At 63.5% G+C, this 54978-nt stretch carries 53 protein-coding genes and 1 tRNA gene (2 of these 54 running past the window's edge); 38 read left to right on the top strand and 16 right to left on the bottom strand.

Annotated elements, in window-relative coordinates; translation table 11 throughout:
• From ACNFCH_RS06330 to ACNFCH_RS06310, 5 genes are all read left to right on the top strand, one after another.
• Positions 1–2009 carry the 3' portion of a Lon protease family protein gene (locus tag ACNFCH_RS06330; protein ID WP_337159566.1) on the top strand. The gene continues 430 nt to the left of window position 1, outside the view, so 2009 of the gene's 2439 nt are visible here — the last part of the coding sequence; its start codon lies beyond the left edge, outside the window; its stop codon occupies positions 2007–2009.
• 162 nt (positions 2010–2171) lie between these two features.
• Complete coding sequence (locus tag ACNFCH_RS06325; protein WP_070092746.1) at positions 2172–2510, top strand: hypothetical protein; 339 nt, start codon at positions 2172–2174, stop codon at positions 2508–2510.
• Positions 2511–2696: 186 nt separating this feature from the next.
• Positions 2697–3185, top strand: a complete 489-nt coding sequence (locus tag ACNFCH_RS06320) for a TIGR00645 family protein (protein WP_043208460.1) — start codon at positions 2697–2699, stop codon at positions 3183–3185.
• Between the two features lie 138 nt (positions 3186–3323).
• Positions 3324–3629 carry a DUF6482 family protein gene (locus ACNFCH_RS06315; RefSeq protein WP_196163840.1) on the top strand — a complete coding sequence of 102 codons (306 nt, stop codon included), beginning with the start codon at positions 3324–3326 and terminating at the stop codon, positions 3627–3629.
• Positions 3630–3722: 93 nt separating this feature from the next.
• Entirely contained in the window at positions 3723–4340 is a 618-nt protein-coding gene (locus ACNFCH_RS06310) for an FKBP-type peptidyl-prolyl cis-trans isomerase (RefSeq protein WP_070092744.1), read from the top strand.
• 114 nt (positions 4341–4454) lie between these two features.
• Here the strand turns inward: ACNFCH_RS06310 and ACNFCH_RS06305 are convergent, their stop codons facing one another.
• From ACNFCH_RS06305 to ACNFCH_RS06295, 3 genes are all read right to left on the bottom strand, one after another.
• Complete coding sequence (locus tag ACNFCH_RS06305; RefSeq protein WP_070092743.1) at positions 4455–4700, bottom strand: hypothetical protein; 246 nt, start codon at positions 4698–4700, stop codon at positions 4455–4457.
• 146 nt (positions 4701–4846) lie between these two features.
• A complete protein-coding gene (locus ACNFCH_RS06300; protein WP_043208469.1) occupies positions 4847–5188 on the bottom strand; it encodes a zinc ribbon domain-containing protein YjdM in 342 nt (113 codons plus the stop codon).
• 160 nt (positions 5189–5348) lie between these two features.
• On the bottom strand, positions 5349–6317 hold the full coding sequence (locus ACNFCH_RS06295) for a polyprenyl synthetase family protein (protein WP_337159567.1): 969 nt from the start codon (positions 6315–6317) through the stop codon (positions 5349–5351).
• Between the two features lie 246 nt (positions 6318–6563).
• On the opposite strand from ACNFCH_RS06295, the gene rplU reads away from it, so the two are divergent.
• The 5 genes from rplU to ACNFCH_RS06270 all read left to right on the top strand — a co-directional run bounded on the left by rplU (position 6564) and on the right by ACNFCH_RS06270 (position 10256).
• Positions 6564–6878, top strand: coding sequence for a 50S ribosomal protein L21 (gene rplU / locus ACNFCH_RS06290; RefSeq protein WP_003247466.1), 315 nt, complete (start codon positions 6564–6566; stop codon positions 6876–6878).
• A 37-nt stretch (positions 6879–6915) separates the two neighbouring features.
• Positions 6916–7173, top strand: a complete 258-nt coding sequence (rpmA, locus tag ACNFCH_RS06285; RefSeq protein WP_070092741.1) for a 50S ribosomal protein L27 — start codon at positions 6916–6918, stop codon at positions 7171–7173.
• A 187-nt stretch (positions 7174–7360) separates the two neighbouring features.
• The gene (gene cgtA, locus ACNFCH_RS06280) at positions 7361–8584 is read left to right on the top strand and encodes an Obg family GTPase CgtA (RefSeq protein WP_337159568.1); all 1224 of its coding nucleotides are present in this window, start codon (positions 7361–7363) and stop codon (positions 8582–8584) included.
• 87 nt (positions 8585–8671) lie between these two features.
• Positions 8672–9790 carry a glutamate 5-kinase gene (proB, locus tag ACNFCH_RS06275; RefSeq protein WP_337159569.1) on the top strand — a complete coding sequence of 373 codons (1119 nt, stop codon included), beginning with the start codon at positions 8672–8674 and terminating at the stop codon, positions 9788–9790.
• Between the two features lie 31 nt (positions 9791–9821).
• Positions 9822–10256 carry a CreA family protein gene (locus ACNFCH_RS06270; protein ID WP_337159588.1) on the top strand — a complete coding sequence of 145 codons (435 nt, stop codon included), beginning with the start codon at positions 9822–9824 and terminating at the stop codon, positions 10254–10256.
• 121 nt (positions 10257–10377) lie between these two features.
• Here ACNFCH_RS06270 and mksF read toward each other — a convergent pair whose 3' ends face one another.
• From mksF to mksB, 3 genes are read right to left on the bottom strand one after another with little or no spacing between them, the layout of a single operon-like run.
• Complete coding sequence (mksF, locus tag ACNFCH_RS06265; protein ID WP_196163834.1) at positions 10378–13209, bottom strand: Mks condensin complex protein MksF; 2832 nt, start codon at positions 13207–13209, stop codon at positions 10378–10380.
• Positions 13206–13913, bottom strand: coding sequence for an Mks condensin complex protein MksE (gene mksE, locus ACNFCH_RS06260; protein ID WP_070092736.1), 708 nt, complete (start codon positions 13911–13913; stop codon positions 13206–13208). The genes mksF and mksE overlap by 4 nt, the downstream gene beginning before the upstream one ends.
• Positions 13903–15180 carry an Mks condensin complex protein MksB gene (mksB, locus tag ACNFCH_RS06255; protein WP_043208486.1) on the bottom strand — a complete coding sequence of 426 codons (1278 nt, stop codon included), beginning with the start codon at positions 15178–15180 and terminating at the stop codon, positions 13903–13905. Before mksB ends, mksE begins: the two co-directional genes overlap by 11 nt.
• 214 nt (positions 15181–15394) lie before the next feature.
• Here mksB and ACNFCH_RS06250 point away from each other — a divergent pair, with 214 nt between their 5' ends.
• The 4 genes from ACNFCH_RS06250 to ACNFCH_RS06235 all read left to right on the top strand — a co-directional run bounded on the left by ACNFCH_RS06250 (position 15395) and on the right by ACNFCH_RS06235 (position 17974).
• A complete protein-coding gene (locus ACNFCH_RS06250; RefSeq protein ID WP_337159589.1) occupies positions 15395–16183 on the top strand; it encodes an energy transducer TonB in 789 nt (262 codons plus the stop codon).
• Complete coding sequence (rimI, locus tag ACNFCH_RS06245; protein ID WP_070092735.1) at positions 16180–16635, top strand: ribosomal protein S18-alanine N-acetyltransferase; 456 nt, start codon at positions 16180–16182, stop codon at positions 16633–16635. Before ACNFCH_RS06250 ends, rimI begins: the two co-directional genes overlap by 4 nt.
• 52 nt (positions 16636–16687) lie before the next feature.
• Positions 16688–17326: a carbonate dehydratase gene (can, locus tag ACNFCH_RS06240; RefSeq protein ID WP_196163832.1), complete on the top strand. Its 639-nt coding sequence runs from the start codon at positions 16688–16690 to the stop codon at positions 17324–17326.
• A gap of 63 nt (positions 17327–17389) precedes the next feature.
• The gene (locus tag ACNFCH_RS06235) at positions 17390–17974 is read left to right on the top strand and encodes a peptidase M15 (RefSeq protein WP_416742445.1); all 585 of its coding nucleotides are present in this window, start codon (positions 17390–17392) and stop codon (positions 17972–17974) included.
• Here ACNFCH_RS06235 and ACNFCH_RS06230 read toward each other — a convergent pair.
• Positions 17938–18831 carry a LysR substrate-binding domain-containing protein gene (locus ACNFCH_RS06230; RefSeq protein WP_416742444.1) on the bottom strand — a complete coding sequence of 298 codons (894 nt, stop codon included), beginning with the start codon at positions 18829–18831 and terminating at the stop codon, positions 17938–17940. The genes ACNFCH_RS06235 and ACNFCH_RS06230 overlap by 37 nt on opposite strands.
• A 196-nt stretch (positions 18832–19027) precedes the next feature.
• Here ACNFCH_RS06230 and ACNFCH_RS06225 point away from each other — a divergent pair, with 196 nt between their 5' ends.
• Positions 19028–19645, top strand: a complete 618-nt coding sequence (locus tag ACNFCH_RS06225; RefSeq protein WP_337159571.1) for a LysE family translocator — start codon at positions 19028–19030, stop codon at positions 19643–19645.
• A 71-nt stretch (positions 19646–19716) separates the two neighbouring features.
• Here ACNFCH_RS06225 and ACNFCH_RS06220 read toward each other — a convergent pair.
• Positions 19717–19793: transfer RNA gene (locus tag ACNFCH_RS06220), tRNA-Met, on the bottom strand.
• A 96-nt stretch (positions 19794–19889) separates the two neighbouring features.
• Entirely contained in the window at positions 19890–20819 is a 930-nt protein-coding gene (locus ACNFCH_RS06215) for a FecR family protein (protein ID WP_416742443.1), read from the bottom strand.
• Positions 20820–20998: 179 nt separating this feature from the next.
• On the opposite strand from ACNFCH_RS06215, the gene ACNFCH_RS06210 reads away from it, so the two are divergent.
• From ACNFCH_RS06210 to ACNFCH_RS06190, 5 genes are all read left to right on the top strand, one after another.
• Entirely contained in the window at positions 20999–22213 is a 1215-nt protein-coding gene (locus ACNFCH_RS06210) for an MFS transporter (RefSeq protein WP_337159573.1), read from the top strand.
• A 361-nt stretch (positions 22214–22574) separates the two neighbouring features.
• Positions 22575–23735, top strand: a complete 1161-nt coding sequence (locus tag ACNFCH_RS06205) for an MFS transporter (RefSeq protein ID WP_416742442.1) — start codon at positions 22575–22577, stop codon at positions 23733–23735.
• 192 nt (positions 23736–23927) lie between these two features.
• Entirely contained in the window at positions 23928–24554 is a 627-nt protein-coding gene (locus ACNFCH_RS06200; RefSeq protein WP_337159575.1) for a DNA-3-methyladenine glycosylase 2 family protein, read from the top strand.
• Between the two features lie 92 nt (positions 24555–24646).
• Entirely contained in the window at positions 24647–25714 is a 1068-nt protein-coding gene (ada, locus tag ACNFCH_RS06195; RefSeq protein WP_416742441.1) for a bifunctional DNA-binding transcriptional regulator/O6-methylguanine-DNA methyltransferase Ada, read from the top strand.
• 56 nt (positions 25715–25770) lie between these two features.
• Positions 25771–28164, top strand: coding sequence for a DUF3772 domain-containing protein (locus ACNFCH_RS06190; protein ID WP_337159577.1), 2394 nt, complete (start codon positions 25771–25773; stop codon positions 28162–28164).
• A 48-nt stretch (positions 28165–28212) separates the two neighbouring features.
• Here ACNFCH_RS06190 and ACNFCH_RS06185 read toward each other — a convergent pair whose 3' ends face one another.
• Positions 28213–29430: a DUF3422 domain-containing protein gene (locus ACNFCH_RS06185; protein WP_337159578.1), complete on the bottom strand. Its 1218-nt coding sequence runs from the start codon at positions 29428–29430 to the stop codon at positions 28213–28215.
• Positions 29431–29660: 230 nt separating this feature from the next.
• Here ACNFCH_RS06185 and ACNFCH_RS06180 point away from each other — a divergent pair, with 230 nt between their 5' ends.
• Both ACNFCH_RS06180 and ACNFCH_RS06175 read left to right on the top strand, forming a co-directional pair.
• Positions 29661–29951, top strand: coding sequence for a DUF1778 domain-containing protein (locus ACNFCH_RS06180; RefSeq protein ID WP_337159579.1), 291 nt, complete (start codon positions 29661–29663; stop codon positions 29949–29951).
• Positions 29909–30430 carry a GNAT family N-acetyltransferase gene (locus tag ACNFCH_RS06175; RefSeq protein ID WP_337159580.1) on the top strand — a complete coding sequence of 174 codons (522 nt, stop codon included), beginning with the start codon at positions 29909–29911 and terminating at the stop codon, positions 30428–30430. Before ACNFCH_RS06180 ends, ACNFCH_RS06175 begins: the two co-directional genes overlap by 43 nt.
• Before the next feature lie 65 nt (positions 30431–30495).
• Here the strand turns inward: ACNFCH_RS06175 and ACNFCH_RS06170 are convergent, their stop codons facing one another.
• The 3 genes from ACNFCH_RS06170 to ACNFCH_RS06160 form a co-directional block, all read right to left on the bottom strand.
• Positions 30496–31926 carry an aldehyde dehydrogenase family protein gene (locus tag ACNFCH_RS06170; protein WP_416742440.1) on the bottom strand — a complete coding sequence of 477 codons (1431 nt, stop codon included), beginning with the start codon at positions 31924–31926 and terminating at the stop codon, positions 30496–30498.
• 13 nt (positions 31927–31939) lie between these two features.
• Positions 31940–33439 carry a purine-cytosine permease family protein gene (locus ACNFCH_RS06165; protein WP_337159582.1) on the bottom strand — a complete coding sequence of 500 codons (1500 nt, stop codon included), beginning with the start codon at positions 33437–33439 and terminating at the stop codon, positions 31940–31942.
• An 89-nt stretch (positions 33440–33528) separates the two neighbouring features.
• Positions 33529–33918, bottom strand: a complete 390-nt coding sequence (locus ACNFCH_RS06160) for a YybH family protein (protein WP_416742439.1) — start codon at positions 33916–33918, stop codon at positions 33529–33531.
• A gap of 342 nt (positions 33919–34260) precedes the next feature.
• Here ACNFCH_RS06160 and eppA point away from each other — a divergent pair, with 342 nt between their 5' ends.
• The 5 genes from eppA (at position 34261) to ACNFCH_RS06135 (ending at position 38884) form a co-directional block, all read left to right on the top strand.
• The gene (gene eppA, locus ACNFCH_RS06155; protein ID WP_167358099.1) at positions 34261–34437 is read left to right on the top strand and encodes an EPS-associated small membrane protein EppA; all 177 of its coding nucleotides are present in this window, start codon (positions 34261–34263) and stop codon (positions 34435–34437) included.
• Positions 34438–34802: 365 nt separating this feature from the next.
• Positions 34803–35360 carry a polysaccharide biosynthesis/export family protein gene (locus tag ACNFCH_RS06150; RefSeq protein WP_070092722.1) on the top strand — a complete coding sequence of 186 codons (558 nt, stop codon included), beginning with the start codon at positions 34803–34805 and terminating at the stop codon, positions 35358–35360.
• 18 nt (positions 35361–35378) lie between these two features.
• Positions 35379–36494, top strand: coding sequence for a hypothetical protein (locus ACNFCH_RS06145; RefSeq protein ID WP_337159584.1), 1116 nt, complete (start codon positions 35379–35381; stop codon positions 36492–36494).
• A 21-nt stretch (positions 36495–36515) separates the two neighbouring features.
• Positions 36516–38081 (top strand): GumC family protein, encoded by a 1566-nt coding sequence (locus ACNFCH_RS06140; protein ID WP_337159585.1) that lies wholly within the window; start codon positions 36516–36518, stop codon positions 38079–38081.
• Between the two features lie 11 nt (positions 38082–38092).
• Positions 38093–38884: a CpsD/CapB family tyrosine-protein kinase gene (locus ACNFCH_RS06135; RefSeq protein WP_337159586.1), complete on the top strand. Its 792-nt coding sequence runs from the start codon at positions 38093–38095 to the stop codon at positions 38882–38884.
• 607 nt (positions 38885–39491) lie between these two features.
• On the opposite strand, the gene galE is transcribed toward ACNFCH_RS06135, so the two are convergent.
• The 3 genes from galE to ACNFCH_RS06120 form a co-directional block, all read right to left on the bottom strand.
• Positions 39492–40463: a UDP-glucose 4-epimerase GalE gene (gene galE, locus ACNFCH_RS06130; protein ID WP_337157865.1), complete on the bottom strand. Its 972-nt coding sequence runs from the start codon at positions 40461–40463 to the stop codon at positions 39492–39494.
• A 134-nt stretch (positions 40464–40597) separates the two neighbouring features.
• Positions 40598–43225 (bottom strand): glycosyl hydrolase family 5, encoded by a 2628-nt coding sequence (locus ACNFCH_RS06125; RefSeq protein WP_416742438.1) that lies wholly within the window; start codon positions 43223–43225, stop codon positions 40598–40600.
• A 5-nt stretch (positions 43226–43230) separates the two neighbouring features.
• Positions 43231–44757: an O-antigen ligase family protein gene (locus ACNFCH_RS06120; RefSeq protein ID WP_337157867.1), complete on the bottom strand. Its 1527-nt coding sequence runs from the start codon at positions 44755–44757 to the stop codon at positions 43231–43233.
• A 97-nt stretch (positions 44758–44854) separates the two neighbouring features.
• Between ACNFCH_RS06120 and ACNFCH_RS06115 the strand changes: the two genes are divergently transcribed.
• From ACNFCH_RS06115 to ACNFCH_RS06065, 11 genes are all read left to right on the top strand, one after another.
• The gene (locus tag ACNFCH_RS06115) at positions 44855–46231 is read left to right on the top strand and encodes an oligosaccharide flippase family protein (RefSeq protein ID WP_337157868.1); all 1377 of its coding nucleotides are present in this window, start codon (positions 44855–44857) and stop codon (positions 46229–46231) included.
• 63 nt (positions 46232–46294) lie between these two features.
• On the top strand, positions 46295–46498 hold the full coding sequence (locus tag ACNFCH_RS06110) for a twin-arginine translocation signal domain-containing protein (RefSeq protein WP_328338535.1): 204 nt from the start codon (positions 46295–46297) through the stop codon (positions 46496–46498).
• A gap of 2 nt (positions 46499–46500) precedes the next feature.
• Positions 46501–47967, top strand: coding sequence for an FAD-dependent oxidoreductase (locus ACNFCH_RS06105; RefSeq protein WP_416742437.1), 1467 nt, complete (start codon positions 46501–46503; stop codon positions 47965–47967).
• 126 nt (positions 47968–48093) lie between these two features.
• The gene (locus tag ACNFCH_RS06100; protein ID WP_416742436.1) at positions 48094–48714 is read left to right on the top strand and encodes an acyltransferase; all 621 of its coding nucleotides are present in this window, start codon (positions 48094–48096) and stop codon (positions 48712–48714) included.
• Entirely contained in the window at positions 48711–49667 is a 957-nt protein-coding gene (locus tag ACNFCH_RS06095; protein ID WP_416742435.1) for a glycosyltransferase family 2 protein, read from the top strand. Before ACNFCH_RS06100 ends, ACNFCH_RS06095 begins: the two co-directional genes overlap by 4 nt.
• Before the next feature lie 8 nt (positions 49668–49675).
• Positions 49676–50185 carry a serine O-acetyltransferase gene (locus ACNFCH_RS06090; RefSeq protein WP_070093579.1) on the top strand — a complete coding sequence of 170 codons (510 nt, stop codon included), beginning with the start codon at positions 49676–49678 and terminating at the stop codon, positions 50183–50185.
• 4 nt (positions 50186–50189) lie between these two features.
• The gene (locus ACNFCH_RS06085; RefSeq protein WP_337157872.1) at positions 50190–51167 is read left to right on the top strand and encodes a glycosyltransferase; all 978 of its coding nucleotides are present in this window, start codon (positions 50190–50192) and stop codon (positions 51165–51167) included.
• Between the two features lie 7 nt (positions 51168–51174).
• Complete coding sequence (locus tag ACNFCH_RS06080) at positions 51175–52143, top strand: DUF535 family protein (protein ID WP_337157873.1); 969 nt, start codon at positions 51175–51177, stop codon at positions 52141–52143.
• A gap of 30 nt (positions 52144–52173) precedes the next feature.
• Entirely contained in the window at positions 52174–53376 is a 1203-nt protein-coding gene (locus ACNFCH_RS06075; protein ID WP_337157874.1) for a glycosyltransferase family 4 protein, read from the top strand.
• Positions 53373–54560: a glycosyltransferase family 2 protein gene (locus ACNFCH_RS06070; protein ID WP_337157875.1), complete on the top strand. Its 1188-nt coding sequence runs from the start codon at positions 53373–53375 to the stop codon at positions 54558–54560. The genes ACNFCH_RS06075 and ACNFCH_RS06070 overlap by 4 nt, the downstream gene beginning before the upstream one ends.
• On the top strand, positions 54560–54978 hold the 5' portion of the coding sequence (locus ACNFCH_RS06065; protein WP_416742434.1) for a WecB/TagA/CpsF family glycosyltransferase. The gene runs 325 nt beyond the window's last position; the window shows 419 of its 744 coding nt (coding positions 1–419); it begins with the start codon at positions 54560–54562; the stop codon falls past the right edge of the window. The genes ACNFCH_RS06070 and ACNFCH_RS06065 overlap by 1 nt, the downstream gene beginning before the upstream one ends.

Here is a 54978-nt window from a genome sequence, read left to right as displayed (position 1 = left end):
AGAAGAAAGGCGCGATCGACCGGGCCTTCAACCAACGCTATGACCGTGCTCTGGATGTGATCGAGCGGGCGTCGCTGGAAAAGGACGTGGCCCTGTACCGCGACGCCAGCAACGTCGCCTTCACCCCCATGGCCGATGGCAAGGCACTGGACGAGGCCGAGTTCGCCCAACTGCCTGAGGAGGTGCGCGAGCAGTTCCACGAGGATATCGCCGAACTGGAAGAGCGCCTCAACGAAGAGCTGGCCAGCCTGCCGCAGTGGAAGCGTGAGTCGAACAACCAGCTGCGTCAGCTCAACGAAGAAACCATCACCCTGGCCCTGCAACCACTGCTGGCCCCGCTGTCCGAAAAGTATGCGGAGAATGCGGCCGTCTGCGCCTACCTGCAGTCCATGCAACTGAACCTGCTGCGCACCGTGGTCGAGCAACTGGTCGACGACAGCAAGACCGATGCGGTGGCCCGCAAGATGCTCGAGGAGCAATACGCCCCGAGCCTGGTGGTTGGCCACCATGTCAGCGGCGGAGCGCCGATGGTCTTCGAGCCGCATCCGACCTACGACAACCTGTTCGGCCGTATTGAATACAGCACCGACCAGGGCGCCCTCTATACCTCCTACCGCCAGCTGCGCCCTGGGGCGCTGCACCGGGCCAACGGTGGCTTCCTGATCCTTGAGGCGGAGAAGATGCTCGGCGAGCCGTTCGTTTGGGACGCCCTCAAGCGCGCCCTGCAATCGCGCAAGCTGAAAATGGAATCGCCGCTGGGTGAGCTGGGGCGGGTCGCCAGCGTGACCCTCACACCGCAAATGATCCCGCTCACCATCAAGCTGGTCATCATTGGCTCGCGCCAGCTGTACTACGCCCTGCAGGACCACGACTCGGACTTCCAGGAGATGTTCCGTGTGCTGGTGGACTTCGACGAAGACATGCCGATGGTCGACGAGAACCTCGAGCAGTTCGCCCAGTTGCTGCGCACCCGCACCAACGAGGAAGGCATGGCCCCGCTGACCAGCGATGCCGTGGCGCGCCTGGCCACCTACAGCGCCCGCCTGGCGGAGAACCAGTCGCGCCTGTCGGCGCGTATCGGTGACCTGTTCCAGTTGGTCAGCGAGGCGGACTTCATCCGTCAACTGGCCAGCGAGGAAATGACCGATGCCGGGCACATCGAGCGCGCCCTCAAGGCCAAGGCCACGCGCACCGGGCGGGTTTCGCAGCGGGTGCTCGACGACATGCTCGCCGGTATCATCCTGATCGACACCGAGGGCGCCGCCATCGGCAAGTGCAACGGTCTGACCGTGCTCGAGGTCGGGGATTCGGCGTTCGGCATGCCGGCACGGATCTCCGCCACGGTCTATCCGGGTGGCAGCGGCATCGTCGACATCGAGCGCGAGGTCAACCTGGGCCAGCCGATTCACTCCAAGGGCGTGATGATCCTCACCGGTTACCTGGGCAGCCGTTACGCCCAGGAGTTCCCGCTGGCGATCTCGGCAAGCATCGCGCTGGAGCAGTCCTATGGGTATGTCGACGGGGACAGCGCATCGCTCGGCGAAGTCTGCACCCTGATCTCGGCCTTGTCCCGTACCCCGCTCAAGCAGTGCTTCGCCATCACCGGATCGATCAACCAGTTCGGTGAGGTGCAGGCGGTGGGTGGTGTCAACGAGAAGATCGAAGGCTTCTTCCGCCTCTGTGAGGCTCGCGGCCTGACGGGCGAGCAAGGCGTGATCATCCCACGTGCCAACGTGGCCACGCTGATGCTCGATGAGCGGGTGGTACAGGCGGTCGAGGCCGGACGGTTCCACGTCTATGCCGTCAGCCAGGCCGATGAGGCCCTGAGCCTGCTGGTGGGCGAGGAAGCCGGGGCGCCTGACGAGAAGGGCCAGTTCCCCGAAGGCAGTGTCAACGCACGGGTAGTCGAACGCTTGCGGGTGATTGCCGAGATGATCAGCGAGGAAGACATCAAGGAAGCCGAAAAAGAACGCATGGAAGAGGTCGTGGCCCAAGCGAACCCTGCTTGAGTCAATAAACCGGCGCTGGAGGCAAATGGCTACCGTTCAGCGCCGGTTTTCCATCTTTTTGCGCGCGTCTTCTATGCTGGAACTAAGGACGGCATCAGCGTTCAGGATGGAAACAGCCTGAAGTGTTCGGGCTGAACAAGGCTTCACAGAGGGGACGCCGCCATGCGCAACCTCAGCCTCACTCGCCAGTGCCTGGGCCTGGTGACACGTATCGAGTGCAGTATCCGTCCGCTGGCCGGCGACACGGGGATGTGGACCTTGCTCTTCGCGGCCGGCATGGAAGGAGAGCAACCTTCGGCCATCAAGGCCCAAGGGCCGTTCCATGGTCCGCTGGTCGCCGAGTCCGTGCTCAATGCCATCGTCGATAGCCTGACGCTGCACGGTTATCAGGTCGCTGATGACCGGCAAATCTGGTGCTTGCACCTGCAAGCGCAGTTGCGAAGGATCAATGGCGAGCGCTGCCGAAACCTTGGGGACTTCCAGTTTCATCCCGAGACCTGAGTTCCAAGGTAGTCGTTGCGTTCGGCGCTGCCGGGTTTGCAGGTAGACGCGTTCACAGGTGGAGGCGGGCGTCCTCATGGGCACGCGTTTACCCGCGAAGCTCAGGGGACCCAGGCTTTTGCTGTCTTGGAGGGGTAGCTATACTCGCGCTCGTTTTTTCGCCATCTGACGAGTCTCTATCCCCCCATGGAACGTATCCTTGAAAATGCGATGTATGCCTCGCGCTGGCTGCTCGCTCCCATCTACTTCGGCCTGTCGCTGGGCTTGCTGGCCCTGGCGCTGAAGTTCTTCCAGGAAGTCATCCACGTCCTGCCCAACGTTTTCGCCCTGAGCGAGGCTGATCTGATTCTGGTGATTCTGTCGCTGATCGACATGTCGCTGGTCGGTGGCCTGTTGGTGATGGTGATGATCTCTGGCTACGAGAACTTCGTCTCGCAGTTGGATATCGACGACAACAAAGAGAAGCTCAACTGGCTGGGCAAGATGGACTCTTCCTCGCTGAAGATGAAAGTCGCGGCCTCCATCGTGGCGATCTCCTCGATTCACCTGTTGCGGGTGTTCATGGATGCCCAGAACATCTCCACCGACTACCTGATGTGGTATGTGATCATCCACATGACGTTCGTGGTTTCGGCGTTCGTCATGGGTTATCTGGACAAGCTCACCAAGCACTGATCGCCGCTGTCGCCGAGCACTGAACCGCCGCCCGTCCGTTGCCAAACGGACGGGCGGTTGCGTTCATGGCTTGTGATTTTTCAGTCTGTGTACAAAAAATGAGCAGTCATGCGTGGTTCCCACTTGTGAGGTGCTCTCATGAACCTGCAACAGCTCAATGTCGAAGCCAGGGCTGGCCATGTCGAGGAGCTCAACCTGATCGCCATCGAGGGCGGTGACTATCTGCTCGAAGCCCGGGTCCAAGGCCATGCCCACCCGCTGGCAGACGGCCGTGGTGAACGGCTGAGGGTGCATTCGGTGGAGGATGCGCGGCAGTTGCTCAACGCTTTGCCGCTGTTGTCCATGAATCTCGTGCACTGGTCTGTCCAGGACGAGATGTGCGGCATGGGCTCGCATCCGGAGGAAGACCTGAAGGTGCCGATCTCCCAGCGCTCGGCCTGGTAACCCTGGTTGCTGAATCACTACGCCGCTGTGTGCTAGGCTTCTTGCCCTTTTTCATGCAGGGCGGATTTCCTTCGCCCTCAAGCGGAGAGTGAAATGTCCGAACTGAACCTGAGCACCGACGAAACGCGCGTCAGCTACGGCATTGGCCGTCAGCTGGGCGGTCAACTGCGTGACAACCCGCCACCAGGCGTCAGCCTGGACGCCATCCTGGCCGGTCTGACCGACGCTTTCAACGGCGCCGAGAGCCGTGTCAGCGAAGCCGACCTGTCGGCTAGCTTCAAGGTCATCCGTGAACTGATGCAAGCCGAAGCTGCCGCCAAGGCCGAAGCCGCCGCTGCCGCTGGCAAGCAATTCTTGGTCGATAACGCCAAGCGTGACGGTATCACTACCCTGGCGTCGGGCCTGCAGTACGAAGTCCTGACCGCGGGCGAAGGCGCCAAGCCGACTCGCGAAGACAACGTGCGTACCCACTACCACGGCACCCTGATCGACGGCACTGTGTTCGACAGCTCCTACGATCGTGGCCAGCCGGCTGAATTCCCGGTCGGTGGCGTGATCGCTGGCTGGACCGAGGCCCTGCAACTGATGAACGCCGGCAGCAAATGGCGTCTGTACGTGCCGAGCGAGCTGGCCTATGGCGCTCAGGGCGTCGGTAGCATCCCACCGCACAGCGTGCTGGTGTTCGACGTCGAGCTGCTCGACGTTCTGTAATACCGTTGGGGCCGCCTAGCGGCCCAATCGCAGGACACGCCCGCTCCCACCGTTATCGTGCATTCAGTATTGGTGGGGGCAGGGCGAGCCTGCAGTGGTGCTGGGCGAACCCCTTCAGCTCCACTCTGTTCCCCCAGGGCGCAATGCCCGGGCATAGCAATACAGAAACAGATTTCGCACCAACTCCTTTAGCACTCCCGGCTCGCTTGAATTCAGGCCATTGAGGTCCAGGTCGCCCTGGTCGCGCAGTTCGTCGAGCGCTTCTTGCTCGAGCACGGCGCAGACTTCGCCTGTTTCGCGGTGCAGGATACGCAGGTAGGGGTGGGGCCGGTCGAGCCAGGCATCGATGAGATAGGTCATGGCTGTTCTCCTTGGAATACGTTTCCAATGAGAATAATTCTTATTACTTGAATAGCAAGTCCCTATTGGAAGTTTTCTTCCGGGCGGGGTAGGGACTTGTTGCGGGATCCGACGGAGCTGCCTGGGTGGCAGCCCCGGTGCGGGGATCAGACCTTGCGCACGAACTCGGACTTCAGCTTCATGGCGCCGATGCCGTCGATCTTGCAGTCGATATCGTGGTCGCCGTCGCACAGGCGGATGTTCTTGACCTTGGTACCGACCTTCACCACCAGGGACGAACCCTTGACCTTGAGGTCCTTGATGACGGTGACGGTGTCGCCATCCTGCAGGACATTGCCGACCGAATCCTTCTTCACCACGTCGTCGCTGGCGGCTTCGGCTTCGCCATTGGCCGACCACTCGTGGGCGCATTCGGGGCAGATCAGTTGAGTGCCATCCTCATAGGTGTATTCGGAGTTGCATTTGGGGCAAGGTGGCAAAGTGCTCACAGGGGTTCCTCAAGACAAGCGGGATTAAGGCCCACATTGTATAAGGTTTTGATCGGATAGTGTGTTTTGCCTGCACAAATGCATTCGCGGGTAAACCCGCTCACACAAGTGCACTACTTGTGGGAGCGGGTTTACCCGCGAATGAGGGCTGATGCGATCTTTAGTGGGTACGGGCTACCGCAAACTCGCTCAGTTCGATCAATGCTTCACGGTATTCGCTCGCTGGCAGCACTTCCAGGCATTCGATGGCGCGCTTGACGTAGTCGCGGGCCAGTTGGGCGGTGTAGTCCAGGGCGCCGGAGGCTTCGACGGCGACGCGGATCTGCTCCAGGTCCTCGATTCCGCCTTTCTGAATCGCCTGGCGTACCAAGGCGGCCTGTTCGGCGGTGCCTTCGCGCATGGTGTAGATCAGCGGCAGGGTAGGCTTGCCCTCGGCCAGGTCGTCGCCGACGTTCTTGCCCAGGGTCTGCGAGTCGCCTTTGTAGTCCAGCAGGTCGTCGACCAGCTGGAAGGCCACGCCCAGGTGGTCGCCGAAGGTGCGCAGGGCCTCGCGCTGCTCGTCGCTGGCACCGGCCAGTGCGGCGGCGCTGTGGGTGGAGGCTTCGAACAGCATCGCGGTCTTGCCGCGGATGACGTCCATGTAGACCTCTTCAGTGGTGCTGGCATCGCGAACGCGCGACAACTGCAACACTTCGCCCTCGGCGATCACCCGGGTGGCCTTGGAGAGAATCTGCATGACCGGCATCGAGCCCAGTTCGACCATCATCTCGAACGAGCGCGAGTAGAGGAAGTCGCCGACCAGCACGCTCGGGGCGTTGCCCCACAGGGCGTTGGCGGTGGAGCGGCCACGGCGCATGCCGGACATGTCGACCACGTCGTCGTGCAGCAGGGTGGCGGTGTGCAGGAACTCGATGGTCGCCGCCAGCAGGCGCAGGTCGTCGCCTTCACGGCCCAGGGCCTTGCCGCACAGCAGTACCAGCAGGGGGCGCAGGCGCTTGCCGCCAGCGGACGTGATATAGTCGCCGATCTTCGATACCAGCGGCACGCGCGAGGTCAGCTGCTTCTTGATGATCTCGTCGACGGCGCTGAAATCGTCAGCTACCGCGCGGTAGAAGGTTTGGGGTTGCATCGGCTGCTCCATTGAGGTTGCGCGGCATGCTAGGTCGCGGGTCCCGGTGTGTCAAGGCGCGGTGCCCGTGGCCCCTGGCCGCCACTTGCAAGCATTTATTGGGTTGCGTACAATCGCGCACCCTAACTTCCTGGGCAGCACCTGCCTTACGCAATTGCACCGGGCCGTTCCAGCCTAGTGCAGCCATGCCAGCCAATACTCATCATATAAAGCGCTGGGTGAGCAGGATTATCGGAGAAATACCCAATGTCTTACGCAGTAATCGTTACCGGCGGCAAGCAGTACAAAGTCGCTGAAGGTGAATTCCTCAAGATCGAGAAACTGGAAGTCGCCACTGGCGAATCCGTGACCTTCGATCGCGTTCTGCTGGTCGCCAACGGCGAAGAAGTCACCATCGGCGCTCCAGTCGTCGCAGGTGCCAAGGTTGTGGCTGAAGTCGTTTCGCAAGGCCGTCACGACAAGGTTCGCATCATCAAGTTCCGTCGTCGTAAGCACCACATGAAGCGCATGGGCCACCGCCAGTGGTTCACCGAGATCAAAATCACCGGTATCCAGGCTTAATCGCCCCGATCCCCTGAATTTATTGGAGAATTGAACCATGGCACACAAAAAGGCTGGTGGTAGTACTCGTAACGGTCGCGACTCAGAATCGAAACGCCTTGGCGTGAAGATGTATGGTGGCCAGGTTATCAAGCCAGGCAACATCATCGTCCGCCAGCGCGGCACCGAATTCCACGCTGGCTACGGCGTTGGTATGGGCAAGGATCACACTCTGTTCGCTAAGATCGAAGGCGTGATCAAGTTCGAGAAGAAAGGCGAGTTCAACCGCCGTTACGTGAGCATCGTCGCAGCCTAATCGCGACGTCGCTTCAGAAGCCCCGTCATGCGACGGGGCTTTTTCGTTTGTGGTGAGCCTCTTGCAAAGCTGTTTGTATGGGCTGCCGGCGTGGGTTTCTACGGTCGTACGGGGCCGCCGCGCTCATTTTTGCAAGAGCCTCAGGTTTTCAAGTATTCAGCTCGCCGGAAGGCGAGAGGCGGTTTTTATGAAGTTTGTTGACGAAGTATCGATCCGGGTCAAGGCCGGTGATGGTGGCAATGGTTGCATGAGCTTCCGCCGCGAGAAGTTCATCGAGAACGGTGGCCCCAACGGCGGTGACGGTGGCGACGGCGGCTCGGTGTACATGGTTGCCGACGAGAACCTCAACACCCTGGTCGACTATCGCTATACCCGTCACCACGAAGCCCAGCGTGGTCAGAACGGTGGCAGCACCGACTGCACCGGCAAGAAGGGCGAAGACCTGTTCCTGCGTGTGCCGGTTGGCACCACCGTGATCGACGCCTCGACCCAGGAAGTCATCGGGGATTTGGTCACCCCCGGGCAGAAGCTGATGGTCGCCCAGGGCGGCTGGCACGGCCTGGGTAATACCCGCTTCAAGTCCAGCACCAACCGTGCGCCGCGCCAGACCACGCCTGGCAAGCCGGGTGAGCAGCGCGACCTGAAGATGGAGCTGAAGGTCCTGGCCGACGTCGGTCTGCTGGGCCTGCCGAACGCCGGCAAGAGCACCTTCATTCGTTCGGTGTCCGCGGCCAAGCCAAAAGTCGCCGACTACCCGTTCACCACCCTGGTGCCGAATCTGGGCGTGGTCAGCGTCGATCGTTGGAAGAGCTTCGTCATCGCCGACATCCCGGGCCTGATCGAAGGTGCCTCCGATGGCGCTGGCCTGGGTATCCGCTTCCTCAAGCACCTGGCGCGTACCCGTGTGCTGTTGCACCTGGTCGACCTGGCGCCGCTCGATGGCAGCAGCCCGGCCGATGCCGCTGAAATCATCCTCAACGAGCTGGCGCAGTTCAGCCCGGCGCTGATCGATCGTGAGCGCTGGCTGGTGCTGAACAAGGCCGACATGATCATGGACGAGGAGCGTGAGGAGCGCGTCAAGGAAGTCGTCGAGCGCCTGAACTGGGATGGCCCGGTCTATGTGATCTCGGCCATTGCCAAGCAGGGCACCGAGCAGCTCAGCCATGACTTGATGCGTTACCTGGAAGACCGTGCCGACCGCCTGGCCAACGATCCCGCCTTCGCCGAGGAACTGGCCGAGCTCGACCAGCGCATCGAAGACGAGGCCCGGGCCCAGTTGCAGGCGCTGGATGACGCGCGCACACTGCGCCGCACTGGCGTCAAGAGCGTGCATGACATCGGCGACGACGATGACTGGGATGATTTCGAGGACGACGAAGACGGCCCGGAAATCATTTACGTGCGCGACTGATCGGTTGCAGTACACTAAACGCCGCTCGAACGAGCGGCGTTTTTGTATCTACGGTATCTACAGATTCGACATAGGTTGGAAGAGAAGATGCGAAGCAAGGTGACAGGCGCCAAGCGCTGGGTCGTGAAGATCGGCAGCGCCCTGCTGACGGCGGATGGCAAAGGCCTCGACCGCGGCGCCATGGCCGTCTGGGTCGAGCAGATGGTCGCACTGCGGGAAGCAGGCGTGGAATTGGTGCTGGTCTCCTCCGGGGCCGTGGCAGCGGGCATGAGCCAGCTGGGCTGGACCTCGCGACCGAGCGCGATGAACGAGCTGCAAGCCGCTGCCTCCCTCGGCCAGATGCGCCTGGTGCAGGCGTGGGAGTCGAGCTTTGGCGAGCACGGCAAGCACACCGCGCAAATTCTTCTGACCCACGACGACCTTTCCGACCGCAAACGTTACCTCAATGCCCGCAGCACCCTGCGTACCCTGGTCGACTTGGGTGTGGTCCCGGTGATCAACGAGAACGACACCGTGGTCACCGACGAGATCCGCTTCGGCGACAACGACACCCTGGCCGCCCTGGTGGCCAACCTGGTGGAGGCCGACCTGCTGGTGATCCTCACCGACCGCGATGGCATGTTCGACGCCGACCCGCGCAACAACCCCGAGGCGCAGCTGATCTACGAGGCCCGCGCCGATGATCCGTCGCTCGATGCCGTTGCCGGCGGTACCGGTGGCGCTCTCGGTCGTGGCGGCATGCAGACCAAGCTGCGCGCCGCGCGCCTGGCTGCCCGTTCCGGTGCTCATACCATCATCATCGGTGGCCGCATCGAGCGTGTCCTGGACCGCCTGAAGGCCGGCGAGCGCCTGGGTACCCTGCTGTCGCCCGAGCGCGGCATGCTCGCCGCACGCAAGCAGTGGCTGGCCGGCCATCTGCAGACCCGCGGGACGCTGGTGCTGGACGATGGTGCCGTGAAGGCCCTGCGCGAATCGAACAAGAGCCTGCTGCCGGTCGGCGTGAAGACTGTGCAAGGCAGCTTCCGCCGCGGCGAGATGGTGATCTGCGTGGGCTCTGATGGCCGTGAAGTAGCCCGTGGTCTGGCCAACTACAGCGCTCTGGAGGCGCAGAAGATCATTGGCCAGCCGTCCGACGCCATCGAGAGCCTGCTGGGCTACAGCGCCGAGCCGGAGCTGGTGCACCGCGACAACCTGGTGCTGGTCTGAGGAGGCGAACGTGCTGAAAAGGATCATTGCCATGGCCGCCTTGGCGCTGCCGATGCTGGCCGGGGCCGATGAGATCGGCCAGGTATCCACGGTGTTCAAGTTTCTCGGGCCGAACGATCGCATCGTCGTCGAGGCGTTCGACGATCCGAAGGTCGAGGGTGTGACCTGCTACCTGTCACGGGCCAAGACGGGCGGTGTGAAAGGTGGGTTGGGCCTGGCCGAGGACCGGGCGGAGGCGTCGATCGCCTGTCGTCAGGTCGGGCCGATCAACTTCAAGGGCGAGTTGAAGGACGGCGAGGAAGTGTTCAAAGAGCGCACTTCGCTGGTGTTCAAGACCATGCAGGTGGTGCGCTTTCTCGACAAGAAGCGCAATACGCTGGTGTACCTGGTGTACAGCGACCGGATGATCGAAGGCAGCCCGCAGAATGCGGTGACGGCTATCCCCATCCTGCCTTGGGCGCATTGATACCCTGTTAAAGCATTCGCAGGTAAACCCGCTCCCACAGGTATTGCACAAGCCTCGAGGGCAGTGGATTACCTGTGTGCGGGTTTACCCGCGAATGGGCCGCAAAGCGGCCCCCATCAAATCAGGCCAATTCCTCGGCCTCATCCTCACGCACGATCGCCTTCACTTCATCGATACGGCTGATGAATTTCCAGTCAGCCTCGTCGATGTAGATGCCGTTCGGCCCGCTACCGCCTTCCAGATCGATCGCCACCCGCGCCGACACCTGCGGCTTCACGCTCGCCAGGATTGGCACGAAGCCCAACTGCTGGCTGGTTTCCAGCAATGCCGCCTGGTTGCGCTCGTCGATGTCCGCCGCTTCGTCGAGGTAGTAGGGCAGGCGGATGCGCCCGGCCAGGTCGCGGTCCATCAGGTGCAGCAACAGGTACATGTTGGTCAGCGCCTTGATGGTCATGGTGGTGCCGTTGGACGCGGCGCCATCGATGTCGGCGTGGATCACGGGTTGGCTGTTGATCTTGGTGATCTCGAAGGCCAGCTCGAAGAGGTCCTTCAGGCCCAGCTGGTTGTGGTTGGCCGCCACCAGCCGTGCCAGGTATTCCTTGGCCTCTTCGTTCTTGTGATCCTGCTCGGCGCTTTGGGTCAGGTCGAACACCGACAGGGTTTCGCCTTCCTCGTACTGCCCGGCGCTGTGGATGATCTGGTCGATGTGCTTGAGCGCTTCCTTGTTCGGTGCCAGGACCACGCGGAAGCTTTCCAGGTTGGACACCTGGCGCTTGTTGATCTCGCGGTTGAACAGCGCCAGTTGATGCTCGAGGCTGTCGTAGTCGCTGCGGATGTTGCGCAGGGTCCGGGCGATGTCGGTGACCGCCGCGCGACGGGCCTTGGCCAGGGTCAGGGCCTCTTCGGTGCGGTGCGAGTAGGCGTTGATCAGCAGCTGCAGGCGGCGCTCCATGTCGTCTTCGCTGTCGAACTTGGCCACGCCCTTGAGGCGTACCTGGGCGTACAGCGCCTCGATCTGGTTGTCCACGCGCTGCAGCGCCTGCCAGCTGTCCTGATAGTCATTGAGCAATGGCAGCAGGTTGTCCATGGAGTCGTCGACCGCCTCCATGAACGGCGTGCCGAACGGCAGGTCAGCCGGCAGCAACTGGCGACGGCGCAGGGCGTCGTCGAGGGTGCGCTGCTTGGCTTCGAGGTCGGCAATCTGGCGGCCGACCAATTGCAGCTTGGCCGACAGTTGCTGGACGCGTTCGGTGAAGGCGTCGCTGGAGCGCTTGAGCTCATCCTGAGCGGCTTCCAGCTGCGCCAGTTGCTCCATCTTCTCGGGCTCTTCGGCGCTCAGGGTTTCGCTGCGGCGGAAGTCTTCCAGGGCCTTCTGGGCATCGAGCACCTGCTGGTACAGGGCCTCGGTCTGGGCCTTGCTCGCGCTGCGGTCGGCGGCGACGGCCTGCTGGGTCTTGAGCTGCTTGAGTTCTTTTTCCAGGCGTTCTTTCTGGTCGCGCAGGGCGGCGCGGTCGGCCAGGGCCTGCAGGGCCGGTGGGTCGATGTGCGACAGGTCGATGGACAGGCCCGGCACTTCGAAACGCTCGCCCTTGAAGCTGTCGAGCACTGCTTCGAGGGTCTTGACCCAGACATCGCTGTCGTCCAGCTCGATGCCGCGATCGCCCAGTGGCAGGCTGAACAGCGCACCGTTGAACAGGCGCATCAGGCGATCGACGTCCTGCTGGGAGAACTCCTCGCGCAGGCGGGCATAGCTGTTGTTGTCGGCGTGGTCGAGCTGCTGCTTGACCTGCTTGAGGCGTTTTTCCAGATCGCGCACGCGCTCGTCGAGGTCCTCGGCGGAGAACTGGCGCGACTGGGCCAGGGCGCCGGCCAGTTCGTCGTGGGCGTCCTTGGCGGCCAGCAGTTGCTGCTCCAGGACCTTGGCGTCCTCGACCAGAGCGAAACGGTGCTTGAGCACCGACAGCTCGCCGAGCCAGCGCTGGATGCCGGTGATCTCGCGTTCCAGGCGCATCAGCTCCTGGGTGCCGCCGCGCTGATCGTTCTGCAGGCGGTCCTGCTCGCCACGGTAGTGCTCGGCCTGGATGACCAGCTCTTCCTTGCGCGCCATGGCGTATTCCTGCCAGGTGCCCAGCAGGTTATCGAGCAGAGGCGAGAGGCGGTGCAGCTTGCCGCGCAGGATGTCGCGCTGGGCGACGCCGCCGGCCAGGGCCTCGACCAGCGGGCCTGCGGCGACCAGGGCGTTGTAGTCCTGCTCCATGCGGCGCACGTCGCGGAAGGCTTCTTCGCAGGCGGCGATGTAGTCGACGCTGCCCGAGCGCAGGCTGTGCTCGAAGGCATCGAGGAACAGCTGCTTGAGCTTGGCCGCGGTGATTTCGCGCATGTGCAGCAGGTTGATGAACAGCGAGCGGAAGGTCTTGAGGCTCTGTTCGCTGGTCGAGCGCAGCGGGATCAGGGTCAGGTCCAGCGGCACCGACGTGTGGCCGCCGACCAGCAGTCGGCGCAGTTCGTCCGGCTTGAGCTCGTAGGCCTTCAGGCCGTGTTGCTCGAGGTTGGTGAACAGCTCTTTCTGGCGCAGGCAGGTGTCGTTCTTTTGGTAGTGCGCCAGGTCCAGCTGCCCCTGGTAGGCGAAGAACTGGTGACCGAAGCCGCCGCCTGGGCCGCGACCGACCACGCCGATCACATGGGGGCCGTGGGGCAGGTTCAGTTCGCAGAGGATGTAGCTGGTGTCGCTGGCGAAGTAGAACCGGCGCGATTGCTCCAGGCTGTACTTGCCGAAGCTCATGTCGGACATGCGCGCCAGGATCGGGAACTGCAAGGCGTTGATCGAGGCGGATTTACCGAGGTTGTTGGCACCGTAGACCGACAGCGGCTGCTCCAGGGGGAACAGGCCCAGGCTGTAGCCGGCGGTGTTGAGCAGTGCGAAGCGGCGGATACCGTAGCGTTCCTGGCTCATGCGTCAATCTCCTGTTGCTCTTCGCGAATGGCCCGGGCCAGGGCTTCTTCCTCGCTCTCTTCGCCGTCGAACGGTGACAGGTCGAGCGGGTCGTCGGTGCGGTTGAGTTCTTCCGGGCTCTCTTCCTCGACCAGTACCGGCGTTGGCAGCGGCAGGTCGCTGTGCAGGCTGGCGGCAAGGTCGCGGTCCTGCTGGACCGACAGGCAGACGTCGAGGAAGCGATGCATTGGCGGCAGGAAGCGATAGATGCCACCTTCCTCGTGGGCGAAGCCCAGTTGGGTCATGCGGCGCAGGATCTTTTCTTCCAGTTCGTCGACGGTCTGCACTTCGGCCTGGATGAACAGGTCGCGGTACTTTTCCAGCAGCGAAGGCAGCTCATCGCGGCCGATGCTGCCGCCGTCGAGCACGGCCATCGGGTCGCGGCCCTGGTCGGCCAGGTGCTCGACCAGGATGAAGGTGAACAGCGACAGGCGCTGGGCGGTCTTGTTGACCTGCGCGGCGGCCTGCTCGGGCACGAAGTAATAGAAGCCGCGGGTATCGCACACCAGTTCGAAGCCCAGGGCCTTGAACAGGGTGCGGTATTGGTCCTGGAAGTTCGACAGCTGGGCATACAGCTCAGGGTCGCGGCGGCTTATGTGAAAGCCTTTGAACAGCTCGCGGAAGATGGGCGCGAGCTGGGACAGTTCGGAAAGATCAAGATGCATTGGCTGGGCTCGCGTTGGATTCAGGCGTGGTTTCGCGGCTGGAGGTCAGGGCGAAGGAGCGCAGGCTGACCAGGTGCTCGCGGGTGGTGTACTCGCGGCGGTCCAGGCGTTCGCGGCTAAAGCGCTTCTCCCGCGACAGGCGCGAGAACCAGTACAGCAATTCGTCGGTGGCGCCTTCGGGTTCCTGCTCGAGCAGCCAGACCATGAGGTCCGGCAACGGCAGGGCGTCCTCGCAGCGTTCGAGCATTTCCTTGACCGTGCGCGGGGCGCGGGGCAGCGGGCCCTTCTGGCTCTTGTGCGCCTTGGGGAAGCGCGCCGGCTTGGGTTCGAAGCGGGCCAGGGCATACACATAGGCCTCCACCTGGCTGGCGCTGCCGAGGAAGGTGCTCTGCGGGCGGGTGAACATCGGCATGGCCGCATGGGGCACGGCGTCGATGCCTTTGCGGCGGATCACCGACAGGGCCAGGGCCGCGCCACGGGTGACGGCGTTGTGCCGGCGTGCTTCTTCGCGCAGTGGCAGCAGCAGCTCGCGGGCGTGGCGCAGGGTGAGCTGGGCGCTGGTCTGCATTTCGAGAATGCGCGCGTGGGTGCGCAGCAGCATGTCGTCGTCGACCAGGTGACCCAGTCGCGCCTGCTCGCCCAGCAGGCGCAGCAGCACGGTCTCGACCTTGCGCACGCCCTGCTCGAAGGCGCCGTCGGCATTGACCAGCTGGATCATCGGCTCGACGTATTCGTCCCAAGTCGCCAGGACTTCGGCGTAACGCTGGCGAAGGGGGATCTGGCGGTTGCTGGTCTTGGCCCGTTCGGCCACGGCGACCAGCGCCTGCTCATCGTTGTCGAGTTTCTTCAGGACATCGCGCACGCGCATGTCGAGCAGGCGCAGTTGGCGCGCCAGGTCGTCGCTGTCGCGGTTGTCGAAGGCGTCCTGGATGTGCCCGGCCAGGCGCTCCAGGTGGCGCAGGTAGGCTTCGATCTCCAGGCACAGGCCCAGGCGGTGCTCGCGACGCAGGTAGGCGAGGAAGTCATGGATCTGGGCGTTGAGCTCGAAGCGGTTCGGGCTCTTGGCCACCGGCACCAGGATATCCAGGCGTATCCATACGTCCAGCAGCTGGGTGATGTCCTGCGGCGTGCTCTCCACCTGCTGCCGGGCCAGCTGCTGGCGCAGTTCGACCAGGCTCAGGGTGCCCTGGTCGAAACGCTCGCACAGCGGCTCGATCAGGGCCCAGTGTTCGGCTAGGGCGCGCAGGACGCGCTTGGGTTCGATCATTGGCGGGTCGACTCGTTGCCAAATAAAAGGGGCGATTGTACTGCATCCGGGGGGGAGGATTTCACCCCTTGGTCTGTAATGAACTATGGCCTGAAGGCTTGGCCGTGTGTACCTCGTACAGTTCAAGCCTTAAATTTCCGCCGACCAGTTGCGGCGCTTGCAGGGCAACGGCGTTAGAATGGCCGACTGTTTTCGTTCCCCGGATGCCTGTGCCTTGCTGACCGAGCCCCGCCGCCGCGCCTACCTTTCCGCCATGCAAGTGGTGCATTGGCTGCCGCGCGCCGAATTGCCGTTCGCCGCGCCGTCGCGTCCGGAGCTGCTGGCGCCCTTGGCGCCGGTCGAGGATTTCGACAGGGACGTGCAGCCACCGGCGCAGCCGTCCAGGGAGGCGCCAGCCGCGCCCCAGGCTCGCTCGGTCGAGCGACCGAAGATCGAGATTCCCCGCCCCGGCACTGCGCCCAAGCCTGCCAGCAAACCGGTCGAAGCCGAGGAGCAGGCCCCCGCACCTCGGCCTGCACCTGTCCCACCGCCGCGTTTCGCCCTGCAGTTGCTGCGCGCCGGCAGTTGCCTGCTGTTGGTGGAGCTGGCGACCGGCCAGCCGTTCCAGAGCCGCGATCCGTCCTACCTGCTGCTCAAGGACATGCTGCGTGCCGCCGGCCTGCCCGATGCCCCGCAGATCATCGGCGAGCCGGTACGCTGGCCGCTGTTGGTGCGCGGCAACATGGACCAGGGCCCTGAGGCGGCGCGGGATTTCGTCCAAGGGTTCATCCAGGCTCGCCTGGAAGAGGCGCCCTGCACCTGCCTGTGGCTGGTCGGCCTGCCGGCCGTGCGCTTCGCCGGCCAGGCCGATGGCGAGGCCTACTACCAAGAACTTAAGGTCGAGGGCCTGGGCGATGCCTGGGCCTTGCCGGGCCTTGAACTGTTGATGGACGAGCCGCAGCGCAAGGCGGACGTCTGGCAAGCGATGCGCCGGCTGATGGCGCGCTGGAAGAGCGTTGAATGAGTGACTCGATCAGTTTCCGCCGAATGACCGAGGCGGATCTGGATGCCGTGCTTAAGATCGAATATGCCGCGTTCAGTCATCCCTGGACCCGCGGGATCTTTCAGGATGCGCTCAAATCCTACGAAGTGTGGCTGATGTTCGACGGCCAGCAGCAGGTGGGGCATGGCGTAATCAATGTGATCATCGACGAAGCGCACCTGCTCAACATCACCGTCAAGCCGGAGAACCAGGGGTGCGGCCTGGGGTTGCGCCTGCTCGAGCACCTGATGGCGCGGGCCTACCAGCTCAATGGTCGCGAATGCTTCCTGGAAGTACGCGCGAGCAACCAGTCGGCCTATCGTCTGTATGAGCGCTACGGATTCAACGAGATCGGCCGGCGCCGGGATTACTACCCTGTCGCGGGCGGTCGCGAAGACGCCCTGGTGATGGCCTGCACCCTGCTCGAAGAGTGACCTCGCAGGGCCAGGTCGTGTCACACAGCCATACCCTGATGAGGCAACGACCATGCATGACTTGCAGGAACTGATCGACAACAACGAACGCTGGGCCGATGCGATCAAGCAGCGCGACCCGGACTTCTTTGCCAAGCTGGCCCGTCAGCAAACCCCCGAATTCCTCTGGATCGGTTGCTCCGATGCCCGCGTGCCGGCCAACGAGATCGTCGGCATGTTGCCGGGTGATCTGTTCGTGCATCGCAATGTCGCCAACGTGGTGCTGCACACCGACCTGAACTGCCTGTCGGTGATCCAGTACGCAGTCGAGGTGCTCAAGGTCAAGCACATCCTGGTCACCGGCCACTACGGCTGCGGTGGTGTACGGGCGGCCATGCAGGACCGCCAGTTGGGCCTGATCGATGGCTGGCTGCGCTCGATCCGCGACCTGTACTACGAAAAGCGCGGCGAGCTGGCCAAGCTGGAGAGCGAAGAGGCCAAGGTCGATCGGCTGTGCGAACTCAATGTCATCCAGCAGGTCGCCAACGTGGCGCATACCAGCATCGTGCAGAACGCCTGGCATCGGGGGCAGGACCTGTCCATTCATGGTTGCATCTATGGCATCAAGGATGGTCGCTGGAAGAGCCTGGACACCACCATCAGCGGCTTTGCCCAGTTGCCGCCTCAATATCGCCTGCGGCCTCTGGAGTAACCCGCCATCTGCGGCACAGGTCTCGTGCTTTACTCGACGTAGGAGTGAACACAGGAGTGGCAGATGAAGGGCACGACGCTGCTGGCGCTGGCGGCAAGTCTGATGATGGGCGCTCACGCCCACGCCGATGATCGAGACCTGTGGATGTTCGCCCAATGGGCGGGCGACCACGAGACGCGTGCCTTCCGCCAGATGCTGGTGGATGCGCGCCTTTACGGCGTGGTGCCGATCCATCAACTGCTGCGCTCGGCCTCGGACTGGCGCCTGTGCCGGGCCTCGCCCTTCGCCGTGCCGCCGGCTGCCCAGTGGCCTCAGGTGCGTTCTACCCTGGCGTTGCTCAAGACGCTCGACGAGCAAGGCGTTCTGCGCCAGTTCGAGGTGGTCTCGGCTTATCGCGATCCGCGCCTGAACGCCTGTGCGGGCGGAGCGGTGGGTAGCGCCCACACGCGCGCCTTCGCCGTGGACGTGCTCTTGCCAGCCTGGTCAGATCCCAATCCGCTATGCCGCTTCTGGCAGCAATACGGCCAAGCCTGGAACATGGGGCTGGGGCGTTACCCGACGGGGCGCATCCATCTGGATACCGCAGGGTTTCGGACGTGGGGCGGCGACGGTCATTCGGGCTCGTCGTTTTGCATCAAGCCTAAGTGAGCCAGGCAGCTCTGGCACTCCTGAACCACCCATGTGGCAAAACGCTCGCGCTTGTCACCGGGCTCCAGTGGCCGGGGGCTGAGCAGGTGGTAGGCAGAGCCATCGCGCAAGAAGCCAAACGGCGCCTGTAGCTGCCCGCTGTCGAGTTCGTCGCGCACCATCAGGGCCGACGCAATCGCCAGGCCCAGGCCCGCGCTGGCGGCCTGGATGGACAAGTAGAAATGCTCGAAGTCGCTTCGCTCGGTATCTCGGGCTTGCCTGCCGTCCAGACGCAGCCAGGTAGCCCAGGCGTTGGGACGAGTGGCGCTGTGCAGCAGACGTTGGCCGTCGAGCCTGCTGCTCAGGTTGGGTTGGCAGACGGGGCCGATCCATTCGTCGCAGATCTTCAGGCTATGCAGTTGCCGGTCCCAATGAAAGTCGTCACGCCGCAGGGCCAGGTCGACGCCCGCGCGGGCGAAGTCCACGGGGCCGCCAGCGGCCACCAGGTGCAGTTGCAGGTCCGGATGGGCGGCGTGGAAGCGGGGCAGGCGCGGAATCAGCCAGCGCATGGCGATGGTCGGTTCGCACGACAGCACCAGTACGTTATCGCGCTCCTGTGTTTGCAGACGCTGCACGGTGCCTTCCAGTTGCTCGAAGATCGACTGGGTGGTGCTGTGTAGCATCCTCCCCGCAGCGGTGAGAAAGATCGCCCGGTTGCGTCGTTCGAACAGCTCGACGCCAAGGCTCTCTTCCAGCAGGCGCACCTGGCGGCTGACTGCCCCATGGGTCACATGCAGGCGCTCGGCGGCGCGCACGAAGCTTTCGGTTTCGGCGGCGATGTCGAAGTAACGAAAAGCGGTAAGCGGCGGCAGTTTCATGATCGTATCGGCGCGATAGCCCTATGGGCGCGGGCTCACCCGCGAGGAGAACAACGCAGCTTCGAGGGCGGGTCCGCTCCCGAATCTGTGAATAAAACTAGCGGATTCGTCGCACTATAAATCGATTTTTGCCTGTGGATAAGCCCTCGATAATTGGCGCCTCTGTGTTTTTTCATCGCCTATCGAGGAGCTTTTCGTGAATGAACTGATCGCTGTCGCCCTGTTCACTGTGCTGGCTGTCATCAGCCCGGGCGCCGACTTCGCCATGGTCACCCGCAGCAGTTATGCACAGGGACGCAAGGCGGGGCTTGCCGCTGCCGTCGGCATCGCTTTGGGGGTGCAGGTGCATGTGCTGTACACGGTTCTGGGTATTGCCGTGATCATCAGTCAGAGCCCGGTGTTGTTCATGACCATGAAGGTGCTGGGTGCGGGGTACCTGATCTACCTGGGCTATCAATCGCTGACCAACACCGCGCGCATCAGCCTCGACGACCTTGCGCAGGTCGGCCAGGTGAGCGTGCTGAAGGCACTTCGCACGGGCTTTCTGACCAATGCGCTGAACCCCAAGACCATGCTGTTCGTGGTCAGTGCCTATACCCAGGTGGTGCAGCCGGGGAGCCCGATGGCCCTGGACTTTGCCTATGGTGCGTTCATGTCCTTCGCCCATTGGGTGTGGTTCAGCCTGGTGGCAGTGTTCTTTTCCAGTGCGGTGCTGCGCAAGGCTATGGTCGAGCGGCAGGTCATGGTGGATCGGGTGATCGGCGTGGCCCTGATCGGGCTGGGGGTCGCGGTGATGGCGGCGGGGGTGCGATGAGCTAGGGCGGGCCGCGCAGTTTTTCGCGGACAAGAAAAAAGGGCTTATCTTTCGATAAGCCCTTTTCAATATGGTGGCTACACAGGGACTTGAACCCCGGACACCGGCATTATGAATGCCGTGCTCTAACCGACTGAGCTATGTAGCCAAGTGGCGCGCATTATTCGCCTGAAACGCGATTGTGTCAACACTCATTTCAAAAAAAATTTACGCGCTTTCAATCGCTTAGCCAGAAAGCCCTGGATCAGCGCACCACCAGCCAACGGCCGAGTACGCCATACAGGCGCAAATGCTGTTCGTCGGCCAGGCGCTCCAGGCTATGAGAGGGGTGGTCGAGGTCGAAGTCACCGCTGACACGCCGCTGGGCGGTCTGCTCGTCCAGCAGCCAGACGCATCGTCCCTGATAGCCGGCCAAGCGTTCGAGGACCTCGCCCAGCGGCATGTCCCTGGCCAGCAGATGACCGTTGCGCCAGGCGTCCACCGTCTTGACGTCGATCTTGCTCACCTGGCCGATGCGCGCATCGGTGAAGGTTACCCGTTCGCCAGCCGAGACCATGCGCTGATCACCACCTTGGAGCACCATGGCCTTGCCGTTGAGTACCACCAGTTCGTCATAGGTGCCGTGACGGGCGAGCATCAGGCGGCTGCCATAGACCTCGATGCGGGCATCATCGACCTGAACCTGCAGGGCGCGCCCATCGAGCATGACCTCCAGGTACACCTGGCCTTGAATCAATTGCATCTGCCGTGTGCGCTCGCGCAGGTCGATATCCAAGGCGCTGGCGCCGTCCAGGTGCAGGGTGGTGCCGTCAGCCAGGCGCACGCTGCGTCGTTCGCCGCTGTCGGTATACAGGTCGCTGCCCAGGCGCTGCGCCTGCGGCCAGTATCCGTAGGCCAGCCCTGCCAGGATCAGCAGGAACAGTACGGCCAGCCACGTTCCGGCGTGGCTGCGGCGCGAGTGGACCAGCGGGACGCGAGGGCGAGGGGTAGTGGTCAGTTGCTGCCAGCAGGCTTCCAGCTCGGCGTAGGCGCGGGCGTTCTCCGGTGCCTGGCACCACGCGGCGAAGGCTTGGCGTTGCCGTTCGTCGCATCCGGGATGGCGAAGACGGGAGAACCATTCCAGAGCCTCTCGTTCGGGGTCTGCCTGGGGGTGGAGAGCGGGCGTTGGGCTCATGGGGGCGGCTCGCGAGGAGGGCGGTTTGGGCCAGTGTTTACGGGGTTTTGACGGCGAAGATGCTAATTATATTGAGAATTGTTTTCAAGTGCGTATTGGCTCATCGATATAAAAAGGTAGCTATCTATCTACTTGTTTCCGGATAATCGGATCCCAAATTCGCGGACGGACTCCCTGCCATGGCCACCAGCAGCGCCCAGACTTCCACCGCCGCCAGCGCGACGGCCCAAGCCAACCCGCTGGTGATGCGCATCATCGCCTTTTGCGCGCTGGCGCATCTGATCAACGATCTGATCCAGTCGGTGTTGCCGGCCATCTATCCAATGCTCAAGGCGAACTATGACCTGAGCTTTGCCCAGATCGGCCTGATCACCCTGACCTTCCAGGTCACCGCCTCGCTGCTGCAGCCCTGGGTGGGTTTTTTCACTGACCGGCGACCGACGCCGAACCTGTTGCCGTTGGGTACGGTGTGTACCTTGGTCGGGATCGTGATGTTGGCGTTCGTCGGCAGTTTCCCCATGATCCTCCTGGCCTCGGCGCTGGTAGGCATCGGTTCGTCGACCTTCCACCCGGAGACCTCGCGGATCGCGCGCCTGGCCTCAGGCGGTCGTTTTGGCCTGGCCCAGTCGACGTTCCAGGTCGGCGGCAATGCGGGATCGGCCTTTGGTCCGCTGCTGGCGGCGGCCATTGTCATTCCCTTCGGCCAGAGCCACGTGGCCTGGTTCGGCCTTGCTGGGTTGTTCTTCTTCGCCGTGACCTTGCTGCTGCGCCGCTGGTACACCGGCCACCTCAACCAGTTCAAGGCGCGCAAGGCCGTGCAGGCCAGCCATGGCATTTCCCGCCAGCGGGTGATCCTGGCGCTGGTGGTGCTGGGCCTGCTGGTGTTCTCCAAGTACTTCTACATGGCCAGTTTCACCAGCTACTTCACCTTCTACTTGATCGAGAAGTTCGACCTGTCGGTCGCGAGCTCCCAGTTGCACTTGTTCCTGTTCCTCGGCGCGGTGGCGGCCGGGACGTTCTTTGGTGGGCCGATCGGCGATCGCATCGGACGCAAGGCGGTGATCTGGTTCTCCATCCTGGGTGTGGCGCCATTCACCCTGTTGCTGCCCTATGCCGACCTCTTCTGGACCACCGTGCTCAGCGTTGTGATCGGCTTCATCCTGGCGTCGGCCTTCTCGGCGATCGTGGTGTATGCCCAGGAGCTGGTGCCGGGGAGTGTCGGCATGATCGCCGGGATCTTCTTTGGCCTGATGTTCGGGTTCGGGGGCATCGGGGCGGCGTTGCTCGGGTACCTGGCCGACCTGCGGGGGATCGAGTACGTGTACGGGCTGTGTTCGTACCTGCCATTGTTCGGCCTGCTGGCCGTATTCCTGCCGTCCACCGGCAAGCGTTGATGGCGTCGGGACCGCCTGGCGGTCCCGAGATTGACGAGTCGGCGGCCCTTGGCCTAGAGTGCCGGCTCTTTTCTTTCCACGTAGTCGATGCAATGCGCTGTTCCCTGTCCCTTCGCCTTGTTCGCCAGCCTGCTTCCCAGGCTGCACGTCGCACGTGGCCGAGCGACACGGTGCTCAAGCGTCGACGCAGCGTGCTGTTCGCCTTCACTTTCTCGCCACATCTTGCCCTGAACTGATTCGCGCTCGCCTGTGCGCGCCTTCCCGGCGTGAGCCTGGGCGCCTGCGTTCGCACATCTTTTCAGTGGTTTTCCAGCCGACCGGGGCACGTGGGTGCCGCCGGGTGGCGTGCAAGGAGTGGTACATGAACATGCGTTTGCTGGCGGGCCTTTTGTTCGCCGTGTCGGTGGTGGGCTTCAGCCTGGGGGCGAGCTTGCCGCTGGTCTCATTGCGCCTTCACGAGGCGGGGGCCAGCACCCTTGAAATCGGCATCATCTCGGCCATTCCGGCGGCAGGGATGATGCTCTCGGCGTTCATGGTCGACGCCTGTTGCCGGCATCTGACCCGGCGCACCATCTACCTACTGAGCTTTAGCCTGTGCACCCTGAGCATCGCCTTGCTGGAATGGTCGTTCGCCTCGATCTGGCACCTGGCGCTGCTGCGCCTGGCGTTGGGGGTTGGCATGGGGGTCGCGATCATCCTGGGCGAATCCTGGGTCAACGAACTGTGCCCGGATCACAACCGCGGCAAGATCATGGCGTTGTACGCCACCAGCTTCACCGGTTTCCAGGTGCTGGGCCCGGCGATGCTGGCGCTGGTGGGCGCCAACAGCCCTTGGGTCACCGGCGTGGTGACGGCCTGCTACGGCCTGGCCTTGCTGTGCATCGTGCTGACGGTCCCCAACGATCATGTGGAGCATGGCGAGGAGGGCGAAAAGAGTTTCACCCTGGCCGGTTTCTTCCGCGTGGCGCCAGCGCTGTGCGTGGCGGTGCTGTTCTTCTCCTTCTTCGATGCCGTGGTGCTGTCGTTGCTGCCGGTGTATGCCAGCAGTCATGGCTTTGCCGTCGGCGTGGCGGCGCTGATGGTGACGGTGGTGTTCGCCGGCGACATGATCTTCCAGTTGCCTCTGGGCTGGCTGGCCGACCGGGTCGAGCGCACTGGGCTGCACCTGGTGTGCGGCCTGTTGGCCATGTCGATCGGCATCGGCCTGCCGTGGCTGCTTCAGGCAACCTGGTTGCTCTGGCCGATGCTGGTGCTGCTGGGTGCGGTGGCCGGTGGCATCTACACCCTGGCGCTGGTGCTGATCGGCCAGCGCTTCAAGGGCCAGGACCTGGTCACCGCCAACGCCAGCGTCGGTTTGCTGTGGGGTGTCGGTAGCCTGGTCGGGCCGTTGGTCAGCGGCGCGGCGATGGATGTGGCGCCCCACGGGCTGCCGATGGCACTGGCGCTGATGGCGGGGTTGTTCGTGTGCTTTGCCCGGCAGTCGTATCGACGGGCGGCCAAGCTGCGGGCTGTGACAGACTGAGGGCTGTGCGCCGCCGCGGATAAGTGCGTTCCCACCGGGCCTGCGGGGATACCGATGGGAGCGGTCTGCCCGCGAGGAAGGCGCCACGGCGCAAGGCCGTTGACAGCGAAATTACCCGCGCAAGATCCGTCGTTTAGCCGCTAAGCGATTGGTCTAAGCTGGGTGTTTTCCGATCACTGGAGGGCACTGCGCATGATCCACGCCGACCTCTCGCCCGTGGCCTACCGTGAAGCCACGGATTTTCTCGCCGCCCTGGACCCGGACTGGGCCCGGCATATCGCCGCCATCGGCCCCTGCCAGCACAGTGCGGCACCTGAGCGCGAACCCTTCGAGGCGCTGGTGCGTGCGGTGGCGTATCAGCAATTGCACGCCCGGGCGGCCGAGGCGATCCTGGCGCGGATGCTGGCCTTGTTTCCCGAGGCTGCGTTCCCCGCCCCTGAGCAGTTGCTGGCCACACCGGCGGATGTGCTGCGCGCCTGCGGGTTCTCCGCCAGCAAGCTGGCGACCGTGCAGGGCATCGCCCAGGCGCGGCTGGACGGTATCGTGCCCAGCCGCGAACAGGCTCTGGCCTTGACCGATGATGCGCTGATCGAGCGCCTGGTCAGCCTGCGTGGCGTCGGCCGCTGGACGGTGGAGATGCTCTTGATCTATTGCCTGGAGCGCTCCGACATCCTGCCGGTGGACGACTTTGGCGTGCGAGAGGGTTACCGGCGGCTCAAGGGCATGGACAAGGCGCCGACGCCTGCGCAGTTGCGGTCGTTGGGCGGCGGCTGGAGCCCGTACCGCACGGTGGCGTCCTGGTACCTGTGGCGAGCGTAGGCGTTCACGCGCACATTGCTCGGCAAGAATCGGAGTGCCACACGCCTCCCACCCTGTCAGGCTTGAACCATCCGCAGCCCTGGAGATGCCCCATGAAGCCTGCCTCAACTTACCTCACCGATGCCGACCGCTGGCTCGCCGTGCAGGCCCGCGACGCTGCGGCCAGTGGCCATTTCGTCTATGCCGTGCGCACCACGGGCGTCTACTGTCAGCCGGGTTGCAAGTCGCGCTTGGCCAAGCGCGAAAACGTCGAGTTCTTCACCGACGCCGAGGCGGCCCAGGCGGCCGGGTATCGTGCCTGTCGACGTTGCACCGAGGCCAAGGCCGAACAGGTTGCACGACGCACCGAGCTGGTTGCCCGTGCCTGTCGATTGATCGAGGCCAGCGACACCGCGCCCAATCTCGAGCAACTGGGCGCGCAACTGACGCTCAGCCCCTTCCACCTGCATCGCCTGTTCAAGGCCGAGACTGGGCTTACCCCCAAAGCCTATGCCTCGGCCTTCCGCGCCCGGCGCCTGCGCGAGCGGCTCGACGATCAAGACAGTTCCGTGACCGACGCGATCTATGACGCCGGCTACAACTCCAATAGCCGATTCTATGAAAGTGCTGGTCAGCGCCTGGGCATGCGTCCGCGTGAATATCGCGCCGGCGGTGCGGGGGCGCGCATTCGTTTCGCCATCGGCCAGTGCTCCCTGGGGGCGATCCTGGTGGCCCAGAGCGAGCGCGGAATCTGCGCCATTCTATTGGGCGACGACCCTGAGCAACTGCTGTGCGAGTTGCAGGATCAGTTCCGCAATGCGCAACTGATCGGTGGCGATGCCAGTTTCGAGCAGTTGGTCGCGGTGGTGGTGGGCTTCGTCGAGCAGCCGGCGCTGGGCCTGGCCTTGCCGCTGGATGTGCAGGGCACGGCCTTTCAGGAGCGGGTCTGGCAGGCGCTGCGCGAGGTGCCGCTGGGCAGCCGGGTCAGCTACACCGACATCGCTCAGCGCATCGGCGCGCCCAAGGCCGTGCGCGCGGTCGCCCAAGCCTGTGCGGCCAACCACCTGGCCGTGGCCATCCCTTGTCACCGGGTCGTGCGCCGTGATGGCGATCTTAGTGGCTACCGTTGGGGCGTCGAACGCAAGCGACAGTTGCTGGAGCGAGAAACGGCACTCACGTGATCACCGGGAGCAGCGTAGAATTCCCGCAAACTCGAGCTTGTAAATAGGGGAATTCGATGAGGCGCCTGAGCCTTTGCCGTTTTTGCGTAGGAATCCTCGCCTTGCTGCTGTGGGTGGCGACACCGGCCTGGTCGGCATCGGTCGGGCCACTGAGCGTGGACGAGCTGCCGGTGCTGGAGGAAAACGCCAGCCTGGAGCAATTGAGCGATCGGCTTGACCAGGTTCGCCAGGGGCTGACCAGCGAAGCCAACGACGACCTGCTGTCGCAGTTGCGTCAGGCCGCCTTGCAGGTGCAGCGACAGGCCGATGCCCTGGGCACCCAGCGCACCACCGATGTGGAGCGCCTGGACGATCAACTCAAGGTCCTCGGCCCGGTGCTCCCGGACGAAGCCGAAAGCATCACCCGTCAGCGCAAGCAGCTCAGTGACGAGAAGAAACAGGTGCTGGCCGAGCAACAGCAGGCCATCCAGCTGACCCAGTCGGCACGCGACCTGGCCACTCAGATCGTCAACTTGCGCCGCAGCCAGTTCAACTCCCAAGTCACCACCCGTGCCGCCAGCCCGCTGAGCCCGGCGTTCTGGTCGAGCCTGATCCGCCCGACCGACGAAGATGTCGCACGTCTGCGCGATCTGCGTGGCGAGGCGGCCGACGCCGTGGCCAGTGCCTTCAGTGCCGATCACCGTTGGCTGTTCATCGGTAGCCTGGCGGCCGCGCTGTTGGTCTGGACATGGGTTCGCCGCTTGCTCGAACGCTTGCTGGCCAATGCCATGGTCCGCTGGTTGCCTGAAGGCCGCCTGCGCCGCAGCGCGCTGGCCTTGAGTGTCAGCCTGGCGACCTTGAGTACCATCGGTGGCTCGGTGTCGCTGGTGCGCTGGGGCCTGGAGAACAGCGCAGAGCTGGGCAACGACATTGCCAGCCTGATCAACCACATCCTGGCGCTGGTGGTGTTCAGTGCCTTCATCGCCGGCCTTGGCCGCGCCATGCTGATGCTCCAGCGCCCGTCCTGGCGGTTGCCGCCGATCCCGGACGAGGTGGCCAGCGCCCTGGGCTGGTTCCCCAAGCTCCTGGCCCTGGCCCTGATGGTGCTGCTGACCCAGGAGCGCATCAACAGCGTGATCGGCACGAGCCTTGCGCTCACCGTGGCCACCAATGGCCTGACCGCGCTGGTGGTGTCGCTGATCTTCGTCGCGGCGCTGGTGTGCTACCGCCGTGCCCGCAAGCAGCATCAGTTGGAGCGAGCACCTGGGCTGGCGGGGCTGATCCCGTTCGTGATCGTGGTGTGGGTCGCGTTGGTCCTGCTGGCGCTGCTCACCGGTTACCTGACCCTGGCCTACTTCCTCACCGCCAAGCTGCTGTGGGTCAGTGTGGTAGGCACCTGCGCCTACCTGCTGGTCACGGTGTTCGGCGATCTGTGCGAAACCCTGCTGTCGCCACGCCAGCCCGGTGGCCTGGCCCTGGCCGCCGCGCTTGGGCTGCAGCAACGCCACCAGGCCCAGGCCAGCACGATCCTGGCAGGGATCGGTCGCACGTTCTTGCTGTTTGTCGCCGCCTTGCTGGTGCTCATGCCCTCGGGCACCAGCCCGGGCGAGTTGCTGCTGAGCCTGGCGGACTGGGACGACACCGGTGGCAAGCTGCTCGGCAACCTGAACATCGTGCCCCAGGACATCCTGCTCGCCGTGGCCATGTTCCTGGGCGGTCTGTTCGCCATTCGTGTGGTCAAGCGCTGGCTGAGCGAGCGCCTGCTGCCGGAGACGGACATGGATGCCGGCATGCGCGCCTCCCTGGTGACCCTGGTCGGTTACCTGGGCTTCCTGTTCCTGGCCATGCTGGTGATGACGACCTTGCGCATCAACCTCACCAGCCTCACCTGGGTGGTCAGCGCCCTGTCGGTGGGTATCGGTTTTGGCTTGCAACAGATCGTGCAGAACTTTATCTCGGGCTTGATCCTGCTCACTGAGCGTCCGGTCAAGGTGGGGGACTGGGTGAGCCTGGCGGGGGTCGAGGGGGACATCCGTCGGATCAACGTGCGAGCCACGGAAATCCAGATGTCCGACCGCTCCACGGTGATCGTGCCCAACTCCCAGTTCATCTCGCAGAACGTACGCAACGTCACCATGGGCAATGCCCTGGGGGTGGTCGGCATCACCTTGACCTTGCCGCTGGAAACCGATGCGAACAAAGTGCGCGAACTGCTGCTGACGGCCTTCCGCGAACATGAGGCGATCCTCGATGCGCCGGCCTCGTCGGTGACCTTCAAGGACCTTACCGCCAGCGGCATGGTGCTCAGCGTCAGCGGCTATGTGGGCAGCCCCCGTCAGGTGTCGGGCGCGCGCAGCGACCTGTTGTTCACGGTGCTGGGGCGCCTGCGCGAAGAGGGCATTGCATTGTCCTCGCCGCAGAGCATGGTGCTGTTGCAGGACAGCGCGCGGCCTGCGGACGAGGCGCAGTGATGCGTGGCCGGTGTTCGCGGGTAGATCGAGGCGCAAGCGCCTCGCTGCTCAATGCTGCTTCGCCCGCCGGATCCGCAACAGGATCATCCCCAGCACCAGCATCACCGGCACTGCCATCCCCAGCAGCGCCTCGCGCGCTGTCAGCCCCGCGCCCAGCACGTTCAGCCCGCCATACAGGAGCTTGAACAGGTTCAGCAGGTAGTAGGTGATGGCGATGATCGACAGGCCTTCCACTGCCCGCTGGATCTTCACCTGGGCGTCGGCCCGGGCATTGAGGCTGCGCAGGATCTCGGCGTTCTGTTCTTCCATTTCCACCTGCACCCGTGCTTGCAGCAGATCGCCCAGGTTGGCCACGTTCTTGGCCAGTTGCTCCAGGCGTTGCTCGGTGGCCGCGCAGTAACGCACGGTCGGCTTGAAACGCCGCTCGATGAACACCCCCAGGCGCTGGCAGTCGCCCACATGGCTTTCGCGTAGCTCGCCCAGGCGCTCGAACACCAGCTGTGCATAGGCCTGGGTGGCGCCGAAGCGATGACGGGTCTTGACCGTGCGGCTAACCACCTGGCGCGAGAGGTGGGCGATGGCTTCGAGCAGCGCCTTGGAGTCATGGCCATCGACGCTGGCGCTGCGCTCGGAGAGGCTCACCAGGGTTCGGTCGAAGGTATCGAGCTCCTGGCTCAAGGTCTTGGCCGTGGTCAGGCTCAGCGAGGCCATCATGCGGTAGGTCTCGATCTCCAGCAGGCGACGGATCATCCGGCCCTGGCGGTAGGCATTGAGCCGTCGGTTGACGAACAGCAGGCGGTTGGTGCCGTCTTCGGTCAGGCGAAAGTCGCTCCATACCACCGCGTCGCCACCGCCGACGCAAGAGCCGCACGGGTCCTTGAAGCCGTAGCGGGTCAGGTCCAGGTCCTGATCGCCGCGCACCAGCACCTGCACGGCATTGATCACCTGCGCCGCCTGCGGCGCGATGGCCTCGGCCAGAACCTGAGGCAATCCCTGCCAGCCCGCGTCATGGGAGGCGCAGGGTACCACCAGCGTCAGGGTGAAGAACTCGGCGTGGCGCTCCCATTTGAACGGATGACCCTCCAGCCGGGTGATGCCTTGGGCTGCATCGGTGTCCAGAGCATCCGGACAGCAGCGTTGCAGCAAAGCCTGGCAGTCGGCCTCATCGCCCAGCAGCGCCAGGTGATGGACATGGGCGGGCTCGTTGAAATACAGCGAAGGTCGGGCGTGCAGCTCGTTGTGCAGGGCGGTGCGTTGCGGGTGCATGGGAGGTCTGGCCTGGTGTTGTGATTGTTGGGCTACCAGAGGTGGGACTTTTCGATGATAGGGAAAAGTCACCTGCACCATAGAAATGTACTGGCGGGGTGTGGGATCTGCTCGCTTTGTAACGTTATTGGATTTACAGCTATACATTTGCGTTACGTGCTTGTAGCCTTCTTCCAGTCGGCGAACTCGTCGATTTCAATGCGCCGCACTGTGCGGGCAGGAGTTCATCCATGAAAGAAATCCAGAACCGGGACCGGGGCAAGTCCGTTCCCTTGAACATGAGAGTCGCTGAGCATCGACGCGACCTGATCGATGCCGCAGTGGAAATCGTTGGCGGTGACCGTACCAGTTTCGTACTGGAAGCGGCCTGCAAACGTGCCGAGGAAGTGTTGATGGAGCAACGCTTGTTTTTGCTCAGTGATGATGCGTTCGATCAATTCGCGCAGGTACTCGAGGACAACCCCATAAGGAGCAATGAATGCGTGAAGAAGCTTCTGGCCAGGCCAAAGCGTTGGAGCTGAGTGCCCCTCAGAGGCTCAATGAGTTTCATGAAGTGGATCAGTTCGATTGCGGGGAAGTCACGATCAATCGCTACTTGCAGGAAAAGGCTTTGAACGCCCAGCAAGCGAAACATGCGGTTGTGTATGTCACCTGTTTCAAGGGTACGAACACCGTGGCGGGCTACTACACGTTGTCCAATGGCTCTGTTGCCCGGGCACATGGCGCGACGGCAAGGCTTCGGCGCAATGCTCCGAACGAGTTGCCTGTGATCATCCTCGGGCGGATGGGCGTGGACCGTGAGGCGGCGGGGCAGGGTGTGGCGACCGATCTCTTGCAGGATGCAATCGAGCGAGCCCTGGTCGCGTCTGAAATGGTGGGTTGCGTTGCGCTAATTGTTCATCCGCTTACCGAGCGGCTTGAGCGGTTCTACGCAAACTATGCGGGGTTCAGGCACTGCCCTGATCTGTCACCCAAGACAATGATGCTGGCGCTTCGGTAGCCAGTGCCTTATTTGTGAAAGCCCCTTGTGACAGCCGTCAGCAAGGGGCTTTTCGTGTCCGGCTATCAATTCAGGCAGCGCGTCACATGCTTGACCGACTGATACGCCGACAAGCCCCATGGCCCCAGTTCACGGCCGATGCCGCTGCCCTTGGTGCCGCCCCAGGACGTCTCGACGAACACCGCCTGGACCGAGTTGATCCACACATGCCCGACCTCCAGGGCATCGGCCACGCGCTCGGCACGTTCGAGGTCGGCGCTGCAGACTGTGGCGACCAGCCCGAAGCGGCTGTCGTTGGCCTGGGCGATGGCCTGGTCTTCCGTAGTGAAGCGACGGGCACAGAGCACCGGGCCGAAGATTTCCTCGCTCCACAGGCGGCTGGTTTCGGGGACGTCCGCATACAGGGTGGGGCTGACGAACCAACCGTCACGGTCCAGCACCTGGCCGCCAGTCAGGCAGCGCAGGCCTTCTTCGCGCGCCGTGGCGAAGTAGCCTGCGACCTTGAGCCATTGCGCCTGGCTGGTCAGCGGGCCCATCGCCACTTCTTCGGCCAGCGGATTGCCCACCTGCATCTGTTCCAGGGCGGCCTGCAGGCGTGGCAACAGGGCATCGGCGATGCCGTCCTGCACCAGCAGGCGAGAGGTGGCCGAGCACATTTGGCCGGCATTCCAGGTGATGCCGGCGACGATCCACTCCACCGCCTGGTCCACATCGCAATCATCGAACACCACGATCGCCGACTTGCCACCCAGCTCCAGGGTCACCGGCCGGCATTGGGCTGCGGCGGCGCGCATCACTTGGCTGCCGACGCCATTGCTGCCGGTGAACGACAGCTTGTCCAGGCCGTTGTGACCGCTCAGGGCGGCGCCGGTCTCGGCCTTGCCGTTGACGATGTTCAGCACGCCGGCGGGCAAGTCCAGGGCGTCGGCGATCTGGCCATAGGCCTGTTCGATCAGCGGCGTGACTTCCGAGGGCTTGAGCACCACGGTGCAGCCTGCGGCCAGGGCCGGGGCGAGCTTCCAGGCGCTGGTCACCAGGGGGAAGTTCCACGGCACGATCAGGCCGACCACGCCGACCGGCTCCAGGCGGGTGCGGGCGGTGAAGCCTGGAGCGGCCAGGGGCACGTCGCGGTTCTTTTCAGGCAGTTGCTCGGCCAGGTCTGCGTAGTAGCCGAAGGTGGCGATGGCGTCGTCCAGGTCGATCTCGGCTTCGTGGCGTGGCTTGCCGTTGTTGCGCATCTGCAGGGTGATCAGCGCTTCACGGCGCTCGCCGAGCTGCTCGGCGAAGCCGCGCAGCAAGGCGGCGCGCTGTGCCGGGGAAGTGGTCTTCCAGGCGGGCAGGGCGCGGCGGGCGGCGGCCACGGCCTGGTCGACCTGAGCCGCGCTGGCCGACATCAATTCGGCGAACGGTTGGCCGAGTGACGGGTCGTTCACAGTGATGCAGTCGTTGCCTTGGCCTTCGACCCAGCGGCCGTCGATGTAGTGAGGTGTGGTCATGATCGGATTCCAGTCAGGCGATTTCGGCGGTGGTCACAGGCGTGCGCGGCGCGCTTTTGCAGCGCACCCAGCGCGGGCCGTTCGGGCCATAGACGCCAGCAGGTTCAGGGAACAGATTGAGCAGAATGAGGTACAGCACGCCCGCCAGGCCCAAGGTGACTGGCAAGCTCAGGTCGATGCCGCCGGCCAGCTCGCCCAGGGGACCGACGAACTGCCCGGGCAGATTGACGAAGCACAGGCCCACCGCCGCGCTGGGGATCCAGGCGCCCATGCCGCGCCAGTTCCAGCCGTGCAGGAACCAGTAGTGGCCGCCGCGCTGGCCGCGGGTGAACACTTGCAGGTCATCGGCGTGGTAGAAGCCGCGACGCGTGATCAGGCCGAGGATCATGATCACCATCCAGGGGCTGGTGCAGGTGATGATCAGCACGGCGAAGGTCGACACGCTCTGCACCAGGTTGAAGGTGAAGCGGCCAATGAAGATGAAGGCGATGGCGGCGACGCCGATCAGCAGCGTGGCGCCAGCGCGGCTGAGCAGACGCGGGAACACGCTGGACATGTCCAGGCCCGTGCCATACAGCGCCGTGGTGCCGGTGGACATGCCGCCGATCACTGCGATCAGGCACACCGGCAAGAAGAACCAGCCCGGCGAGATCGCCAACAGGCCGCCGACGTAATTGTTGGCTGCGATGTAGTCCGGCGCCTGGGTGGCGACCAGGGTCGCGGTGCACAGGCCGAACAGGAATGGGATCAGCGTCGCCACCTGGGCGGCGATCACCGCCAGCATGATGCGCGCCTTGGGCGTCTGGCGCGGAATGTAGCGCGACCAGTCACCCAGGAAGGCGCCGAACGACACCGGGTTGCTCATGGCCAGGATCGCGGCGCCCACGAATGCCGCCCAGAAGCCTGGCTGGCCGAGGTTGACGCTGCCGGCGAAGTTCATGTCGAACGGGCCGGCGAAGGCCACGATGCCCAGCAGAAACAGCAGGCTCGACGCCCACACCGCGATCTTGTTGACCCACAGCATGAAGCGAAAGCCGAAGATGCACACCACCAGCACCAGCACCGCGAACAGACCGTAGGCCAGCCCCAGGGTCAGGTCGGTTTCCGGCAGCCCGGCCAGGCGCTTGGCGCCGCCGACCAGGGCGTCGCCCGAGCTCCATACCGATAGCGAGAAGAACGCCACGGCGGTGAGCAGCGACAGGAACGAGCCGACGATGCGCCCATGCACACCGAAGTGCGCGCCCGACGACACCGCATTGTTGGTGCCGTTGAGCGCGCCGAACAGGCCCATGGGCGCCAGGATCAGGGCGCCGACCCCGACGCCGAGCAGGATTGCCCAGACCCCGGCCTGGAACGACAGGCCGAACAGTACCGGGAAGCTGCCCAGTACGGCGGTGGCGAAGGTATTGGCACCGCCGAAGATCAGGCGGAACAGGTCCAGCGGGGAGGCGTCGCGTTGATCGTCGGGGATCTGCTCGACGCCGTTGGTCTCGATACCGGTCGATTGACTCATGGCAAGGCTCCAGCGCGCATGTTGTAGGTCGACGCGGGGCGCGACCCTATTGTGGTTGCGTTGGCAGTGCGGCAAGGCCGCGGAAAACGTCAGGCGTCGGAGACGACCGACAGGTGCTCGTGGCAGGCCAGCCAGCCTTCGCCGTGGCGGCGGAAGGCAATGGTCTCGCGCTCGGCCAGCGCGTGCTCCTGGCCTGCGATGCGGATGCGGGTGGCCACATCGTGCATGAAGATCGCCACGTCACCCTGCAGGCTCACGTGCTGGTTGCTGGACTGACACGCCAGCACGGCGAAGCCTTCGGCCTGCCACTGCGCCCACAGTTGCTCATAGGCGCGGCGCGACAGCAGCGGCTGCGGCAGGGTATGGAAGAGGAAGGTGGCGTCTTCGCTGAAACAGGCGAAGTAGCGGGCGGTATCGTTGCTGGCGAAGGCGGCGACGAGGTCGGCAGCGGCCTCGCGTACCTGGAGGGTCTGGTCCACGGGAGTGGCCTCACGGTTATTGTGATTGTGGTGAAGCGATTCTGGTGAGCCTTGGCAGGGGGAAAAATCGCTGGGGATAAATAATCAGTTCAGGAATTTGTGAACCAAGTCCTTTCGCCGGCTCCCACAGGGTCAGCGGGGCTTTGCAACGTTGCTGAAACAGTGCGTGTTTTTCAGCCACAGAATGGCTGTCGAGATTTTGACGAGGCAGGGCGGGCCCCATTGAGATTTATCATGGTGGCGGTCTATTGACGTAGTGTCACGCTGCCCCATACTCAACCCATATAAAAAGAAAGCTGTTTCCCCATTAAACAGTTCCAATCCTCTTTCAGGGAGGGGATCATGCGCTCGACACTGATCATCAAGTCGATTTTCTTGTTGGTGCTGATGAGTGGCGCGGCCGGTGCTGCGGACTCCTACATCAGCAAGGCGAGTGTAGTACCTGCCGCGACGGCGGGGTGGCTGTTTTCCTTTGCGGTGATTGGGTTTATCGCGCTCGCCAACCGATCGAAAATATAGTGAAAGTTATTCGCTTTTCCCGGCATTAACACTTTTGTTTTAATGCGTACGATTTAAAGTTGGCGTGCGGTGTATTGCCCTGCACCAATAAGTGAAAAAGATGTGAAAGTTCCTGGAAGAACCCGCGTTTTTATCAGGACTGAGCAATGGCTTGTGGAATCCCATGCCGTTGCTATATTCCATTTGTCGGCGCCCCCAGCGGGCGCGTCGGAGCAGGGAGCTTCGTCGATGTGTCTCATCGCGGAAACATCCTCCAGGACGGTCGAGGCGATTGCGGTCGGTACTTGTTTTACGGCAAAGGCGAGCGTTTTCGCCCCGTTCTTTTGTGTAGCGCTGGGCATGGCTACTTGACCGGAGGGATCCCGATGTTCCGTTTCCTGATCTCCACTCTCTGCGCACTGATGCTCCTGCCTTCGGCGGCCAACGCCACTGAGCCGAATGCGGCCTACCTGCTGAGTCCGGGCGATGTGATCCTGGTCTCTGTCTGGCAGGAGGAAAACCTTCGCCAAGAGGTGAAGGTGCTTCCCGATGGCAGCATCACCTTTCCTTTGGCTGGGCGAGTCGACGTAGCGGGCCTCGATGCCAGCACGGTCTCCCAGAAAATCGCCAAGAAACTCGAGCAGTTCCTGCCCGAGCCGAACGTCAGCGTGGTCGTTACCAGCATCGCCGGCAACCTCGTCTATGTGCAGGGCAAGGTGCTCAAGCCCGGCCCGGTACTGATGGAAGGCCCCATGGCGGTGTTGCAGGCCCTGAGCATGTCAGGTGGCCTGGACAAGTTCGCTGATGAAGGCTCCATCAAAGTGATTCGGCGCAAGGGCGAGAGTCAGCAAGTGCTGCCCGTGCGCTACCGGGATCTGATTTCCGGACGTGACATGACCACCAATTTCCAACTGCAGGCCGGCGATACGCTGGTCGTACCTTGATCTTGTTCTGAGCCTATCGTGTCTGTATTGAAAACTTCCCGGGTCGCCGCGGCGATCCTGATTCTTCCTTGCCCGGCCTTGGTCCAGGCAGCTATCTGGCACACGTCGGTCGCCGTACCCATGACCGTCGAACATGACAGCAACCCGTTGCTGCTGACCTCCCAGGAGAAGGCGGTGACCAGCACTTACCTGGATCCGGAAGTCGGCCTGTTGGGCACCTTCGATCGTGACCAGTTCGACTTCGGTCTCGGCGCCCATGTGTTGCGCTCATCCGATCGCAACATCCTCGACAACCGCGAAGACCCTCGCGTGCGGCTGGGGTGGCAACGGGACTACGACAAGGGCCGGTATGGCCTGGTAGGGACCTACGTCGAGAGTTCGACGCTGTCCAGTGCGGTACTGGAAACCGGTGTGATCACCACGGACGGCACGCAGAAGCTCTACACCCTGACCGGCAACTGGAGCCGGCAGCTCAGCGAGCGGGGCCTGCTGGAAAACGAGACCTCGTACGACGACGCCAGCTACGACGTGTCAACGCTGATCGGCTACAAGGAGTACGCCAACCGGCTGAGCTACACCTATGCCTGGACCGAGCGCACCGACCTGTTCACCCGGTTCATCTACCGGCGCTACGAGCCGGATGATCGCAACGCGGCGATCGCCTCGAACAGCTACACCCCGGTGATCGGCCTGACGCACCAGTTCACCGAGCGCCTGGAAGGGAGCGTGAACGTCGGTGTCAACGAAGTTTCCGGCGACGGCGGTGGACGCAAGGGGCAGGGGGGCGTGTCGTTGCGCTATCGGGGCGAACGGATGGACGCCAACGTCGCGGCCGACCGCAGTTCGGTGGCCAGCGGCCAGGGTGGATTCTCCGAAATCGACACCCTGCGTGGCTCCTGGAGTTACCTGGTCGCCGATACCGATCGGATCGGGTTCGATGCCAGCTGGCAGGACAGCAAAGGGCAGACGCCCAACAAACTGTGGTCGGCCGGCGCCTGGGCCAGTCGCGAACTCTCGCCATTTTGGGTGGCGCGCCTATCCTTGGTGTACAGAGAGCGCCAGCAAGACAACCTGCCAGATGCCACCGGCACCATTATCGGATTGAGCTTGACCTATAGATTTCCCGACTACTGATATTTCAGCGGTGTGGTGACTATGAAATCTGAATACGAGCTGTCGATCAGGGACTACATCTCCATCATCAAGGATCGGGCACTGGTGTTGGGGATCGTCATCGTGGTGATTCTCGCGGCGACCGTGGCGGTCGCCGTGGCGGTGCCACCGGTCTACCAGTCGACCGGGACCATCCTGGTGGAGTCCCAGCAGATATCTCCGGATCTGGTCGCCAACAACAACAACAGCTTCGCCGACGAGCGCATCGAGGTGATCCGCCAGCGGGTGATGACCCGTGAAAACCTGCTGCGGATCATCGAGAAGTACGGGCTGTTCTCCAGCAATGCCCGTCAGCTCAGTGACGCCGACAAAGTCGAGCTGATGCGCACCGCAATCGTGGTCGAGACCCTCAGCACATTCATCAAAGGACGTGGCGAGGCCACGGTCGCCTTCAATGTGTCCTTCGAGCACAAGCAACCCGAGGTGGCCAGGGAGGTCGCCAACGAGTTGGTGACCCTGTTCCTCAACGAGAACATCAAGCAGCGCACCGAACGCGCCAGCGAGACCACCGAGTTCCTCAGCCAGGAAGCGGACAAACTGGGCGCCGAGCTTCAGAGCCTGGAGAACCAGTTGGCCGACTTCAAGCAGGCCCACGCCAACGCCTTGCCTGAGCATCAGACCCTGCGCATGAACATGCTGTCGCGCTCGGAGATGGAGTTCCGGGAAATCGATCGCGACTACAAGGCGGCCCAGGAGGAGTTGCGCTACCTGGACCTGGAGTTGGCCGGGGCCAAGGCCGGCGTGCCTAGCACTCTTGATGGCGGCAGGCCTCGTGCGGCGGAGCCGCCGCAGGATCTGGCCAGCCTGCAGGCCGAGTACACGCAGCTACTGTCCCGCTACAAGGAAGCGCACCCTGACGTACGTGCGGTCAAACGCAAGATCGACGCCCTGAAAGCAGGCGGTGGCGCGGGAGGCATTGGCGTCGAGGGTAACCTCGACGTGGCCAAGGTCCGCACCCGCATGGCCGCGGCGCAGGAGCGCATCGCCTCGCTGGCCCAGCAGAAGCGCGACATGTCGCAGAAGATCAACGCCTACGAGGCCGAGATCCTCGAAGCGCCGCAGGTCGAGCGTGGCCTGGTCAACCTGATGCGCGACCACGACAACGCCCGCAAGAAGTATGAAGAGATCCGCGCCAAGCAAATGGCGGCGAAGATTTCCGAAAGCCTGGAGCAGGAGAACAAAGCCGAGCGCTTCGTGCTCCTGGAGCCGCCGATGATGCCGGAAAAACCGGTGAAGCCTAACCGCAAGAAGATCGTCGCGCTGGGCTTCGTCCTGGCCCCGGCCGGCGGTGGCGCACTGGTGATGGTGCTGGAGATGCTCAACCAGCGGGTGCGGGGTGTAGGGGCTCTGGAAAGCATCGTGGGCAAGCGTGTCCTGGTCAGCATCCCGCATATCTCGACCCAGGCCGAGCTTGCGCAGCGGCGCAGGTGGCGCGTTTGGCTGGTGATCGCGTTCCTTGCGCTGGCGGTGCTGGCGGGGGTGTTGCTGCACTTCTTCTATATGCCGTTTGACCTCTTGCTGATGAAGGCCATGAGTCGGTTCGGATAGGGACAGCTGCGATGAACAAGATCACGCCGATAGACGAAACGAAAAAGTCAGGCGCCTCAGCGCCTTCCTCCATCGTGCCGGTCAAGCACCCGGAAGTGCCAGGCCTGTTCGACTATGTGCGCACCAAAGTCGTGCCCCTGCGCCCGGACCACCTGGAGCGTCACCGCATCGTGGCCTACAAGAAGAACTCGGCGATCAGCTCGGCCTTCGACCTGCTGCGCACCCAGGTGCTGCAGGCCATGGAAGAGAACGGCTGGCGCACGCTGGCCATCACCTCGCCGACGCCCGAAGCAGGCAAGACGGTGCTGGCGATCAACCTGGCGATGAGTATCGCCCACCACACCACCAAGACCGCGTTGCTGGTGGACTTCGACCTGCGCAGGCCGCGCGTCGGCGCCTGTCTTGGGCTGCCGATGGAAAAGGCGCTCAACGACTATTTCGCCTACGAAGCCGAGTTGTGCGATGCCATGGTCAACCCGACCTTGCCACGTTTCGTGGTGTTGCCGACCCGCGAGCCCATTCCGCTGTCGACCGAGTTGCTGTCCTCGCCACAGGTGAGCAACCTGATCTACGAGTTGCGCGAGCGTTACGAGTCGCGCATCACGATCTTCGACCTGCCGCCGTTGCTGAGCTCCGATGACGCCATCACCCTGCTGCCGAAATTCGATTGTGTGTTGCTGGTGGTGGCCAATGGCATGAACAGCAAGAAGGACATCGAGGACAGCCTCTATCACCTGGGGACCAGCAACCTGATCGGGACGGTGTTGAACAAGGCCGAGGAGCAGCCGCGCACCTATTACTGATGGGGTGGCGAGGGCGGGGAGGCTTGGGCGGCGGCCCCGTTTTCGGCGCGGCCGTCCGGCATGGTCTGTGATTTTTGTCAGTGCACCTGTCTTGCTCCGTGGCGCCTTCTTCGCGGGTAAACCCGCTCCCACAGGTTCACTGCAAGCTTCCAGCCTCACAGCAGGTCTCAAGGGCGCACTGCAAGCCTCCGGCCTCACAGCAGGTCTCAAGGGCGCACTGCAAGCCTCCGGCCTCACAGCAGGTCTCAAGGGCTCACTGCAAGCCTCCGGCCTCATTGGAGTCTCAAAGTTTCATTGCAAGCATTGGACTACCCCCAACAAGTTGGACACCCCTCCACCTCTTGGGGGCAGTCCAGTCTGTGGGAGCCTTCAGCCTCATTGGAGTCTCACAGTTTCATTGCAAGCATTGGACTGCCCCAACATGTTGGACACCCCGCCAACTCTTGGGGGCAGTCTAGTCTGTGGGAGCCTTCAGCCTCGTTGGAGTCTCACAGTTTCATTGCAAGCATTGGACTGCCCCAACATGTTGGACACCCCTCCAACTCTTGGTGGCACTCCAGTCTGTGGGAGCGGGTTTACCCGCGAATGGGCCTGCGAGGGTTGCTGATCAGTTGGGGGTGTACCACGGGTACTTCTGCTCCCAATGCCAGGCATGCGAGACGATCTGCTCCAGCGCCGCGAACGCCGGGCGCCAGCCGAGCACGGTCCTGGCCCGGCTGGCATCGGCTACCAGCCGGGGCGGGTCCCCGGCGCGGCGTGGTGCGTCGCTGGTGGCGATCTTGCGGCCGGTCACGCCGCAGGCGGTGTCGATCACCTCTTGCACCGAGAAGCCCAGGCCATTGCCCAAATTGAATGCCGTGCTCGCGCCCCCGGCGAGCAGGTAGTCCACCGCCAGTGAATGCGCCGCGGCCAGGTCGGCCACATGGATGTAATCGCGGATGCAGGTGCCATCCGGCGTGTCGTAGTCCCGACCGTACACCGTGATCGCCTCGCGCCGCCCGGAGGCGGCCTGCAGAATCAAGGGCAGCAGGTGGGTCTCCGGTTCATGGCATTCACCCAGCTCGCCTTCCGGATCCGCGCCCGCGGCATTGAAATAGCGCAGGCACACCGAGCGCAGGCCATAGGCGCGGTCGAAGTCCTCGAGAATCTGCTCGACCATCCATTTGCTGCGTCCATAAGGATTGATCGGATGCTTGGGATGCGCTTCGTCGATGGGCACATGCTGCGGGTCACCGTACACGGCGGCGGTCGAGGAAAAGATCAGGTGACGGATATCGGCGCGCACCATGGCCTGAAGCAAGGTCAGGGTCGCGACGACGTTGTTCTGGTAGTACTTGGACGGCTCGATCACCGACTCGCCCACCTGGATGAACGAGGCGAAGTGAAACACCGCGTTGAACCGATGTTGGGCGAACAAGGCATCCAGGGCATGGGCATCGGCGATGTCCAGCCTGACCCAGTCCGGACGTGGCCTGCAGGCGCAGTTGTCGGCCACCATGACATGGTGGCCTGCGCAACGCAGGTGTTTGACCATGTGCGAGCCTATGTAGCCCGCGCCGCCGACAACCAAGAACTTCATCCAAGCCTCCTGGAATCTGTTGATGTGCAAGCGCGCTCCGGAGGGTCCGGGCGGTCATCCCTAGCCAGCGGATCGGGTCATCAGCGGGTTGCCCATCTGCACGGCACAACCCTGGTTTCTTGGAGCCTAGATGCCTATTTCAAGAACAGCCAATTCGTCATCTGCTTGCCGTCGAAACGGATCAGGTAGCGGCCGTCCTGGTAGCTGACGGGGTGTTCCTGAAGCTGCCCCTGTGCGTTTCGGCTGAACAGTTTCAAGCCTTCGACGGCCTTGATCGCCAAGGTGCCTTCAAGCGGTTCGACGCGAAACGGTGTCCGTTTGTTCGCCTGGGGCTCCGCCCGCGAGCCCAGGGAAATCAACAGGCTTCGCGACTGCTTCAGCGGTTTGTTGTCCAGGCTCTGCACCACCACGCTGGCGCTGGGGGTCTTGAGCTTGACCTGGATATCGCCGAGCGTGAGCGTCTTGTCGCCGAGCCAGCCGGTGGCCGCCTGGGTCTGTGGTGTGTCGATGGTATAGAGCCCTTGCTGCCAGTTGCGCCTGAGCTCGCCGGTGTCGCTGCGGGCCTCGCTGGCGTTGGCCGGGAGCAGGGACTGGTTGGGGTCCTGGATAACTTTCGCACCGGCAGGCAACGCGCTCGCCTGCAGCCACGGCAGTGCCGGTGTCTTTGGCATGGCGATCTGCAACTTGCCCTTTTCCATGGCCGTGCGCAGCAGCACCGAATCGGCTGGCGAGATGGACTGGTTGAACAAGGTGTCCGAGGTGGGGGCGAAGACGTAGCTCTGGCCGGCTTCGCGGACATCGCCACGCCGGTAGATCAGGGCCGCGGCCGGGAGCGTGGCCAACTGGCTGGGGTCGTTATAGGCGTGCCAGTTGCTCGCCGAACGGTCCTGCTCGCGGAAAGGCTCCTGGCTGTAGGCGTAATGCATCAAGGCGTCCCAGCCCTGATAGCGCGCCGTGGCGGCGACATACAGCGGCAAGGTGTGGCGGTCGGCGACGGGCTGGGTATCGCTTTGCCATTCGTTGTTCCACTCGGTCACGCTCAGCGGCCGGCCCACGACCTGGGCGGCGGCGAGCCAGTCGACCAGGTTGTCGCTGGTCAGCGGGTTCTTCTCCAACTGCCCCGCGCCGCCATAGCTGTGGACGTCGATCAGGTCTCCACTGGTCAAGGCCGGCAGGGCGCTCAGGCCGTTGCGTCCCCAGGTGCTGGTGGTGACGATCGGAACCTTGACCCCCAGCCCGCGCAGGTGCTCGATCATCTGCTGGTCGAAGCGTCGTTCCAGGTCGTTGAGAAACAGCTTGGAGGGGCCATGTTCCCAGGCGCGCCAGGTCTGCTCCTTCGCAAGCCCATGCTGGTTGGCGAAGGCCTCGGCCTGCTCCATGTAGCGCTTGATGTGCTGGGTCGGTTTCTTGTCGGGGAGCAGGGCGTTGCCGTAGTGCCCGGTGAGGTCGTTTTCATTGGTGATCAGCACCGCAGCGATGGCCGGCTCGTCCTTGTAGGCAAGGCCGGTGTAGGCATTGACGTGCCCCAGGTACTGCTCGGCGAAGCGCTTCATCGCCTGGGCGATGGTGTCGTTCACATAGTTGTAGCCCTTGAGGTCGGCGATGGGTTTGCCGTCGCGGTCGGTCAAGCCGTCGCGTTTGGGCAGCTCATTGAAACCGAGGATATTGTCTCTGGCCATGAGGGCGCGCTGGACGTGCAGGTCCAGCCACACATAGATCCCTTCATCCTTGAGGCACTTGATCCACCAGTCGATCTTCTGCAGCGACTCAGGGCTCAGGTCCTGGGTGTTACGCACTTGGTCGTGCCTGCCGAAGATGCTCGGCGTCACCCAGTACGAGTCGTGGTGATGCAGGCGCACGAGGTTGAAGCCCAGGGCCGACAGACGCTTGGCCTGGGCGCGGATCTCTTCGTCCGAGGTATTGAACAGGGCATAGGCCGAGACGTTGGTGCCCCAGAAGCGCGCCGGGGTGCCATCGGCGAACTGCAGCTGGTCGCCCACCGCCTTGACGAAGCCACGCTTGCCGGCCGGCTTTTCCCCGGCATTGAGGAACGACAGGTCCACCGGCGAGCTGCGCCAATCGGTCTGGTCCAGCGGCCAGTGGCTGGTGTCGCCCAGGCCGAAGCGCTCCTCGGAGGTCTGGGCCAGCTCGACGCCCTGCGAGACCGTGAGCACGCCCTTGATCTTCTGGGTGCCAGGGGCAATCTGGTCCTTGTAGAAGAACGCCCGCACTTCGGCGTCGTCGATGGGCTCGATGTACACGCTCGTCAGGGGTGGGTCGAAGCGCATCTCGATGTGCGGCCCCTTGGCGCGGTCGCCCCAGGTCCAGCCGCGGTTGCCCGGCAGCAAAGTGGGCTTGCCCATCTCGGCGAACAGGGCGCGGTCGAACTGGAAGGAGATGCCGCCGCCCATCACATTGGTTTTGCGGTTGTGGGCCTGCAGGTCGAAGTCCCAGGTCAGGCTTTGCTCCGAGGTCTTGGCGATCTGGGCCTTGAGGTCGAACCCCAATGTCGAGTTCCTGGCCTGCAGACTATAGGCATAGGGGGCGTCCACCTTGAACGCACCGCTGTCGAAGTTCGCCCACGCCCAGTTGGCAGCGAAGAACTTGAACTTGGCCTGCATCGCTAGGTTCCCGCCGCGGGTCAGCTGCGGCAGGCCTTGGCTTTCGTCGATGCTGGCGACCCAGTCCTCGGCGTGGGTGACGGGCGTCAGGGCCAACAGCAGGGTCAGCAGCAAGGAGGAAAACAGGCAGCGTCGTGTCATGCGGGTCACCGAGCGGGCAGGCCGGCACCAACGATGCCGGCAGCGTGGGCGAGTTTGTGTCGGCGCACCATCTGCACATAGGCAACGGCCACCCCGGCGAGGGACCAGTACACCACGGGGATGAACGTGATGCTGCTGACGGTGAAGATCGTGATCAGGATGCCCAGCAGGGTCGCCAACAGGCAGCGTCCGAGCCGACACAGGTGCTCGTCCTTGTCGGCAAACGTACGCAGTGTCTTGCGCAGGCTGAGCACCGTGGAGGCGAAGAAGGCGATGAACAAGGACAGGCCGATCACGCCAAAGCGCAGGGCCAGGTTGAGGTAGGTGTTGACGATATCGATGATGCCCTGGCCCTGGACCATCGACTGCATTTCTGGCGTTTTGCGAAAATCGAACGAGCCTAGCCAGAGGTTGCGTTCGATGACGATCAGCGAGTTGTCGAGCAACCGCTCCCGGTAGGTGATGTTGTCTTTTTCCAGCGTGCCGATGTACGGCAGCATGTCGATCACCTTCTCGCCCCCCGGCACCACGGCCAGCAGGGGCAACGAGAGCATCCCGGCCACCGCGAGCATCGCCAGGCGCTTGACGGCGCCGCGCCCGGTGGCGATGAACACCACGATGATCACCCCGGTGCCGACCCAGGGGCCGCGTGACATCGGCACGAACAGGCCGGCGGCCAGCAACAGGGCCCCCAAGGTGCGCTGCAGGGTGCTGCGCACGTAGCCTTGGACGAACAGGTACAAGCCGATGCCGACCATCATCACATAGCCCAGGACGATCGCCTGGCCGGTGGTGGCGCTGGCGCGCAGCGAACCGCCACGGCTCAGATAGCTGGTCATGTCCATCTGGATGCCCAGCACGTAGGTCAACGCGTTGTACAGCAGCCAATGGCGTACATACTCGAAGGTGCCGATCAGCGCCAACAGCATGGTGGCGATCACGAAACTCAGCAGCGCGTCCTTGAAATGGCTGAGCTCCTTGAGCGCCCGGCTGGCCACGTAGTAGGGCAGGAAGATATCCAGGAACAGGTACAGCGTTTGGCGCAAGGTGTCGGTGAGGCTGGTTTCGCGCAGGTACAACAGGTTCATCAGCACCAGGCTGGCGAGCAGGAAGCGGTCCGGCCAGGTGCGTCCGAACGGCAGCGTATCGGACTCCTGGCGCAGGGCGAGCGCCGCGGGCAGCAATACGCTCAGGCTGAGCAGGCGGATATGGTCCAGGTCGACCAGGTAATTGATCACGCCAAAGCCAGGTACCGGTATCGCCGCTGCCGGCATCAGGAACAGCAACATCAGAAACAGCGCCATTGGGTTGCGCTCACGCCGCCCGGCCACCAACAGCACCAGCACCGCAATGGCTGAATAGATCCAGAAATTGCCGGACACGAATATCAGCAAGGTCAGGGCGAACCAGAGGTTGCGCCGACGCTTGTAGTCGGCTGGGCGGATCAGGTCCTGCGCTGGCCGTCGCGCCATGGTGAACACCACGGTGGCCAGGAACAGGATGACGATCAGTGCGCGAAGGTGTTCTGGCATAGTCGGTAATGACCTGTCCCTTTGTGATGGACGACAGCTAGCGGCATGGCAGATTGAGACTATAGTGACTTTAGCCAATAGGTCAGGGAATGTAGTCATGCCGTCAGTCGACTTATCGCCGCCGACCAGTCTGCGCAAACGCGCATTGGGAGCGGGTGCGTGGAACATGGTTTCCCTGGTCGGTACGCAGGCCTTGCGCCTTGGCGGCAACCTGATCATGGCGCGGCTGCTGGTGCCTGACATGTTCGGCATCATGGCCATCTCCACCACCTTGTCGGTGGTCCTGCACCTGCTGTCGGATGTCGGGCTGCGCCAGAACATCATCCAAAGCCCGCGCGGCGACGATCCGCTGTTCCTCAATACCGCCTGGACCGTGCAACTGCTGCGCGGCATCCTGCTGTTCGCCGTGACGCTGCTCATCGCCTTCGGCTCCTGGGTGACCCAGCAGGTCAACCTGTGGCCAGCCGGCTCCTCGTATGCCGCACCGGAGCTGCCGCTGGTGCTGGCGGTCACCGGTATTTCCGCGGTGATCTACGGCTTGCAGTCCAACACCATCGACCTGGCGGTGCGCGCGTTCCAACAAAAGCGTGTGGTGATTCTCGAACTCACGGCGCAGTTCGTCGGATTGCTGGTCATGCTGGTGTTCGGCTACCTCACCCGTTCGATCTGGTCGCTGGTGGCTGCAGGGATCGTCTCCACCCTCGTTTCCACCGTGATGAGCCACCTGCTGTTCGAGGGGCCACGCAGCCGCCTGTGCTGGGACAAGTCCGCGCTGACCGAGCTGATCAATTATGGCCGCTGGATCCTGCTGTCCTCGATGGTGGGCGTGCTGGCCATGAACGGTGACCGCATCTGGTTCGGCGGGGTGATGTCCACCTTCGACATGGGTGTCTATTCCATCGCCGTGCTGATTCTCTCCGCCGTGCAGGTCGGTTTGCTGAAACTGGGCGGAGCGGTGGTGCTACCAGCCTTCAGCGAGGCCACCCGCGCCGGCGACAAGCCGCGTCTGCTCAAGCTCTACAACCACTTCAGGCTGTACTTCGACACGGCCTGCCTGTTCGCCTGTGGCCTGTTCCTCACCGTCAGCCCGCTGATCATCAGTTGGCTGTACGACGACCGTTACCAGGACGCGGGCAGGATCTTGGCTATTCTTTCATGGTCGTTCTTCACATTGCGCTACAGCCTGGCCCACCAGGTGTGGCTGGCCGTGGGGCTGACCAAGTACCAGGCCATGGACAACATCATCCGGGCCGTTTCGCTCTGGGTGGGGATGCCGGTGATGCTGGCCCTCGGCGGCGTGGACTACGCGATCTGGTGGGTTGCGCTGCATACCTTCCCCACCTTGATTTTGGTGTTCTACGTCAATCGCAAACTGGAGATGTTCAGCCTCAAGCGTGAGCTGATGGTCCTGCCGATCATCGCGGTCGGCGCGTTGTGTGGTGAGCTGGTGACGCGGCTTTTCAACGGGTTCTGATTCCATCGCGAATACTCTGTCTGTCGCCGTCGGAAACCTAGAATTCAAAGTCAATTTCACGGCATGGGTCTTGGAATCATGGGAAAGCATGACTCTGTTTCCCCGCTGCTAGGACGCAGGGGCTTTCTCCAGGGATGTGCGGTGCTGGGCGTGGGTGGGTTGGTCTTCGGGCTCTCCGGCAGTGATACCCGAAAAACCACTCAGGCCGGGGGCTTTGTCGTCATCAACGGATGGGTACTGCCCGCCGAGTACTTCCGGAAGGCGTGAGCATGATCAAGGACTATCAGACGCACAAAGAACTGCGTGACGATTACGACTTCTGCATCATCGGCGGGGGGCCTGCGGGCATAACCCTGGCCTTGCGCCTGGCCGAAGCAGGCTGGCGCGTGGTGCTGCTCGAAGGCGGCGGGCATGAGTACTCGCAGCAGTCCCAGGACCTCTATGAATGCAGTTCCTCCGGTCTGCAGGCGTATATCCACGATACGCGCCTGCGCTTTCTGGGGGGCACCTCCAACCATTGGGCCGGGCGTTGCCGGCCATTCGAAGCCTCGGACTTTTCTGTCCCGCCGCCGGGCGGCATCCCTGGCTGGCCCATCGCCTATGCCGAGATCGAGCGTTACCTGCCGGCCGCCATGGCGATTGTCGACCTGCCGGAAGGCGCGCACTTCCAGGCGATCAATGTCAGTCGGCTCGGTGATGACTTCGTGCCCGACGAGTTCTTGCTCAGCCCGCCCACACGGTTTGCCAAGAAGTACGCCAAGGCGCTGGAGCAGACGCCAGGGCTCGATGTGTTCATCCACTGCAATTGCGTCGACCTGGAATTCGATCACGCGGCCGATAGGGTCAAGGCTGTGGTGGTGTCCGATTACGATCAGCACCGTGAGCGGGTGATCGCCCGACAGTTCGTGCTGGCCATGGGCGCTGTCGAAAATGCCCGGCAACTGCTCAACAGCGAGTCGCTGGCTGCAGCGGGCGTGGTCAAGCCCGATGGTTTTGTCGGGCGCTGTTTCATGGAGCATCTGAATGTCGACCTGGGCACGTTCATTCTCAACAGCGGGAAGGTGGACAAGCCTCGCCAGTACTTCACCACCGATGCCTTCGTGGCCGAGTATCACGCGGGCAAAGGCAATGTCTCTGCGACGGTGCTGGACGAGGTGACGAATTACGGCCGGACCGCCGAGGTCAAGGATTTCCTCGAAACCCTCAGCTGCGATATCGGTATCGCCCACAAGATCGATTTCATCGCCAAATTCAACTGCCCCGGCGATGGGGTGCTGAGCACCATGATCGAACAGTTTCCCAACCTGCAGAGCCGACTTTCGACGCTGGAGGAGAAAGACGCGCTGGGCGTGGCCAAGGTGAACATGAACTGGGTATTGAGCGGCGATGACCGCCAGACCATCAAGTGCATTGGCGTTGAGTTGGCCAAACGTTTCGCCGAGAACGGGCTGGCCTTCGTCAAGTTGAACGACTTCGTCTACGACACCACCCTGGCGCTGAAAATGTCGCCCCACGCGCACCACATGGGCACGACGCGCATGGCGGCCTCGCCGGAGGCGGGAGTGGTCGACCCGGACTGCAAGGTGTTCGGCACGGACAATCTGTACATCGCTGGCAGCAGCATCTTCGCCAAGGGCGGGGCCAGCAATCCGACGATGCCGCTGCTCCAGTTCGCCTTGCGACTGGCGGACCACCTGGACGCAAAGATGAAGTCTCAGGCGGGCGAAGTCGCCTGAAGGGTGTGACAGCGTGTCTGCAACCTGTGGATGTTTCGCAGCTGCGCTGATGGGGGCAGGTACCGTGCGCGAGGGGCGCGTGGCCTGGGTTCGGTTCGACATCGATAGGTTTGCGAGGGCGACAGCATGATGGGATTGTTGAAGAAAATCGTGAGGCACTACGCCATGTCCACCGGACGTGGACGCGGGTTGTACAGGCGCCTGTGCCGACCGACCGCAATGGAGTGGGGCCAGTACATGACACGTTGGGGACAGTTCTATTCCACCGGCCACAACGTCCATATAAACCCGGGGTGCAATATCACCGACCCTACCTTGGTGCGCCTGGGCAGCAATTGCGGGCTGTCCGATTGCACCTTGATCGGGCATGACGGTGTGGTGGACCTGATCGAGGCCGTCTACGGCAAGAAACTCGATTCGGTGGGTTTCATCGATGTCCGTGACAACAGTTGGGTCGCCCACGGAGCGATCGTCATGCCCCGGGTGACCATCGGGCCGAACTCCATCGTGGCCGCAGGGGCGGTAGTCACCAAGGACGTGCCACCGGGTACCGTCGTCGGTGGCAATCCGGCCAAGGTACTGTGCACGCTCGAAGACCTGATCAAGCGGGTCGAGGCGCGTTGCGAGGCCTACCCTTGGATCGACCTGATCAAAAATCGCGCCGATGTCTTCGATCCACAGCTGGAGCCGAAACTGGCCGCCATGCGCGCCGAGTACTTCTACGGGGCCGGGAGGCAGGAGACATGACTGAAAAGCTCGTCGATGTGCTGATCGTCAACTACAACACCGCAGGGCTGTTGCAGCCGATGTTCGATGCCCTGCGCCGTGGTGACGGCGCGGATCTGGCGAGCTACCTGGTGGTCGACAACGCCTCGGCCGATGACTCCCTGGAGCGCCTGGCGGCGGTCTGCCCCGAGGCGCTGCTGCTGGCCAACCCGAAGAACGTCGGTTTTGGCCGCGCCAACAACCAATTGGTCGAGCACCTACGGGGCAAGTACGCCTTGCTGCTCAACACGGACGCCTTCGTCGCGGACGACACCCTGGTGCGCACGGTCGAGTACATGGAGGCACACCCGGAGTGTGGCGTGCTCGGGGTGCGTCTGGTGGGGCGTGAGGGGGACCTGCAGCCCAGCTGCCGGTACTTTCCGACGCCGCTGAACATGTTTGCCGCGCGCACGGGGCTGGAGCGCTTCTTCCCCGGTCTGCAGACCATCGACGAGATGAACTGGGACCACGACTCGGTGCGTGAATGCGACTGGCTGCCGGGGTGCTTCTACCTGGTGCGGCGCGAGGTCATCGAACAGGTTGGCCTGTTCGATCCGCGCTACTTCCTCTATTACGAGGAGGTGGACCACTGCAAACGGGTCAAGCAGGCCGGCTGGAAAGTCGTGTACTACCCCTACACCACGGTGGTGCACATCGGCGGTGAAAGTTCCAAGTCGGTCACCGAGCTCGAAGCGGCCAGCCGGCAGATCTCGGTGATGCAGATCGAAAGCGAGCTGCTGTACTTTCGCAAGCACCATGGCGTGCCCGGACTTGCGCTGCACATGCTGCTGGTGAGCCTCGGTGACACCTTGCTGGCGCTCAAGGCATTGCTCAAACGTCGCGGCTGGGGGGCCGTCAAAGCCAGCTGGAAGCATGCCCGGGCGACCTGGGCGTTGCTCTTCGACACTCGCTTTGCCAGTCAGCCAACGCGCTAGGGGGCGGTATGTTCGAAAACGTTCGCGCGGACCTGCGGGCCCATGGAGGCGATTGGGCGGCCCAGGGCTTCTGGGTGATGCTGGTCTACCGTTTCGGGCGCTGGCGCTATGGAGTGCGACCGGCGTTGCTGCGCAAGCTGCTGTCGTTCGTCTACAAGGTGCTGTTCAAGCTGGTGCAGATCCTCACCGGCATCGAGCTACCCTGCGAGGTGGAGCTGGGGCGCAACTTCGTCATCGACCATTTTGGCGGCATCGTGGTCAGCGGCTATGCCCGCTTCGGTGACGACTGTCGCATCCGCAATGGCGTGGTGGTGGGTTTGAAGAACGTGCAGGAGCCCATCGCACCGGTGTTCGGCAACAACGTCGATATCGGTACCGGCGCCAAGGTGTTGGGCAATATCCGCATCGGTAACAACGTGATCATCGGGGCCAACGCGGTGGTGTTGACCGATGTGCCCGACGATTCGCTGGCAGTCGGCGTGCCCGCGATCATCAAACCCCGACGCAGTGGCGGGTAAGCCCATGATGACTGGCATCGGTGTGGTGGTGATCGGCCGCAACGAGGGCGCGCGGCTGGAGCGCTGCCTGGATTCGCTGGCCGGTGCGGCCGATCAGGTGGTGTACGTCGACTCAGGCTCCACCGACGGCTCGGTCCCGATGGCCCAGGCGCGAGGCGTCGAGGTGCTGGCCCTGGACATGACGCAGCCCTTCACCGCCGCACGGGCGCGCAACGAAGGCTTCACCCGGTTGCATCGCTTGATGCCTGCAGTGCGTTATGTGCAATTCGTCGATGGCGATTGCGAAGTGGTGACCGGTTGGCTGCCTGCCGCCCGGGCCTTTCTCGAGCAGCATCCGGACGTCGCGGTGGTCTGTGGACGGCGCCGCGAGCGATTCCCCAAGCGTTCGATCTACAACCAGCTGTGCGACCTTGAATGGGACACCCCGGTCGGCCAGGCCAAGGCTTGCGGCGGCGATGCGCTCATGCGCGCCGATGCTTTCATCCAGGCGGCCGGTTACCGCGCCGACCTGATCGCCGGGGAAGAACCTGAGCTGTGCGTGCGCCTGCGCGCCCAGGGCTGGAAGATCTGGCGCCTGGACGCCGAAATGACCCTGCACGACGCCGCCATGACCCGCTTTAGCCAGTGGTGGCGGCGCAGCCTGCGTGGCGGCTACGCCTTCGCCGAAGGCGCCTTCCTGCATGGCGCGGCACCGGAGCGTCATTGGCTGCGCGAGTCACGCCGGGCCTGGGTGTGGGGGCTGGGGGTTCCCTTGGCGACCCTGCTGGCCTGCGCGCTGTTCGGTTGGGGCGGGCTGTCGCTGTTGCTGGTCTATCCGCTGCAGGTGGTGCGGCTGATGCGCCGGGGGCGAGGGTCGTTGCAGCAGAACGGGTTGCAGGCGGGGTTTCTGGTATTGGGCAAATTTCCCGAGATGTGTGGGCAGGTGAAGTTCTTGCTGAAAAGGTTCGGTGTCGGCAAATCCGTGTTGATCGAATACAAGTGAGATGCCCATGACATATCGGTCACTGGTCAAAAGCGTGTTCACCCTGCACCCCGGTTATTCGCTGCGGGCGCTGCACAACAAGCTTCGCCTGGTGCAGCACATGGCGCGTGAATGGTCGGGTCTCAATGCCTTCCAGCGGCGCCTGTCGCTTGCCTTGGGCGACCGTGGCCGGGAGCGGCTGGGCATCGATTGCATCGGCCTGGTCCAGTGGCCCTACATCAGCAAGGACTGGCCGGCGTCGACGCGCTTCGATGCGCTGGCCTCGCACTACGAAGTGGTCAGCAGCCGGTGCCCGAGCCTGCTACTGCTCGGGCGCGAAGAGCGCCTGCTGCTCGATGACCTGTCGCGCTACTCGCCAGCGTGCACCTTGGTGCTGGATCGTGCGTTCTGGTTCATGCGCGAAGGGGAGCTGGTGCTGAACCTGTTCCAGCGCGATCTGCGGGTGGCGTCGCTGGCCTTCAGCCTGGGCCTGGAGGAGGGCGAGCTGTGTGTGTTCATCGGCGCAGTGCAGGGCATTCACAAAGGCATCGACAGCGAAACCTCGCTGTCGATCTACCGGACGCTGACCAAGGATTTCGAAGGGCTGCGGCCCCGCAGCCTGTTGATCGAGGTGCTCCGCCACCTGGCCACGCGGCTTGGCGTCACGCGGCTGTATGCCGTGGGAGATGGCTACCGGCATCACCGTCATGCCTACTTCGGCGCGGAAAAAGCCCAGGAGCTGCCGACCAATTACGACGTCATCTGGCAGGAGCACGGCGCGTTGCCTTCGCAGCGCCAGGACTTCTATGCCATGCCGATCGACGAGGCCCGGCGCAGCCTGGACGATATCGCGCCCAAGAAGCGCGCCATGTACCGCCGGCGTCATGAACTGCTGGACGATGTGTTCGCCCAGGTGGACGCCACGTTGCGCTTGCAGGGTAAACAATCGGTGAGCTTGAAGGAGGCAGGCTACCCTGAGTCAGGAGTGCACCCATAATCAATCGAACACGCATTCAGCCGGGTCCCTATGCGCATTACGTATTTCGTCAATCAGTACCCGAAGGTCAGCCATAGCTTCATTCGCCGTGAAATCCTGGCGCTGGAGCGTCAGGGCTTCACCATCCAGCGCATGGCCTTGCGGGGTTGGGATGCGCAGTTGCTGGATGCCGACGACATGGCCGAGCGGGATCAGACCCAGTACGTCCTGCAGGGCGGCCTGAGCGGCCTGATCAAACCCTTGCTGCAGGTACTGCGGGCCGAACCTCGACGGTTTTTCGCCGCGCTCTGGCTGGCCCTGCGCCTGGGCCTGCGCGCCGACCGGCCCTTGCCATATCACCTGGTCTACCTGGCCGAAGCCTGCTGGGTGCTGCAGGGATTGCGGGCATTCGGCAGCGAGCATGTGCATGCGCATTTTGGCACCAACTCCACCGAAGTGGTGATGCTGGCCAACGCCCTCGGGGGGCCGGCGTACAGCTTTACGGTGCATGGCCCGGAAGAGTTCGACAAACCTCAGTTTCTCCACCTGGGCGAGAAGGTCCGGCGCGCGGCGTTCGTCGCGGCGATCAGCTCCTACGGGCGCAGCCAGTTGTTCCGCTGGGTGGCCCATGGGCACTGGGCCAAGGTGAAGGTGGTGCATTGCGGCCTTGAGCGGATGTTCCATGAGGTTCCGGCAGTACCGGCCGCCGCTGTGCCCAGGCTGGTGTGCGTGGGGCGGCTGTGCGAACAGAAAGGGCAATTGCTGTTGCTCGAGGCGGCGCGGCGCCTGGCCGAGCGCGGCGTGGCCTTCGAACTGGTGCTGGCGGGCGATGGTGAGATGCGCGCGGACATCGAGACGCTGGTCGCCCGGTACGGCCTGCAGGCGCAGGTGCGCATCACCGGCTGGATCAGCAGCGCCCAGGTGCGTGCCGAGATCCTGGCGGCGCGCGCGTTGGTGTTGCCGAGTTTCGCCGAGGGCCTGCCGGTGGTGATCATGGAGGCCATGGCCTTGCGTCGACCTGTTTTGACGACCTATGTGGCGGGCATTCCCGAGCTGGTCCGCCAGGGTGAGAACGGCTGGTTGTTCAGCGCCGGGGCCGTGGAGGAGCTGGCCCAGGCCATGGCCGACTGCCTGGAGCAACCGGTGGAGGTGCTCCAGCGCATGGGCGAGGCGGCGTACGCGCGGGTGCTGGAGCGCCACGACATCGATACCGAGGCCGGCAAGCTGGCCGCACTGTTCAGGGCGCCGGCATGACGTGGCTCGTGGCGGGCGTACTGGGCGCGCTGGCGTTGCTCGTGCTGTTGCCGACGCTGGTGTTGTTCGTCGAGGTGGCGATGGCGTGCCTGCCGGCGCGCTTGCCGCCTGCGGCACGGGTGCCGCGTCCACGCTTGGCGGTGTTGGTGCCGGCCCACGATGAGGCTTCGATCATCACCGCCACGCTGGACAGCATCCGCGCGCAGCTGTGCGAGGGTGATCGGCTGCTGGTGGTGGCGGACAACTGCACCGACGACACCGCGGCGCTCGCGCGGGCAGCCGGTGCCGAGGTGGTCGAGCGTTTCGACGCACAGGCGCGGGGCAAGGGCTATGCGCTGGACTTCGGCGTGCGCTACCTGGGTTTCGATCCACCGCCGGTGATCATCGTGGTGGATGCCGATTGCCAACTGGGCGAGGGTGCGCTCACGCGCCTTGCCACTTGCTGCATCGACAGCGGGCGCCCGGTGCAGGCGTTGTACCTGATGCAGGCGCCTGCTGGCGCAGGGCTCAAGACCCGGGTGGCCGAGTTCGCCTGGCGGGTGAAGAACCTGGTGCGCCCGCGCGGCTCGGCGCGGCTTGGCCTGCCCTGCCAGTTGATGGGCGCCGGCATGGCCTTCACCTGGCGTGACCTGGCCTCGCTGGAGCTTGCCAGTGGCCATTTGGTCGAGGACGTGAAGATGGGCCTGGACCTGTGCCGCATCGGCAAGGCACCGCTGTTCTGTCCCGATGCGTTGGTCACCAGTTGGTTTCCTGTCAGCGACGAAGGCCTCGGGGCGCAACGCCGGCGTTGGGAGCATGGGCATCTGGGCGTTCTGCTCAAGGATGCGCCACGGTTGCTGATCGAAAGCCTCGTTCGTCGTAACGGGGCGTTGCTGGCCCTGGCGCTGGACTTGATGGTGCCACCGCTGGCCTTGCTGGTGCTGGCCTTGACCGGCGTCTTCTGTCTTTCGTGGCTGGCCTGGTTGCTGCTGGAGGTGAGCGCGGCGCCCTGGCTGTCGAGCTGCGCGATGGTGCTGCTGGGCATCGCCATCCTGCTGGCCTGGTATCGGTTCTGCCGAGGGCTGATCGCGTTTTCGGTGTTGCTCTACGCACCCCTCTACGCGGCGAAGAAGATCCCCATCTACCTGGGGTTCCTGGTCAAGCGCCAGGTGGACTGGGTGCGTTCGAAACGGGATGACAGCTGATGCCTATCTCGATCTGGCAAGGCCACTGGAAAACCATCGTCGACAAGCTGCAGGTGGTGGAGGACGCAGAGGACGAGCAGCGCTTGCTGGCGCACCTGTCCACACCCGGAGCGCAGCGGGTGCTCGGCTTCGTCAATGCCCATGCCATGAACCTGGTGACCCGCGACAGCGCTTATCACCAGGCGCTGGCCTCGGCGGACGTGCTGCTGCGCGATGGTTCGGGCATGGCGATCCTGCTGCGCCGGCTGGGGTTGGCGCCGGGGTTGAACATGAACGGCACCGATTTCATTCCCAAGTTGCTGGCCGCCTTCAAAGGGCGGCGAGTGGCGTTCTGGGGGACCGAAGCGCCTTTTCTGGACAACGCGGCGCGCAGCAGCGAAGCCCGGTTCGGGGTGCAGGTGATGTCTGTTCACCATGG

The organism is Pseudomonas sp. NY15354 (assembly GCF_048068075.1).
Classification (GTDB): Bacteria; Pseudomonadota; Gammaproteobacteria; order Pseudomonadales; family Pseudomonadaceae; genus Aquipseudomonas; species Aquipseudomonas guariconensis_C.
This window is presented reverse-complemented; position numbering and strand designations above follow the sequence as displayed.

What these genes read in the sequence shown, in the direction of transcription:
- ACNFCH_RS06200 (WP_337159575.1), top strand. Translation starts at nt 23,928, where the DNA reads ATGATCCACGCCGACCTCTCGCCCGTGGCCTACCGTGAAGCCACGGAT.
- ACNFCH_RS06095 (WP_416742435.1), top strand. Translation starts at nt 48,711, where the DNA reads ATGACTGAAAAGCTCGTCGATGTGCTGATCGTCAACTACAACACCGCA.
- mksF (WP_196163834.1), bottom strand. Translation starts at nt 13,209, where the DNA reads ATGAGCCAGGAACGCTACGGTATCCGCCGCTTCGCACTGCTCAACACC.
- ACNFCH_RS06190 (WP_337159577.1), top strand. Translation starts at nt 25,771, where the DNA reads ATGAGGCGCCTGAGCCTTTGCCGTTTTTGCGTAGGAATCCTCGCCTTG.
- ACNFCH_RS06230 (WP_416742444.1), bottom strand. Translation starts at nt 18,831, where the DNA reads ATGAAACTGCCGCCGCTTACCGCTTTTCGTTACTTCGACATCGCCGCC.
- ACNFCH_RS06085 (WP_337157872.1), top strand. Translation starts at nt 50,190, where the DNA reads ATGATGACTGGCATCGGTGTGGTGGTGATCGGCCGCAACGAGGGCGCG.
- ACNFCH_RS06180 (WP_337159579.1), top strand. Translation starts at nt 29,661, where the DNA reads ATGAAAGAAATCCAGAACCGGGACCGGGGCAAGTCCGTTCCCTTGAAC.
- ACNFCH_RS06305 (WP_070092743.1), bottom strand. Translation starts at nt 4,700, where the DNA reads ATGACCTATCTCATCGATGCCTGGCTCGACCGGCCCCACCCCTACCTG.
- ACNFCH_RS06090 (WP_070093579.1), top strand. Translation starts at nt 49,676, where the DNA reads ATGTTCGAAAACGTTCGCGCGGACCTGCGGGCCCATGGAGGCGATTGG.
- ACNFCH_RS06165 (WP_337159582.1), bottom strand. Translation starts at nt 33,439, where the DNA reads ATGAGTCAATCGACCGGTATCGAGACCAACGGCGTCGAGCAGATCCCC.
- proB (WP_337159569.1), top strand. Translation starts at nt 8,672, where the DNA reads ATGCGAAGCAAGGTGACAGGCGCCAAGCGCTGGGTCGTGAAGATCGGC.
- cgtA (WP_337159568.1), top strand. Translation starts at nt 7,361, where the DNA reads ATGAAGTTTGTTGACGAAGTATCGATCCGGGTCAAGGCCGGTGATGGT.
- ada (WP_416742441.1), top strand. Translation starts at nt 24,647, where the DNA reads ATGAAGCCTGCCTCAACTTACCTCACCGATGCCGACCGCTGGCTCGCC.
- ACNFCH_RS06295 (WP_337159567.1), bottom strand. Translation starts at nt 6,317, where the DNA reads ATGCAACCCCAAACCTTCTACCGCGCGGTAGCTGACGATTTCAGCGCC.
- ACNFCH_RS06115 (WP_337157868.1), top strand. Translation starts at nt 44,855, where the DNA reads ATGCCGTCAGTCGACTTATCGCCGCCGACCAGTCTGCGCAAACGCGCA.
- ACNFCH_RS06320 (WP_043208460.1), top strand. Translation starts at nt 2,697, where the DNA reads ATGGAACGTATCCTTGAAAATGCGATGTATGCCTCGCGCTGGCTGCTC.
- ACNFCH_RS06140 (WP_337159585.1), top strand. Translation starts at nt 36,516, where the DNA reads ATGAAATCTGAATACGAGCTGTCGATCAGGGACTACATCTCCATCATC.
- ACNFCH_RS06150 (WP_070092722.1), top strand. Translation starts at nt 34,803, where the DNA reads ATGTTCCGTTTCCTGATCTCCACTCTCTGCGCACTGATGCTCCTGCCT.
- rimI (WP_070092735.1), top strand. Translation starts at nt 16,180, where the DNA reads ATGAGTGACTCGATCAGTTTCCGCCGAATGACCGAGGCGGATCTGGAT.
- ACNFCH_RS06175 (WP_337159580.1), top strand. Translation starts at nt 29,909, where the DNA reads ATGCGTGAAGAAGCTTCTGGCCAGGCCAAAGCGTTGGAGCTGAGTGCC.
- ACNFCH_RS06170 (WP_416742440.1), bottom strand. Translation starts at nt 31,926, where the DNA reads ATGACCACACCTCACTACATCGACGGCCGCTGGGTCGAAGGCCAAGGC.
- ACNFCH_RS06210 (WP_337159573.1), top strand. Translation starts at nt 20,999, where the DNA reads ATGGCCACCAGCAGCGCCCAGACTTCCACCGCCGCCAGCGCGACGGCC.
- rpmA (WP_070092741.1), top strand. Translation starts at nt 6,916, where the DNA reads ATGGCACACAAAAAGGCTGGTGGTAGTACTCGTAACGGTCGCGACTCA.
- can (WP_196163832.1), top strand. Translation starts at nt 16,688, where the DNA reads ATGCATGACTTGCAGGAACTGATCGACAACAACGAACGCTGGGCCGAT.
- mksE (WP_070092736.1), bottom strand. Translation starts at nt 13,913, where the DNA reads ATGCATCTTGATCTTTCCGAACTGTCCCAGCTCGCGCCCATCTTCCGC.
- ACNFCH_RS06205 (WP_416742442.1), top strand. Translation starts at nt 22,575, where the DNA reads ATGAACATGCGTTTGCTGGCGGGCCTTTTGTTCGCCGTGTCGGTGGTG.
- mksB (WP_043208486.1), bottom strand. Translation starts at nt 15,180, where the DNA reads ATGATCGAACCCAAGCGCGTCCTGCGCGCCCTAGCCGAACACTGGGCC.
- ACNFCH_RS06110 (WP_328338535.1), top strand. Translation starts at nt 46,295, where the DNA reads ATGGGTCTTGGAATCATGGGAAAGCATGACTCTGTTTCCCCGCTGCTA.
- ACNFCH_RS06185 (WP_337159578.1), bottom strand. Translation starts at nt 29,430, where the DNA reads ATGCACCCGCAACGCACCGCCCTGCACAACGAGCTGCACGCCCGACCT.
- ACNFCH_RS06070 (WP_337157875.1), top strand. Translation starts at nt 53,373, where the DNA reads ATGACGTGGCTCGTGGCGGGCGTACTGGGCGCGCTGGCGTTGCTCGTG.
- ACNFCH_RS06100 (WP_416742436.1), top strand. Translation starts at nt 48,094, where the DNA reads ATGATGGGATTGTTGAAGAAAATCGTGAGGCACTACGCCATGTCCACC.
- ACNFCH_RS06310 (WP_070092744.1), top strand. Translation starts at nt 3,723, where the DNA reads ATGTCCGAACTGAACCTGAGCACCGACGAAACGCGCGTCAGCTACGGC.
- ACNFCH_RS06315 (WP_196163840.1), top strand. Translation starts at nt 3,324, where the DNA reads ATGAACCTGCAACAGCTCAATGTCGAAGCCAGGGCTGGCCATGTCGAG.
- rplU (WP_003247466.1), top strand. Translation starts at nt 6,564, where the DNA reads ATGTCTTACGCAGTAATCGTTACCGGCGGCAAGCAGTACAAAGTCGCT.
- galE (WP_337157865.1), bottom strand. Translation starts at nt 40,463, where the DNA reads ATGAAGTTCTTGGTTGTCGGCGGCGCGGGCTACATAGGCTCGCACATG.
- ACNFCH_RS06235 (WP_416742445.1), top strand. Translation starts at nt 17,390, where the DNA reads ATGAAGGGCACGACGCTGCTGGCGCTGGCGGCAAGTCTGATGATGGGC.
- ACNFCH_RS06135 (WP_337159586.1), top strand. Translation starts at nt 38,093, where the DNA reads ATGAACAAGATCACGCCGATAGACGAAACGAAAAAGTCAGGCGCCTCA.
- ACNFCH_RS06075 (WP_337157874.1), top strand. Translation starts at nt 52,174, where the DNA reads ATGCGCATTACGTATTTCGTCAATCAGTACCCGAAGGTCAGCCATAGC.
- ACNFCH_RS06325 (WP_070092746.1), top strand. Translation starts at nt 2,172, where the DNA reads ATGCGCAACCTCAGCCTCACTCGCCAGTGCCTGGGCCTGGTGACACGT.
- ACNFCH_RS06105 (WP_416742437.1), top strand. Translation starts at nt 46,501, where the DNA reads ATGATCAAGGACTATCAGACGCACAAAGAACTGCGTGACGATTACGAC.
- ACNFCH_RS06215 (WP_416742443.1), bottom strand. Translation starts at nt 20,819, where the DNA reads ATGAGCCCAACGCCCGCTCTCCACCCCCAGGCAGACCCCGAACGAGAG.
- eppA (WP_167358099.1), top strand. Translation starts at nt 34,261, where the DNA reads ATGCGCTCGACACTGATCATCAAGTCGATTTTCTTGTTGGTGCTGATG.
- ACNFCH_RS06270 (WP_337159588.1), top strand. Translation starts at nt 9,822, where the DNA reads ATGGCCGCCTTGGCGCTGCCGATGCTGGCCGGGGCCGATGAGATCGGC.
- ACNFCH_RS06125 (WP_416742438.1), bottom strand. Translation starts at nt 43,225, where the DNA reads ATGACACGACGCTGCCTGTTTTCCTCCTTGCTGCTGACCCTGCTGTTG.
- ACNFCH_RS06080 (WP_337157873.1), top strand. Translation starts at nt 51,175, where the DNA reads ATGACATATCGGTCACTGGTCAAAAGCGTGTTCACCCTGCACCCCGGT.
- ACNFCH_RS06120 (WP_337157867.1), bottom strand. Translation starts at nt 44,757, where the DNA reads ATGCCAGAACACCTTCGCGCACTGATCGTCATCCTGTTCCTGGCCACC.